Source organism: Campylobacter sp. CFSAN093238, from assembly GCF_012898015.1.
In the GTDB taxonomy this organism is placed as follows: Bacteria; Campylobacterota; Campylobacteria; order Campylobacterales; family Campylobacteraceae; genus Campylobacter_D; species Campylobacter_D jejuni.
Genome location: NZ_CP040611.1, coordinates 115,344 through 171,790, shown reverse-complemented (window position 1 = coordinate 171,790; position 56,447 = coordinate 115,344). Strand labels below are relative to the sequence as shown.

General features: G+C 31.0%; 66 protein-coding genes (2 of these 66 cut by a window edge). 19 read left to right on the top strand and 47 right to left on the bottom strand.

What is annotated here, in order from left to right:
• The 5 genes from thrB to FBF21_RS00910 form a co-directional block, all read right to left on the bottom strand.
• Nucleotides 1-310, bottom strand: partial view of a homoserine kinase gene (thrB, locus tag FBF21_RS00930; protein WP_002851909.1) — the 5' end (the start) only. Its footprint begins 569 nt before the window's first position; 310 of the gene's 879 nt are visible here — the first part of the coding sequence; its start codon is at nt 308-310; the stop codon falls past the left edge of the window.
• An 8-nt stretch (nt 311-318) separates the two neighbouring features.
• The gene (locus FBF21_RS00925) at nt 319-720 is read right to left on the bottom strand and encodes a tRNA (adenosine(37)-N6)-threonylcarbamoyltransferase complex dimerization subunit type 1 TsaB (RefSeq protein WP_002851789.1); all 402 of its coding nucleotides are present in this window, start codon (nt 718-720) and stop codon (nt 319-321) included.
• A 38-nt stretch (nt 721-758) separates the two neighbouring features.
• Entirely contained in the window at nt 759-1,643 is an 885-nt protein-coding gene (gene lpxC, locus FBF21_RS00920; RefSeq protein WP_002869857.1) for a UDP-3-O-acyl-N-acetylglucosamine deacetylase, read from the bottom strand.
• Complete coding sequence (locus FBF21_RS00915) at nt 1,643-3,016, bottom strand: M23 family metallopeptidase (RefSeq protein ID WP_002876253.1); 1,374 nt, start codon at nt 3,014-3,016, stop codon at nt 1,643-1,645. Before FBF21_RS00915 ends, lpxC begins: the two co-directional genes overlap by 1 nt.
• Nucleotides 3,017-3,095: 79 nt before the next feature.
• Nucleotides 3,096-3,923, bottom strand: coding sequence for a prephenate dehydrogenase (locus tag FBF21_RS00910; RefSeq protein WP_002860599.1), 828 nt, complete (start codon nt 3,921-3,923; stop codon nt 3,096-3,098).
• A 76-nt stretch (nt 3,924-3,999) separates the two neighbouring features.
• Between FBF21_RS00910 and bamA the strand changes: the two genes are divergently transcribed.
• The 7 genes from bamA to FBF21_RS00875 are packed head-to-tail and all read left to right on the top strand — an operon-like array spanning nt 4,000 to nt 10,516.
• The gene (gene bamA, locus FBF21_RS00905; RefSeq protein ID WP_002869859.1) at nt 4,000-6,219 is read left to right on the top strand and encodes an outer membrane protein assembly factor BamA; all 2,220 of its coding nucleotides are present in this window, start codon (nt 4,000-4,002) and stop codon (nt 6,217-6,219) included.
• Nucleotides 6,219-6,941 (top strand): inositol monophosphatase family protein, encoded by a 723-nt coding sequence (locus FBF21_RS00900; RefSeq protein ID WP_002851687.1) that lies wholly within the window; start codon nt 6,219-6,221, stop codon nt 6,939-6,941. Before bamA ends, FBF21_RS00900 begins: the two co-directional genes overlap by 1 nt.
• Before the next feature lie 8 nt (nt 6,942-6,949).
• Nucleotides 6,950-7,792: an acetyl-CoA carboxylase, carboxyltransferase subunit beta gene (gene accD / locus FBF21_RS00895; RefSeq protein WP_002851791.1), complete on the top strand. Its 843-nt coding sequence runs from the start codon at nt 6,950-6,952 to the stop codon at nt 7,790-7,792.
• Between the two features lies 1 nt (nt 7,793).
• Nucleotides 7,794-8,243, top strand: a complete 450-nt coding sequence (locus tag FBF21_RS00890) for a 23S rRNA (pseudouridine(1915)-N(3))-methyltransferase RlmH (protein WP_002851666.1) — start codon at nt 7,794-7,796, stop codon at nt 8,241-8,243.
• 11 nt (nt 8,244-8,254) lie between these two features.
• Nucleotides 8,255-8,617 carry a molecular chaperone DnaK suppressor DksA gene (gene dksA, locus FBF21_RS00885; RefSeq protein ID WP_002851949.1) on the top strand — a complete coding sequence of 121 codons (363 nt, stop codon included), beginning with the start codon at nt 8,255-8,257 and terminating at the stop codon, nt 8,615-8,617.
• Nucleotides 8,607-9,593: a hypothetical protein gene (locus FBF21_RS00880; RefSeq protein ID WP_002851806.1), complete on the top strand. Its 987-nt coding sequence runs from the start codon at nt 8,607-8,609 to the stop codon at nt 9,591-9,593. Before dksA ends, FBF21_RS00880 begins: the two co-directional genes overlap by 11 nt.
• The gene (locus FBF21_RS00875) at nt 9,590-10,516 is read left to right on the top strand and encodes a tRNA-dihydrouridine synthase (RefSeq protein ID WP_002823485.1); all 927 of its coding nucleotides are present in this window, start codon (nt 9,590-9,592) and stop codon (nt 10,514-10,516) included. The genes FBF21_RS00880 and FBF21_RS00875 overlap by 4 nt, the downstream gene beginning before the upstream one ends.
• Before the next feature lie 24 nt (nt 10,517-10,540).
• Here FBF21_RS00875 and FBF21_RS00870 read toward each other — a convergent pair whose 3' ends face one another.
• From FBF21_RS00870 to aspA, 36 genes are all read right to left on the bottom strand, one after another.
• The gene (locus tag FBF21_RS00870) at nt 10,541-11,230 is read right to left on the bottom strand and encodes a hypothetical protein (RefSeq protein ID WP_002904351.1); all 690 of its coding nucleotides are present in this window, start codon (nt 11,228-11,230) and stop codon (nt 10,541-10,543) included.
• A 123-nt stretch (nt 11,231-11,353) separates the two neighbouring features.
• The gene (ybeY, locus tag FBF21_RS00865) at nt 11,354-11,761 is read right to left on the bottom strand and encodes an rRNA maturation RNase YbeY (RefSeq protein ID WP_002851664.1); all 408 of its coding nucleotides are present in this window, start codon (nt 11,759-11,761) and stop codon (nt 11,354-11,356) included.
• Complete coding sequence (gene recO, locus FBF21_RS00860; protein WP_002851895.1) at nt 11,758-12,372, bottom strand: recombination protein RecO; 615 nt, start codon at nt 12,370-12,372, stop codon at nt 11,758-11,760. The genes ybeY and recO overlap by 4 nt, the downstream gene beginning before the upstream one ends.
• A complete protein-coding gene (locus FBF21_RS00855) occupies nt 12,372-12,893 on the bottom strand; it encodes a cysteine hydrolase family protein (RefSeq protein ID WP_002785057.1) in 522 nt (173 codons plus the stop codon). The genes recO and FBF21_RS00855 overlap by 1 nt, the downstream gene beginning before the upstream one ends.
• Before the next feature lie 4 nt (nt 12,894-12,897).
• The gene (locus FBF21_RS00850; protein ID WP_002851719.1) at nt 12,898-13,653 is read right to left on the bottom strand and encodes a tRNA 2-thiocytidine(32) synthetase TtcA; all 756 of its coding nucleotides are present in this window, start codon (nt 13,651-13,653) and stop codon (nt 12,898-12,900) included.
• Nucleotides 13,650-14,339, bottom strand: a complete 690-nt coding sequence (gene pfs / locus FBF21_RS00845) for an aminodeoxyfutalosine nucleosidase (protein ID WP_002859787.1) — start codon at nt 14,337-14,339, stop codon at nt 13,650-13,652. Before pfs ends, FBF21_RS00850 begins: the two co-directional genes overlap by 4 nt.
• Nucleotides 14,336-15,208, bottom strand: coding sequence for an ACP S-malonyltransferase (locus FBF21_RS00840; RefSeq protein ID WP_230099935.1), 873 nt, complete (start codon nt 15,206-15,208; stop codon nt 14,336-14,338). Before FBF21_RS00840 ends, pfs begins: the two co-directional genes overlap by 4 nt.
• A 47-nt stretch (nt 15,209-15,255) precedes the next feature.
• On the bottom strand, nt 15,256-15,825 hold the full coding sequence (locus FBF21_RS00835) for a peptidylprolyl isomerase (protein WP_002851661.1): 570 nt from the start codon (nt 15,823-15,825) through the stop codon (nt 15,256-15,258).
• Nucleotides 15,826-15,839: 14 nt separating this feature from the next.
• Entirely contained in the window at nt 15,840-16,787 is a 948-nt protein-coding gene (locus FBF21_RS00830; RefSeq protein WP_002869947.1) for a tetratricopeptide repeat protein, read from the bottom strand.
• A gap of 3 nt (nt 16,788-16,790) precedes the next feature.
• A complete protein-coding gene (gene pal / locus FBF21_RS00825; RefSeq protein ID WP_002851617.1) occupies nt 16,791-17,288 on the bottom strand; it encodes a peptidoglycan-associated lipoprotein Pal in 498 nt (165 codons plus the stop codon).
• 76 nt (nt 17,289-17,364) lie between these two features.
• Complete coding sequence (gene tolB, locus FBF21_RS00820) at nt 17,365-18,573, bottom strand: Tol-Pal system protein TolB (protein WP_002904346.1); 1,209 nt, start codon at nt 18,571-18,573, stop codon at nt 17,365-17,367.
• 9 nt (nt 18,574-18,582) lie between these two features.
• Nucleotides 18,583-19,362: a TonB C-terminal domain-containing protein gene (locus tag FBF21_RS00815; RefSeq protein ID WP_002869949.1), complete on the bottom strand. Its 780-nt coding sequence runs from the start codon at nt 19,360-19,362 to the stop codon at nt 18,583-18,585.
• A gap of 2 nt (nt 19,363-19,364) precedes the next feature.
• Complete coding sequence (locus FBF21_RS00810; protein WP_002858790.1) at nt 19,365-19,754, bottom strand: ExbD/TolR family protein; 390 nt, start codon at nt 19,752-19,754, stop codon at nt 19,365-19,367.
• Nucleotides 19,755-19,762: 8 nt separating this feature from the next.
• The gene (locus tag FBF21_RS00805; protein ID WP_002854361.1) at nt 19,763-20,317 is read right to left on the bottom strand and encodes a MotA/TolQ/ExbB proton channel family protein; all 555 of its coding nucleotides are present in this window, start codon (nt 20,315-20,317) and stop codon (nt 19,763-19,765) included.
• Nucleotides 20,317-20,706: an ATP synthase F1 subunit epsilon gene (gene atpC / locus FBF21_RS00800; protein ID WP_002851752.1), complete on the bottom strand. Its 390-nt coding sequence runs from the start codon at nt 20,704-20,706 to the stop codon at nt 20,317-20,319. Before atpC ends, FBF21_RS00805 begins: the two co-directional genes overlap by 1 nt.
• A gap of 3 nt (nt 20,707-20,709) precedes the next feature.
• Complete coding sequence (gene atpD, locus FBF21_RS00795) at nt 20,710-22,107, bottom strand: F0F1 ATP synthase subunit beta (RefSeq protein WP_002852005.1); 1,398 nt, start codon at nt 22,105-22,107, stop codon at nt 20,710-20,712.
• Nucleotides 22,108-22,132: 25 nt separating this feature from the next.
• A complete protein-coding gene (gene atpG, locus FBF21_RS00790; protein ID WP_002860587.1) occupies nt 22,133-23,017 on the bottom strand; it encodes an ATP synthase F1 subunit gamma in 885 nt (294 codons plus the stop codon).
• An 8-nt stretch (nt 23,018-23,025) separates the two neighbouring features.
• Nucleotides 23,026-24,531 carry a F0F1 ATP synthase subunit alpha gene (gene atpA, locus FBF21_RS00785; protein ID WP_002851836.1) on the bottom strand — a complete coding sequence of 502 codons (1,506 nt, stop codon included), beginning with the start codon at nt 24,529-24,531 and terminating at the stop codon, nt 23,026-23,028.
• A 13-nt stretch (nt 24,532-24,544) separates the two neighbouring features.
• Entirely contained in the window at nt 24,545-25,066 is a 522-nt protein-coding gene (locus tag FBF21_RS00780; RefSeq protein WP_002851861.1) for a F0F1 ATP synthase subunit delta, read from the bottom strand.
• 2 nt (nt 25,067-25,068) lie between these two features.
• Entirely contained in the window at nt 25,069-25,581 is a 513-nt protein-coding gene (locus FBF21_RS00775; protein ID WP_165433011.1) for a F0F1 ATP synthase subunit B, read from the bottom strand.
• Nucleotides 25,582-25,591: 10 nt separating this feature from the next.
• Nucleotides 25,592-26,017, bottom strand: a complete 426-nt coding sequence (locus tag FBF21_RS00770) for a FoF1 ATP synthase subunit B' (protein WP_002859779.1) — start codon at nt 26,015-26,017, stop codon at nt 25,592-25,594.
• 60 nt (nt 26,018-26,077) lie between these two features.
• Nucleotides 26,078-26,914 (bottom strand): ParB/RepB/Spo0J family partition protein, encoded by an 837-nt coding sequence (locus FBF21_RS00765; protein ID WP_002859778.1) that lies wholly within the window; start codon nt 26,912-26,914, stop codon nt 26,078-26,080.
• A 5-nt stretch (nt 26,915-26,919) separates the two neighbouring features.
• On the bottom strand, nt 26,920-27,705 hold the full coding sequence (locus tag FBF21_RS00760; protein ID WP_002851697.1) for an AAA family ATPase: 786 nt from the start codon (nt 27,703-27,705) through the stop codon (nt 26,920-26,922).
• Nucleotides 27,702-28,355, bottom strand: coding sequence for a biotin--[acetyl-CoA-carboxylase] ligase (locus FBF21_RS00755; RefSeq protein ID WP_002859776.1), 654 nt, complete (start codon nt 28,353-28,355; stop codon nt 27,702-27,704). The genes FBF21_RS00760 and FBF21_RS00755 overlap by 4 nt, the downstream gene beginning before the upstream one ends.
• Nucleotides 28,318-29,235, bottom strand: coding sequence for a methionyl-tRNA formyltransferase (gene fmt / locus FBF21_RS00750; RefSeq protein WP_002859775.1), 918 nt, complete (start codon nt 29,233-29,235; stop codon nt 28,318-28,320). The genes FBF21_RS00755 and fmt overlap by 38 nt, the downstream gene beginning before the upstream one ends.
• A gap of 73 nt (nt 29,236-29,308) precedes the next feature.
• Entirely contained in the window at nt 29,309-30,064 is a 756-nt protein-coding gene (proB, locus tag FBF21_RS00745) for a glutamate 5-kinase (RefSeq protein WP_002851769.1), read from the bottom strand.
• A gap of 122 nt (nt 30,065-30,186) precedes the next feature.
• Entirely contained in the window at nt 30,187-31,224 is a 1,038-nt protein-coding gene (gene obgE / locus FBF21_RS00740) for a GTPase ObgE (RefSeq protein WP_002869950.1), read from the bottom strand.
• A gap of 106 nt (nt 31,225-31,330) precedes the next feature.
• The gene (gene rpmA, locus FBF21_RS00735) at nt 31,331-31,585 is read right to left on the bottom strand and encodes a 50S ribosomal protein L27 (RefSeq protein WP_002800974.1); all 255 of its coding nucleotides are present in this window, start codon (nt 31,583-31,585) and stop codon (nt 31,331-31,333) included.
• A 10-nt stretch (nt 31,586-31,595) separates the two neighbouring features.
• Entirely contained in the window at nt 31,596-31,904 is a 309-nt protein-coding gene (gene rplU, locus FBF21_RS00730; protein ID WP_002778820.1) for a 50S ribosomal protein L21, read from the bottom strand.
• A gap of 158 nt (nt 31,905-32,062) precedes the next feature.
• Entirely contained in the window at nt 32,063-33,265 is a 1,203-nt protein-coding gene (locus tag FBF21_RS00725; RefSeq protein WP_002869951.1) for a CsgG/HfaB family protein, read from the bottom strand.
• A 9-nt stretch (nt 33,266-33,274) separates the two neighbouring features.
• A complete protein-coding gene (locus tag FBF21_RS00720; RefSeq protein ID WP_002869952.1) occupies nt 33,275-34,612 on the bottom strand; it encodes a DUF6844 domain-containing protein in 1,338 nt (445 codons plus the stop codon).
• Nucleotides 34,613-34,694: 82 nt separating this feature from the next.
• On the bottom strand, nt 34,695-35,318 hold the full coding sequence (lpoB, locus tag FBF21_RS00715; protein WP_002869953.1) for a penicillin-binding protein activator LpoB: 624 nt from the start codon (nt 35,316-35,318) through the stop codon (nt 34,695-34,697).
• Nucleotides 35,315-35,710: a YcfL family protein gene (locus tag FBF21_RS00710; RefSeq protein WP_002859770.1), complete on the bottom strand. Its 396-nt coding sequence runs from the start codon at nt 35,708-35,710 to the stop codon at nt 35,315-35,317. The genes lpoB and FBF21_RS00710 overlap by 4 nt, the downstream gene beginning before the upstream one ends.
• Nucleotides 35,711-35,719: 9 nt before the next feature.
• Nucleotides 35,720-37,081, bottom strand: a complete 1,362-nt coding sequence (locus tag FBF21_RS00705) for a COG3014 family protein (protein ID WP_002860580.1) — start codon at nt 37,079-37,081, stop codon at nt 35,720-35,722.
• Nucleotides 37,082-37,186: 105 nt separating this feature from the next.
• The gene (locus FBF21_RS00700) at nt 37,187-38,524 is read right to left on the bottom strand and encodes an anaerobic C4-dicarboxylate transporter (protein ID WP_002859768.1); all 1,338 of its coding nucleotides are present in this window, start codon (nt 38,522-38,524) and stop codon (nt 37,187-37,189) included.
• A 16-nt stretch (nt 38,525-38,540) separates the two neighbouring features.
• Complete coding sequence (gene aspA, locus FBF21_RS00695) at nt 38,541-39,947, bottom strand: aspartate ammonia-lyase (protein ID WP_002851742.1); 1,407 nt, start codon at nt 39,945-39,947, stop codon at nt 38,541-38,543.
• A gap of 270 nt (nt 39,948-40,217) precedes the next feature.
• On the opposite strand from aspA, the gene ung reads away from it, so the two are divergent.
• Nucleotides 40,218-40,913 carry a uracil-DNA glycosylase gene (ung, locus tag FBF21_RS00690; RefSeq protein WP_002859767.1) on the top strand — a complete coding sequence of 232 codons (696 nt, stop codon included), beginning with the start codon at nt 40,218-40,220 and terminating at the stop codon, nt 40,911-40,913.
• 115 nt (nt 40,914-41,028) lie between these two features.
• Entirely contained in the window at nt 41,029-41,724 is a 696-nt protein-coding gene (locus tag FBF21_RS00685) for an aspartate/glutamate racemase family protein (RefSeq protein WP_002851706.1), read from the top strand.
• Nucleotides 41,725-41,917: 193 nt separating this feature from the next.
• Here the strand turns inward: FBF21_RS00685 and cydB are convergent, their stop codons facing one another.
• The 3 genes from cydB to FBF21_RS00670 are packed head-to-tail and all read right to left on the bottom strand — an operon-like array spanning nt 41,918 to nt 44,838.
• The gene (gene cydB, locus FBF21_RS00680; protein WP_002869916.1) at nt 41,918-43,042 is read right to left on the bottom strand and encodes a cytochrome d ubiquinol oxidase subunit II; all 1,125 of its coding nucleotides are present in this window, start codon (nt 43,040-43,042) and stop codon (nt 41,918-41,920) included.
• A complete protein-coding gene (locus FBF21_RS00675; protein WP_002859765.1) occupies nt 43,042-44,604 on the bottom strand; it encodes a cytochrome ubiquinol oxidase subunit I in 1,563 nt (520 codons plus the stop codon). The genes cydB and FBF21_RS00675 overlap by 1 nt, the downstream gene beginning before the upstream one ends.
• On the bottom strand, nt 44,605-44,838 hold the full coding sequence (locus FBF21_RS00670; RefSeq protein ID WP_002851632.1) for a DUF4492 domain-containing protein: 234 nt from the start codon (nt 44,836-44,838) through the stop codon (nt 44,605-44,607).
• Nucleotides 44,839-44,950: 112 nt separating this feature from the next.
• On the opposite strand from FBF21_RS00670, the gene cdtA reads away from it, so the two are divergent.
• The 9 genes from cdtA (at nt 44,951) to FBF21_RS09055 (ending at nt 52,729) form a co-directional block, all read left to right on the top strand.
• Complete coding sequence (gene cdtA, locus FBF21_RS00665; RefSeq protein WP_002854626.1) at nt 44,951-45,757, top strand: cytolethal distending toxin subunit Cj-CdtA; 807 nt, start codon at nt 44,951-44,953, stop codon at nt 45,755-45,757.
• Nucleotides 45,754-46,551 carry a cytolethal distending toxin nuclease subunit Cj-CdtB gene (gene cdtB / locus FBF21_RS00660; RefSeq protein ID WP_002851847.1) on the top strand — a complete coding sequence of 266 codons (798 nt, stop codon included), beginning with the start codon at nt 45,754-45,756 and terminating at the stop codon, nt 46,549-46,551. Before cdtA ends, cdtB begins: the two co-directional genes overlap by 4 nt.
• Before the next feature lie 10 nt (nt 46,552-46,561).
• A complete protein-coding gene (gene cdtC / locus FBF21_RS00655; protein ID WP_002851967.1) occupies nt 46,562-47,131 on the top strand; it encodes a cytolethal distending toxin subunit Cj-CdtC in 570 nt (189 codons plus the stop codon).
• 171 nt (nt 47,132-47,302) lie between these two features.
• Nucleotides 47,303-48,985: an L-lactate permease gene (locus FBF21_RS00650; protein ID WP_002869917.1), complete on the top strand. Its 1,683-nt coding sequence runs from the start codon at nt 47,303-47,305 to the stop codon at nt 48,983-48,985.
• Between the two features lie 123 nt (nt 48,986-49,108).
• Nucleotides 49,109-49,849, top strand: coding sequence for a (Fe-S)-binding protein (locus FBF21_RS00645; RefSeq protein WP_079263620.1), 741 nt, complete (start codon nt 49,109-49,111; stop codon nt 49,847-49,849).
• Complete coding sequence (locus FBF21_RS00640) at nt 49,846-51,285, top strand: LutB/LldF family L-lactate oxidation iron-sulfur protein (RefSeq protein WP_002860571.1); 1,440 nt, start codon at nt 49,846-49,848, stop codon at nt 51,283-51,285. Before FBF21_RS00645 ends, FBF21_RS00640 begins: the two co-directional genes overlap by 4 nt.
• Nucleotides 51,278-51,934, top strand: coding sequence for a lactate utilization protein C (locus FBF21_RS00635; protein ID WP_002857772.1), 657 nt, complete (start codon nt 51,278-51,280; stop codon nt 51,932-51,934). The genes FBF21_RS00640 and FBF21_RS00635 overlap by 8 nt, the downstream gene beginning before the upstream one ends.
• Nucleotides 51,935-52,106: 172 nt before the next feature.
• Entirely contained in the window at nt 52,107-52,403 is a 297-nt protein-coding gene (locus FBF21_RS09060) for a hemerythrin domain-containing protein (RefSeq protein WP_002869919.1), read from the top strand.
• A complete protein-coding gene (locus FBF21_RS09055; protein ID WP_002869920.1) occupies nt 52,379-52,729 on the top strand; it encodes a hypothetical protein in 351 nt (116 codons plus the stop codon). The genes FBF21_RS09060 and FBF21_RS09055 overlap by 25 nt, the downstream gene beginning before the upstream one ends.
• A gap of 241 nt (nt 52,730-52,970) precedes the next feature.
• Here the strand turns inward: FBF21_RS09055 and FBF21_RS00625 are convergent, their stop codons facing one another.
• From FBF21_RS00625 to FBF21_RS00615, 3 genes are all read right to left on the bottom strand, one after another.
• Complete coding sequence (locus FBF21_RS00625) at nt 52,971-54,002, bottom strand: Cj0069 family protein (protein WP_002851763.1); 1,032 nt, start codon at nt 54,000-54,002, stop codon at nt 52,971-52,973.
• 78 nt (nt 54,003-54,080) lie between these two features.
• A complete protein-coding gene (gene sppA, locus FBF21_RS00620; RefSeq protein ID WP_002869921.1) occupies nt 54,081-54,977 on the bottom strand; it encodes a signal peptide peptidase SppA in 897 nt (298 codons plus the stop codon).
• Nucleotides 54,965-56,194, bottom strand: coding sequence for a metal-dependent hydrolase (locus tag FBF21_RS00615; RefSeq protein ID WP_002886297.1), 1,230 nt, complete (start codon nt 56,192-56,194; stop codon nt 54,965-54,967). The genes sppA and FBF21_RS00615 overlap by 13 nt, the downstream gene beginning before the upstream one ends.
• Before the next feature lie 90 nt (nt 56,195-56,284).
• Between FBF21_RS00615 and aroQ the strand changes: the two genes are divergently transcribed.
• On the top strand, nt 56,285-56,447 hold the 5' end (the start) of the coding sequence (gene aroQ, locus FBF21_RS00610; protein WP_002852001.1) for a type II 3-dehydroquinate dehydratase. The gene runs 317 nt beyond the window's last position; the window shows 163 of its 480 coding nt (coding positions 1-163); the start codon lies at nt 56,285-56,287; the stop codon falls past the right edge of the window.

Here is a 56,447-nt window from a genome sequence, read left to right as displayed (position 1 = left end):
AAGCACTGGCAATAGCTCCAACAATCACAGCTGAAGAGCTTCCTAATCCTCTTGAAAGAGGAATGTTATTTTGAAAAATAAAACGAAAATTATCTTTTTTTCCGCTTAGTTTTTCATAAATTTCATAAAAAATATTTACAAATATATTGTTTTTTTTAAGAAAAATATTATCACTTCCCTCGCCTCCAATACTAATGCTAAAAACACCTGATTTTTGGATTTGAGTTTCATTAAAAAGCTTTAAACTAAGTCCTAAACAATCAAAACCTGGCCCTAAATTCGCACTCGTAGCTGGAACTAAAATTTTCAAATTTCATCCTAAATTGCATCTAAAAAATAAAAGGGAAGATTATCATTATTTAGTTTAAGCTCTTGTAAATTTTTTGGTAAAAAAAACTCTGCTGGGATATTTTGCTCTAAACAAATTTCACCTTCCTTATATACAAAACAAAAATTTTTATTTGCACTTATGGGTTTATAGCCATTTAATTCAAAAGCACTCACCGCAAATAAAGGAATATTTTTTACTATACTTAAAGTACTCAAACTTACATAAGAAATTTTAATCCCCATATAAGAACCTGGACCATTAGCATAGATTAAACTTGTAAAATCATATTCTTTAAGCAATTCATCTAAAATTTTTGGTAAAAATTCGCTTGCTTTTTCTTCACTTTTATAAGTTTTTATAAGTTTATCATCTTGATAAATTCCGATCATTAAAGGCTTAGATAAAGTATTAAGTAAAAGAGAAGTTTTTATGCAAATACCTTTTCATAAGCTTTTTGGGTTGTTTTTTCAAGGCTTACAATTTCATAAGCATCTTTATCTTTTAAAACTTCTTTAGTAAGTAAATGATTTAAATGATGACTCCCAGCATATGAAGTATAATCTCCAAAAACACGATATCCAAGTAAGGTTAAATCTCCAATTGCATCTAAAATTTTATGTCTTACAAACTCATCTTTGAAACGCAAACCCTCAGGATTTAAAATACGATTTTCATCTACTACTATAGTATTTTCTAAACTTCCACCTAGTGCTAAATTCATACTCCTAAGAGCTTGAACATCTTTTAAAAAACCAAAAGTTCTAGCCCTTGCTATGTTTTCTATATAATTTTTTTTGCTGAATTCAAAATTGTAACTTTGTTCACCTATGACAGCATTGTCAAATTTAATTGTGTAATTAATACGGGGTTCTTTAGTAGGAGTTAAACGCACAAATTTATTACCATCTCTTACTTCTATAGGCTTTTTAATTACCATAATTTTTTTAGGCACATCAAGTTCTTTTACCCCTGCTTCATCAAGCATCATACAAAAACTAATACTTGATCCATCCATAACAGGAGCTTCATTTGCATTTAAAACAATGCGTACATTATCGATTCCATAAGCATTAATCGCACTCATTAAATGCTCTATTGTAGAAATAAACCCTCTTTCATCTCCTAAAACAGTTGCCATTTGAGTATTGATCACATTTTCAGGACTTGCCTTATAGCTTGCATTAAGATCACTTCTAAAAAATACTATACCACTATTTGCTTCTAAAGGCTCTAAAGTAATTTCTATGGGTTCACCCTTATGAAGTCCTATACCTACGCCTTTGACAGTTTTTGCTAAAGTTAATTGTTTCATTAATTTTTTCCTAAAATTATCTTTTTACCATCATTTAAAACATTGTAAATATTATTTTCTATCCATTTTTTATCTTGCCATTGTTCAGGACGCGTTTCAACCCCTTGAACCAAAACTCCAAAATGCAAATGATCGCCTAAGGCTAAACCACTTGTTCCTGTTTTGCCTATAATGCTTTGTTTATTAATCATTTCATCTAAATCAACATTTTTAGAAGAACAGTGCCCATAAAGACTATATACTCCAAAACCATGATAAACAATTAAATTTAAACCATAAATTCCATTTTCAGCAGCAAAAACAACCTTGCCTGCGTTATTACTTATGATAGGAGCTTGTGCTACGCTTGCTAGATCAAGCCCCATATGATAAGAATCACTCACAAATTGCCCATTATAAGAATAATACCTATGATCAGCAAAATCCGCTACTTTCATACCATTTTTAAGAGGTAAAAATAAATTCAAATCAAAATTATCAATTTTTTCCTCAGGTACTTTTGAAGTGATTTCATGGATAAGTTTTTCATTGCTATTTCTTAAAGTTTCATTGACAAACTTAAATTTTTCATAACGATTGAGATTATTATCTTTTGGAGCGTACTGATTTGCTAAATTCTCAATCTTTCCATCTAAAAATTTATCCGTTAGATTGATATTTGAAACACGATATTTACGATTAACAAAATAATACCTTATACGTTCTTTTGAAATATTGCCCGCTTTATCCGTAGCGATAACAAATGCACGAAATTCCTCATCTCTTGCATCCCAAGCAATCAAAGCCGCATAATATCCTTCTTTTACATAAGGTGTGGCTTTAAAGATTTTACCTTTATTTGTTTCTATATACACCTTATCTAAATTAGCATCATCAGCCTTAAAAACAACTGCCCCAGCACCACCTTGCTCGATTTGGTAAGAATTGCTTATGATATTGATTTTTGGAGCCGTATTATCTACTAATACCGCAATTTGTTTTCTTGCTTCATTGCCACTAAAAAAATTCCAAAAACTAGAATCTTTAGCTATCGCCTCCAAAACAAAAGATTTTACATTTTCTTTGTAACCAAATTTTGGCAAAGCAACTTGTAAGGTAATATCTTTTAAATTAGAAATCTTTTCATCTGCTATAACCATTGCACTAGTATTGTCGTCTTTATGCAATATAATTTGTACGTTTTTGATAGAACTTTCATCATCTTTAATATGCACTAAAATAGGTTTTTTAAGATCAGTATATACAACATCTGGCATTAAAATTTGAGGAGGATTTTTTTCAAAAATACTTAATCTTGAAATAAAAAAAATCAAAATTGCTATTAAAACTAAAATTAAAACAGATAAATAAGTTTTGCCTTTTCTTTTTGCCATAACCTTCCTTAAAAATTTTCAATGTTTTTGTTGCTTTTAATATAAATTCTATTATATTTTCAGTAAATATCTAGCAAATTTATAAAATTTCTCTTAGGGTATTAGCCTGTTTCATCCATTCTCTTAATTCATCGTTTTTGTCTAATTGTATCATTTGTTTACATCTCTCTAATTCTTGTTGAAAAAAATCAATAGAACTTAATAAGTTATCTTTATTTTGTAAAAAAATACTTTCCCACATTTGTGGCGATGATTTGGCAATTCTGCTCATACCTTTAAAAGATCCTCCGGCTAAATGAACTATATTTCTTTTATCTTCTTCCTTCATTACAAAATTTGCCAAAGAAAAACTTATAACATGAGGCAAATGAGAAATAATAGCAGCATGATGATCATGGGCTTTACTATCCATAAAAACAATTTTCATCCCTAAATGAGAAAAAATTTCTACCGCTCTTTTTTGATGTAAATCATCAGCTATTTCACTATCACAAAGAACACAAACTGCATCTTTATAAAGCTCTTTAAAAGCTGCTTTTGGACCTGAATTTTCAGTTCCTGTCATAGGATGAGCAAAAAGAGTTTGTTTGATTAAATTCTTAGGCAAACTTTCTATAATTTTTCTTTTTGTACTTCCAAGCTCTATAATTGTTACATTAGAAGGCAAATCAACTAACTTTTGCAAAATTGCTATAATAGCATCAACAGGAGTTGCGACAAAAATCATATCACATAAAGCTAAATCTTTAAATTCTATAAGCTCATGAATAAGACCTAATTGCAGGGCATCTTTTTCATTTTCTTTGCTTAAATCCATACCATAAACACAAGAAATAAGCTTATTTTCTTTCAAACAAAGCCCTAAAGATCCACCCATAAGCCCAAGCCCTATAATTGCTATTTTCATACTTTCTACCTTAGTTTTTTTGTTAAATTTTTTTTGCTATTATACAGCTTTTAATAAAGCTTTAGGTAAAAAATCAATGAAAAAACATCTTATTAGTATTTGTGCTTTAGTTGCTATGGCCAATGCAGCAACCATTAAAGATATTAAATTTATCGGATTAAATCATTTATCGAACACAAGCGCTATAAATATCGCGGGGCTTAAAATAGGCGAGGAAATAAATCCTGCAAAAATCAACACTGCTATTCTTAATCTTTATAAACAAAATTATTTCGAAAATATTGCAGTAGAAAACAACAATGGAATTTTGGAAATTATAGTTACTGAAAAACCAACTATAGCAAAGGTTAGTATAACAGGTATAGCTTCCAATGATAGAAAACAAGTTGAAAGTATTTTAGGGATTAAAAGAGGTACACTACTTGATGAAGGAAGTATAAAAGAAGCTATTGAACGCATTAAAGCTTATTATGAAGCAAAAAGTTATTTTGATACTATTGTAGAATACAAAAAAAAGACTTTAGAAAATACTGATGGACTAGAGCTTGAATTTATAGTAAATCGTGGTGAAAATATCATTATTGATAATGTTCATTTAAGTGGAGCAAAGAAATTTTCATATTCTGATATAGAACCTGCTGTTGTTAACAAAGAAAAAGAATTTATGGGATGGATGTGGGGACGCAATGATGGAAAATTAAAAGTTTTTGAACTTAGTAACGATAGTTCAAGAATTGCTGATGAATATATGAAAAAAGGATATTTAGATGTTCAAGTATCCTCCCCTTATCTTAAAACCTACACAGATACTTATCAAGCAAATTTGACTTATTTTATCAAAGAAGGAAAGCCTTATAAAATTAAAAGTATAAGCATAGAAAATCCTTTATTTGATGATAAGCAAAATGCACAAACCGTAAAAGATTTAAGATCAAGCGCTGGCAAAACTATCAATATCGAAGACATTAGAAAAGATGTTAAAACCATAGAAACACAAAGTGCTGATTTGGGTTATGCGTTTGTAGAAGTCTATCCTGATATTCAAAAAAATGATCAAACTCAAGAAGCCACCGTTGTATTTAAAGTAATCCCTCACGATAAAGTTTATATAAGAAATGTTATTATTTCAGGAAATTCACGCACCGTAGATCGCGTCATACGCCGAGAATTATATATAACAGAAGGTAATTTATACAATAGAACAGACTTAAGCGAGTCAAAAAATGCTTTAAAAAGAACTTCTTATTTTGACGATGTAAATATCAAAGAAGAAAAAGTTGATAATACACATATTGATTTGATTGTTGATGTTAAAGAAGCTTCTACAGGAGCTATTTCTGGAGGCATTGGCTATGGATCAAGCGATGGTATTTTGCTTAACGCTTCTTTATCGGATACAAATATCTTTGGTTCAGGAATAAAAAGCTCTGTAAGCGTAGATAAAAGCGATGATACTTTATCGGGAAGGATTAGTCTCGTAAATCCACGCGTTCTTGATAGTCAATATAGTCTGGGTGGAACACTTTATTCAAATGACTATGAATGGGATAATTATTCAGAAAAAAATTACGGCTTTGATATAACAGTTGGACGCCAATTTGCAAGATACTATAATGTAAGCTTAACTTATAATCTTGAACAAAGCGATATATATCACTTAAGTCCAACTCTTTTAAGAACAGGATATGAACTTGGCAAAAGTATTAAAAGCTCTATAACTCCAGCAATCACCTTTAACAATACAGATGATTATTATCTGCCACGATCAGGTATTATTGCTTCAACTAGTTTAGAATACGCTGGACTTGGCGGAGATCAAGAATTTATTTCATCAAGCTCTAAATTTAACTTTTATCAAGGTTTGCAAGACTATATAGGATATGATCTTATTTATCGCTATAAAGCGAGTTTTTATAAAGTATGGGATGAAGGTTATTTACCAATTAACCAAAGAATTTATTTAGGTGGTATTAGATCGATACGCGGTTTTGAAAGCAGAACAGTAAGTCCTAAAAATCAATGGGGAGATGAAGTAGGTGGAACTATAGCTTTTGCCAATTCCGTAGAACTTAGTTTTCCTTTGATTGATAGAATCAAACTTCGTGGTAGCGTGTTTTTTGATTATGGTATGATAGGGCGTAAAAATTTAGATGAAATAAAAAGAATGAGTACAGGTATAGGCATTGAATGGATTACACCTATTGGACCTTTACAACTTGTATTTGCCAAACCTCTTAATGATAAAAAAGGTGATGATACTAATAGTTTTGAATTTAATCTTGGAACACGCTTTTAATGAAAGAATTTTTAGATGCTTGCTTGAATGCAAATTTGCAAATACGCAAGTATCTAAACAATATCCCACAAAATGATCTTAAACTTTGCTCTAAATTAGGCTATGATAAAAATCAAGGCTATGAGCTTGACTTAAAATGTGAACAAATTTTCATAAAATATCTTAGTTGTTTTGGACAAATTTTTTCTGAAGAAAGCGGATTGATCGGAAAAGCTAGCCCAAAACAAATGATTCTTGATCCTTTGGATGGAAGTTCAAATTTTGTTTCTAAAATACCATTTTATGGAACTTCTATAGCTCTTATGGAAAAAGATCAGGCAAAAAGCGCTTTTGTTTGCAATCTTGTCAGTCAAGAAATTTTTGCTTTTAATAACAAACAAGCTTTTAAATCCAATCTTTCCGATCCAAAATACTCACCCTTAACACCTAATCTATTTTCTAAAATAGGTATAGTTGAAAAAATTTCACTTTATCCAGAACTTCTCGATTTTTTAACAAAAAATCAATTAAAATTTCGCTCTTTGGGTGCAACAGCCTTAAGTCTTGCTTATGCTTCGTATTTTAGTTTTGTATTAATTCTTGGAAAAACACGAATTTTTGATACAGCAGCTGCTTTAGCAATTCATCAAAATTTATATATAGAAAAAAATGAAAATTTCCTTCTCCTAAGCCAAGACAAAAAAATTTTTGATATAATCTTAGAATTTTTAAAAAATAATTAGGTGAATATATGAATTTTGCAGATATTTTTTCAAAAATAAGAAGACAACAACCTAGCGTTAAAGAAGCGCCAAATCACTGGGTAAAGTGCCAAAGTTGTCATGCTTTGATGTATTATAAAGAAATAGAATCTTGTTTTAATGTTTGTCCTAAATGCAATTATCACATGAGAATTTCAGCTGATGAACGTATTAAACTTTTAAGCGATGAAGGCAGTTTTATTGAGTATGATGCAAATTTAGAAGCTATAGATCCTTTAAAATTTGTTGATAGCAAATCCTATAAAAAACGCCTTAGCGAAGGTGAAAGTAAAACAGGTAGAAAAAGTTCTGTCATCAGTGGAGAATGTGAAATCAATGGTTTAAAAACCCAACTTGTTGTATTTGATTTTTCTTTTATGGGCGGATCTTTAGGTTCTGTTGAAGGAGAAAAAATTGTTAGAGCTATACAAAGAGCTATCACAAGCAAAACTTCTCTTGTCATCGTAAGTGCAAGCGGTGGAGCTAGAATGCAAGAAAGTACTTATTCTTTGATGCAAATGAGCAAAACTAGTGCTGCACTTAAACTTCTTAGCAAAGAAAAACTTCCTTATATTAGCATTTTAACCGATCCTACTATGGGTGGAGTAAGTGCTTCTTTTGCTTGGCTTGGAGATTTAATCATCGCTGAACCTGAAGCTTTAGTAGGTTTTGCTGGTGCAAGAGTTATTAAACAAACTATAGGAGCAGATTTACCTGAAGGTTTTCAAAAAGCAGAGTTCTTGTTAGAACATGGACTTATAGATGCCATAGTTGAAAGAGGAGAACAAAAACAATATCTTAGCGATGTACTAAAATTTTTTAGTGGAAAATAATTTGCAAGTTAATATCTTTTGTATTCAAAAAAGTGATGAATTTAAAACTTGTAGTGAGAAATACTCTAAACTCATCTCCAAATACGCCACTTTAAAAGAAATAAATGTTTTTAATAAAAAAATAGCCTTAGCTCAAAATTTAAATGCCATAGAAGCAAAAAAAAGCTATGAAGAAGCTTTTATGCCTTATAAAAAAGGCTATTGTATCGCTCTTGATGAAAAAGGGAAAGATCTTACAAGTATAGAATTTGCAAAACTCATCCAAGATAAAAATGAATTAAGTTTTTTTATAGGAGGTGCTTATGGTTTAAGAGAAGAATTTAATCAAAGTTTGGATTTTAGACTATCATTAAGCAAACTTACTTTAGCACATCAATTTGTTAAAACCTTACTTTTAGAACAAATTTATCGTGCATTTTGCATCAACAACAATCACCCTTATCACAAATAGAAAGTTTTAAAATGAAAAAAAATGAAATACAAAATTTCAAAAATATTTTAGAAGAAAGAAAAAAAGCCATCTTAGAAAATTTGCAAAGCAATTCAAATGAAATCGAAGCTCTTCACAATAGCGTCCCAAGCGATAGTGTGGATTTTTCTGTCATAGAAACAGGATCTCAAATTGACTTTGCTATCAGCACCAATCTCAAAGAAGAACTTATAGAAATCGAAGATTCTTTAGATAAAATCAAAAACGGCACTTATGGAATTTGCGAATCTTGCGATGATGAAATCGACTCTCAAAGACTAAAAGTCAAACCTCACGCAAGATATTGTATCACTTGCCGTCAAATTGCAGAACAAGGAAAAAAACATGAAAATTAAACTCTTCTTACTTGCAAGTTTTATTTATATAGCACTTATTTTTGCCTTTGCTTGGCATCTAGAACTAGGAAGCTATACTCTAAATATCAGCACTTATACCTTTGAACTACCTATTATGATATGGCTTGTTATTCCTTTATTTATTTATATGATTTTAGCCGTTTTACACATAGCATTTTATGGATTTTTGCGTTATTTAAAATTTAAGCATTTTTTTAAAGATGCAGCTAAATTTGAAGCTTATACTCAAGATTTACTCCTTGAAAAAGATCTTAAAACCACTTTTCAAACAAAAGAATTTAGATCTGTAGCACAACTTTTTAAAACCATAAAAACACATGAAAAAATTCCACACTCAAATAAAATCAATGAAATTTTAGATCTTATTGATGGTTTAAATAAAAACGAATTTTTTAACCTTAGCAAATTTAAACTCGAAAATAACAATGTTTTATATTTGCAAAATGAAAAAAATCATCTCAAAAATGATGCAAATTATGCCTATAACAAACTTAAAAACCTTAATGAAATCAAAGATGAATTTGAAGAAATTGCTTTTAACACTCTTATAGAAAAAGCTAGTTATGAGCAAATTAAAAATGTAAAAATCCCTAAAAAGCCTTCTGAAGTTCTCACACTTATCAAGCGTTTTAAAGAAGGAAATTTAGAACTTAGTGTAGCAGAATATGAAGTTTTACTTTCACACAACATATTAAGCGAAAAAGACTATCTTAATGCAGCAAAACTAAGTACTAAACTTTTAAATCCTGATGCTATTTTAGGAATTTTTAACAAAATTAAAAATGAAAAAAGCGAAGCTTTAAGAGCATATTTATATCTTTTGGCTGAATTTGGACTTTTAGATGAGTTAAGAGAACAAATTCACAATGATGATAAAAAATTTAATGATTTTAAAGCCTTTTTAGCCTTGCGTGAAAAAAATATCAAAATCGATCTAAATCAACTCATACAATGATAGATTTTAGCAAAAAACCCCTGTTTTTAGCCCCTATGGCAGGTTTTTCAGATCTGCCTTTTCGTAATGTAGTAAAAAAATTTGGTGCTGATATTACCATAAGTGAAATGATAAGTTCTAATGCCTTAGTTTATGAAAGTTCTAAAACTTTACATATGCTAGAAAGAGCTGAATTAGAAAATCCCTATATAGTCCAAATTGCAGGTGGAGATAAAGAAGTGCTAAAAAAAGCAGTGCAAATGCTAAATGAAATGGATTTTGTAGATGGGATCGATTTTAATTGCGGTTGCCCTGTAAATAAAGTTGTTAAACAATGTGCTGGCAGTGCTTTGCTAGAAAATTTAGAGCTTTTTAAAAATCTTGTAGGAGTGATTAAAGAAAACAATAAAAAAAGCCTTACAAGTGTGAAATTTCGACTAGGATTTAATGAAAAATATCCTGAAAAAATGGCTAAAATTTGCGAAAGCTTGGGGGTGGATTTTATAAGTATCCACGGACGCACAAGAAAACAGCTTTATAGCGGAAAAGCCGATTATGGATCCATTGCTAGTGCTAAAGCGAGTGTGAAAATTCCTGTGATTGCAAATGGCGATATTAACGCACAAAACGCTAAAGAAGTTTATAAAATCACAAAATGTGATGGACTCATGATAGGGCGTGCAAGCGTAGGAAATCCTTGGATATTTTATGAAATCAAAAGCGGTAAAAGTGTAGATGAAAAACTCAAAAAAGAAATCATACTCACTCATTTTGATGAAATGATAAAACACTACAAAGATCAAGGCGTAAGTATATTTCGCAAGCATTTACACGAGTATTCTAAAGGGCATAAAGACGCTTCAGCCTTTAGAGATACCGTTAATCGTATCGACAATGTCGAAGAAATGCGAAAAAAAATAGAAGAATTTTTTAGTTTAACTTGATTGATTTTTATAATTTAAAAAATCTTAAGCCTTAATATCTATAATTTTTGCTGAAGTGTTTTGAGAAAGAATTTTATTAAATTCCCCTGCATTATCATTGCTAAAATTCATACCAAAAAGAATTTCTAGCTCATCGCTTGTGCCAAATTTAGTTTCTAGTAGTTTTCTTAAAAGCTCATTCATTTTATTATCATCTTTGTAGGTTTCGCTTTTACTTTCTACTTGTATAGGTTTGAAAGCTTTTTTGTCTTCTTCTGAAGTTTCTTGCAGTTTTTTCTGCGATGAATCAATATTGTTAAAATCAACAAAATATTTTTTTTGAAGCTCAAGATATTTTTCTTTAAATTCATCTATACTTTTGCTTGTGTGAAAAATTTTAACATAAGCTTCATCATAACTCACGCCATCAATATGCATCCAACGAGGGTGTTTAGCATTTTCATCCATCCATTGAAATAAATTTTTAACTTCTGATTCTAGTAATTCATTGTTTCTAAGCTTATCTTCTATTGAACCCTCGACTAATTCTATTTTATCGCTGAATTTTTTAGAAATCTTATACAAATCTATCAAATCATTACCTAATTCTTCTCTTTGTTTTTTTGTAAGCTCGGGATTTCCATTTTCAATACTTTCATCTCTTATTTTGGTAAGTGTTTGCAAAGGATTGTTTCCAAAATATCTATTAAAAGAGCTTAGAGGAAATACTATCATCTTTATCACCTTGGAATAAATTTTATTCTAAAGTAAATCGGCAAAAATGATTTTTTTTAATATTTTTACTCATATATTTAAAATATAAAGCGCAAGTCTTCTAGCCCTTGAAAAAAATCTTACTTAATCTTCCAAAGTCCTTACAATCAAACTTTTAGGTAAATTAAAATGCTCTATAAGTTCTTTCTCTTTTTCTCTCATTTCTCCATTATCATTTTCATGATCAAAACCTAACAAATGAAGCATAGCGTGGATAAAAAGCAAGCTTATTTCTTCTTCATAGCTATGCCCTAACTCTTTAGCCTTTTCTTTTGCCAAATCCACATTGATCACAACAGAACCCAAAGGCAAACTCTCATCGATATTTTCAAGTGGAAAAGAAAGTACATCAGTGGTTTTATCTTGTTTTCTTTGCTCTAAGTTAATTTCTTGCATTTCTTTACTATCCACAAAGACAAGCTCCACATCTTTAGGACTTAAAAAACTTGCTATAGATTCTAAAAAATCACATTTTTCATCACTTAATATCATAAACCTTCCTTAATCAAATGATATAAATTTTCTATTTCTTCATCATCAAAAATCGCACAATTTTTACTACTATAAAATTGTTTTAGTTTTTTCTCTTCAAACTCAAATCCTAAAGCACATTGAGAATGCGAAGGTAAAAAAGCCCTTAGCAATGTAATGGAATTTTGAATTTTCTCATCACAGGCAAAACAAAAAAAATCTTTATGCAATCTTCCTTCAAATTCCAAAATTTTTAAATAAGCATCAACAATAACACGCTTTGGATTTTGTTTTTCAAACCTTTTCACACACTCATCAAGTAAATCAAAATAAAAACTATCAAGCTCTTCTACATCTTTTAAGTGCCTATATAAAAGACGGATAAATTCTTGCCAAATAAGCATTTTATCCCTTTGCATAATCCATAAAAATCCCAAATGCAATACATCTTTAAGTCTTGGTAAAAAACTAGGATTTTCTTCTAAAGCAAAGTCGATTTTATAGCCGCTTAAAATACTAGAATGTCTAAGTCCATAAAAACGATAAGCCTTAATAAGCATTTTAGGACTTAAAATATAAACAATCAAATCCTCATCTTTAACTTTTTGAGTATGAAGTATAAAGCCTTGCATTAAACAATTTCAATACCATAAGCCCTAAGTATATCAAAAGCGGATTTTTCTAAATTTTCATCAAAACTTGCACTTAAATTTTGGTGTAAAATTATCCTTGCATTAGGCTTAGCACCAAAAGCTAAAATAATATTACAAAACACACAAATATGAGAAACAAGCCCTGCAAAATGAAGTTCTTCATAATCACTTTTTTGTATGAAATTAGCTAATTCTAAGCTACCAAAAGTATTTTTATAAAAAATTTTATGAGCTTTTTGTAAAAAAGGTTCAAATTCCTTTGGCATTTGCCAACCCAAACTCTCTTTAATGCAATGTTTTACAGGCAAATTTAAACCTTCTTTACTTTGTAGATAATGCTCATCATGCGTATCATAGGTTAAAAGCAAATGCGTGTTATTAAAATCGATTTGATTTAAGGCTTTAAGAATATTTTCTTTGATTTTTAAAGCCTTATCAAAACCTAAACTTCCATCAATAAAATCATTTTGATAATCCACTAAAACAAAAGCTTTTTTCATGCTTTTATGCCTTTTGAAGCCAAAAACTCTCCGTGTGTAAATTGGCAAAAGCGGTTTTTAAACTTGTAAAAAGCTTAGGATGATCTTTTTCTAAATTTGCTAAAAGCTGTTTAGCTTCTTCTCTAGCGTGTGGAAATTTTACATTTTTTTCACTGAGTTTCATACCAGGACAAAATTCATTTCCTATCACGCTAAGTTCATTTTGCGTAGCATTATCCCTAAGCTGTCTTTCTCGCACAAAAATCAAAGGGCGTATCACAGTTATACCGCGTTTGCTTTGATAAATAGGCGCTAAGGTTCTTAAAGCTCCATTATGAATAAAATTCATAAAAAAGCTTTCTGCTGCATCATCTAAATGATGGGCTATAGCAAGCTTGTTAAAACCTTTTTCAAGAGCGTAAGTATATAAAGCTCCACGACGCATTCTCGAAAAATAACTACAAAAACTTGAATTTTCTCTTATGGTATCGCCTGAAACTTCATAAATATTTGAATCAAGCACGCTATGTTTAATGCCGTGTTCTTCACAATGTGCATGAAGATGAGAATAATCCTCGCCCATGCCATAACTCAAAGTTACCGCTTCAAGTTCAAATTTAAAAGGAGCATGAGCTTGCATACGATTTAAAAGATGGGCTAAAGCCAAAGAATCTTTCCCGCCACTAAGCCCTAAAAGAACCCTATCTCCATCTTTAATAAGTCCAAATTTAGCATTAGCTTGTGCAACTTGGCGTATAAGTTTTTTGCTAAGATTTATCATAATTTCTCGCACATTTTAAGCACAAAATTGGCTGAAATTTTAGCTGAATTGATCACAAATTCATCAAAATCAAATTCAGCCTTTTCCCCTGCTTTATCACTCATAGCTCTTAAGATAAAACAAGGCACCTTTAAGGCATCACAAACCAAAGCCACACTTGCGCCTTCCATTTCACAAGCATCAGCATTGAAAATTTCTCTGATTTTTGCTTTTTTTGCTTCATCGCAAATAAACTCATCACCCGTTGCAATAATGCCTGCACGCAGTTTGATATTTAATTCCTTAGCAACTTCTAAAGCAAGATTGTTTAATTTCTCATCGGTTTTGATAAAAATTTCATTACCTGGAACAAAACCCAAAGGATGCCCAAAAGCGGTAATATCAAGATCGTATTGAGCTAATTTTGTTGCATAAAGCAAATCACCAATTTCAAGTTCAGGATTAAAAGCACCTGCAACTCCTGTAAAAAGCAAAGCTTGTGCGCCAAATTTTTCTATCATCACACTAGCACTAAGAGTAGAATTTACCTTGCCAATTTTAGAATACGCTAAAACAAGTTCATGGTTTTTATACTTTGCAAAATAATAAGTATTGTTAGCGTGTTCTATTTTCGTATAATCTTTAAGTGTTTCAAGTAAAGGAGTGATTTCTTCACTCATGGCTCCTAAAATTGCTATTTTCATCATACAACCTTTAAAAATTCATCAATATCATTCATATTTGTTAAAGCATAAGTTTCTTTTGAAGTGATTTTTTTATTCAAACCCTTAAGCACACTTGCGCCAAATTCTATGAAATAATCTACTTCATTTTCACATGCCTTAATGCTTTGTTTATAAAGCACAGGAGAGATAAGTTGTGCTTTTAAAAGCTCAAGGGCTTCTTCTTTGCTTGTATAAATTTTGGCATTTGCATTAGAAATTACGGCTTTAAAATTTGGTTTTAATACCTTTTCAAGCTCCACACAAAGCTTAGCTGAAGCATTTTCCAAAAGAGGACAATGACTTGCCACGCTCATATTTAAAAGCATAGCTCTTTTAGCTCCTGCTTCTTTAAATACACTTTCATAACTTGCTAAATCAGGTTTTAAACCTGCTACAACGATTTGTCCATCGCAGTTATAATTTGCAGCGAAAATTTGCTTGTTTTCTTTTTGTGCTTTTTGACAAAGCTCTTCAACCTTTTCATCATCAAGCCCCAAAACCACCATCATACCTGCTTCAACTTTTGCACAATCTTCTTGCATAAAAAGTCCTCTTTTATTGACCAAAGAAAGAGCCTCTAAAAAATCAAAAGCACTATTAACAGCTAAGGCTGAAAATTCTCCCAAAGAATGCCCTAAAGCAAATTTCGAACTTAGATCAGGTTTTTTTTCAAGTAAAACACTATAAGCCATTAAGGAATTTAAAACGATGGCGGGTTGAGTAAATTCACTTTGATTGAGTTTTTCGTTTTCTTCAAAAAGCAAATGTTTAAAATCAATCTTACAAAAATCACTTGCGTTTTGAAGGAGTTCTTTGGCTTTTATAGAGTTTTCATAAAAATCTTTTCCCATGCCAAGACTTTGTGAGCCTTGACCTGGAAATATAAACGCAGTCTTCATTAATGACAACCGCAACCACCGCCACCACAGCAACCGCCGCCACCATGTCCGTGTCCGTGATGATGATCGTGCCCATGTCCGCTTCCACAACCACAACTATGACTTCCTGCGATAATACCTGTAAGAATTTCATCTTCACTTGCAGCTCTAGCATCTACGATATTTAAAGAAAAAAGCAAATCACGACCTGCATAAGGGTGATTATAATCAATTGTCACATCATTTTCACCAATTTCTTTTACAGTTACACGAACGGTTTCGCCATTTTCACCTTCGCCAAAAAGTTCCATACCTACTTTTAAATCAATACCTGCAAATTGCTCTTTTGGTAAAGTTTGAACCGCATTTTCATCGTATTCGCCTAAACCTTTTTCTTTTTTAATTACCACATCAGCATTGCTAGGGCAATCAAGCTTCATCACTTCTTCTTCTAAGCTTTCTAAAATCTGACCTTTGCCTAAAATAAAAGAAATAGGTTGAGAATATAAATTTGATTCTAAAACTTCATTTGTATTTGCATCTTTTAACTCATAAAACATTGAAACTACACTATTTTTTTCTATAGCCATTTTATCTCCTTAATTTATTTTCTATTAGGTGAAGCTTTTGCTTCGGGTGAATTTGGATAATTAGTTTTTAAAGCTTTATAAAAACCATTTGCTGTTTTTGTATCACCTGTTTTATCCAATGAAATGGCAGTATGATATAAAAGTTTTGGGAAATAATCTCCTTTTGTACTCAAAGAAGAACTTTTTTTATAATAAACAATAGCATTGTTATAATTTTTTTGTTTATACTCGATCTCCCCTAACCAAAAATTTGCTCTTGCAGGTTTATACTGCTTTGTTATGAGAAAATTTAATTTTGCTTTGGAATCTTCAAAAGCATTTTTATCAACATCTTTTATCGCTAATTCTAAAATTTCATTATTTTTTTTCTTTTTCCAAGATTCATCAATTTGTTTTGCTTTATCATCTTGGGTATTTTGAGTATTATTGTTTTCAATGGTACTATTTGAATCTGTAGTTGAAACAACAACACTAGGTGTAATAGTTTTAACGCTTAAATTTGCATCATTTAATTCGTTTTTAGAAACATAATTTGCATTAATAGCATCTACTAAAAAACTAAGTTCGGCTAAAACTTTTTTTACTTGCTTATTATTAGCTTCTTGAATTTTTCTACTTTCTTCAACATAAGCCTTTAATTTTTGAATTTCACTAGTAAAATTATTTTCAATATTTTGATTATTCTCTTCAACTTGACTTAATCTAGAATTTGATTTGGCATATTGAGAATTTATACCTTCTAAAGTGCTTTGTAAACCCTCGATTCTTTCGTTAATTTCATTAATTCTAGCATTTGTTTGTATATTTTCATTATTTAAATTATCTAACTTTTCTTTAAATAATTTTTCATTTGAAGTTAAACCATAAGAAGAATTGCTTGTTATATCTCCTGCACCAAAAGCTGAGCTTTCTGCATAAAGTAAAGTAGCTCCAAGAAGAGCTACTGTGAATATTTTTTTCATTAATTATCTTGATAATTTAAATTCAGCACGTCTGTTTTGCGCATCGCAAGCTTTAGTTTTTTCAGTACACACAGGATTTGTTTCTCCATAGCTTTTAACAGCAATTCTATCAGCATTTACACCTTTAGCGATTAAAGCTTCTTTTACAGCTTTTGCTCTTTTTAAACCTAGAGCTTGGTTATATTCATCGGTTCCCCACTCATCGCAGTTTCCTTCAACAGTAATACTTACACCGCTTACTTCAGTGTTAAAAATATTAGCATTTGTGCTTACAACATTTTGCATATCAGGACGAATGTTGAATTTATCAAAATCAAAATATACTTTATTTAAAGTATCATTAAGTTGAGAAATTTTTGAATCAATATCCCAACCATCACTTCCACCTGAACCACGATTTGAATCAACACTACTATCACCGCTTACGCTAGTGCTTTTTGTGCTACAACCACTAATAACAACTGCAAGAGCTGCGATTGAAGTAAAAAGAATTTTTTTCATTTATGACCTTTCAAAGTTAATAAATTCTTATTATTATATCTAATTTTTAATTAATTTTGACCTAAAATTGAAATTTTTACCAATCAATTGATTGAATTTTTCCAACCCTAAGAGGAAAATAAAAAGTCTTATTTGCATTTACACGAATAACACCCAAAGCACTTTGCGCACCTAAATATTTGATAAATACTATACTTCCACCATCACTAGAAAATCTTGGAAATAAATTTTTTCCATTTACTGTAAGTTGACGAATATAATCACTATTAATTGACATCAAATAAATATTAAAAACACCTGCTTGATTTGGTTCACGACTTGAATAAACCAAAAAATCTTTATAAGTCGAAACAGCCGAATTGTTTCTACCATGAAAAACAACTTGTTCAGCACTATTGCTATTTAAATCTTGCATAAAAATATTAGGATATCCTAAACGATCGCTTACAAATACCACTTTACTATCATCTGAGCCAATAAAATTTCCATTAACATCAATACCAGAATAATTAGTTAATTGTGTTAGATTTTTGGTATTTAAGTCATATAAATAAACATCAGGCTGATCTTTTGGAGCCATGGTAACAAGTAGTTTACTTCCATCTACACTCACATCACTTGCTACAACCATACCGCCACTTGATAAAATTTTACTAGCTTTATTGGTATTTAAATCATAACGGTATAAAGTTGGCTTATCATGATCATAAGCTGTATAATAAAATAGAGTTTGTTCTTTATTTCCCCATTTTGGAAATAAATTAAGCCCACCATCAACAATAACTTTTTGATAAGTTAAAGTATAATCAGCCATAATAATTTGACTTTTTTTAGAGCTAGAATTTCTCGCGATCAAAATTTTATGATCCATCCAATCAACAGGTGCAAGTCCTAACGCATTTACAGAAGCTTTGACGCTTTTATGTGCCAAAAATGGATATTGCTCTAAACCATTTAAAGTATAAGTTTGCTCTGACTTATCAGAACCGCCAGCTTTTATTTTTACATTTAAACTCAAAGTGTTACCATTTTTATTTAAAGTGTATTCAAAAGTATAATTACTTGTCTCAGTTGCATTAGCAACAACTTCAAAGTTTGAACTTACTTTCAAATCGTTCACAATGATATTATAAAAGCTTTTCTTTAAATTCTCATCACTTAAATTTGAATTGTCTTTAACAATAATCTTTGGTAAAACTACACCAGAATTAACAACATCAATCACTGGATCTTCTGCCCAAAGACTTCCTAAAAAGACTAAAAAAATTGCTACAATTTTTTTCATTTTTTTCTCCTAATCATTTTTAACTTTTACTTCATCTCTTAAATTCATGGTAATGCTTATATTTTTATTTTGCGGAGGATAAGTAATAAATTTACCTTTTTGACTTTCTAAAAATTCAGCCACTTTAGCATCATATAAAGGATTCCCACTTTTTTCAACTGAAGTATAGCCAAATTTTCCATTTTCATCAATAAAAATTTTTACCTTAACAGAAATTTTTTCACTATTTGGATAATACTGAGTCCATCTTTGAGTGATAATACGCACAACTTTCCCTAAAAATTCATCATAAATTCCAATCTTTTGCGCCTTTGTGCTTTCGCCTTGCGTTGAACTTTCTTCTTGAAGTAAACTATCATTAAGTTGTTTTACAAGTTCAGAAGCTTGAGGTTTTGCGGCACTAGAAGCTCCTGATTTAGCACTTGATTGAATTTTTGTAGTCTTTTCTTCTTGTATTTCTTTAATATTTCCAAAAAGCTCATTAAAATTACTTGCCTTTTGGTCAATATCTTCAGTTTTAACTGTTTTATTTGTAGTCTGAGCAAAAAGCTTTTCTATATCAATTTGCTCTGTTGGTTTTTGTATTTCTTTAGGAGTGTTGCTTTGAGTAATAACTTGTTTTGATGGTTCAGCAAGTTCAATATCTACAAAACTATCTTTTATATCAGTATATTGTATAGCAGGTTCAACCTCGCTTACAAGTCTAAAAAAAACAAGAATTACTATACTAATATATATTGCTAAAGCAAGTAAAAACGAATTTAAATTACTCAAACTATAATTTTTCATGATTATTCAGTCTGTAAAGCAACTTTATTAAATCCTAAATTTTTTACACTTCTTAAGACTGAAATAACATCGTCATATTTTAAGCTTTTATCAGCGCGTATAAAAACCGGATCTTCGGTATTAAATTGTGCTTTTCTTTGAGCAAGATTGTCAGCAAAACTTATAAAATCGTATTTTTCTTGATTTAAAAAAATTTCTTTTTTTGCATTAATACTAATAATTAAACTCTTAACAGTTGGAGTGCTGGTATTTTTTTGACTACCTTGTGGAAGATTAATTTTTTCTTCATAAGTAATGCTTGGAGCTGTTACCATTAAAATCGCAAGCAATACAAGCATAATATCTACTAAAGGTGTGATATTAAGTTCAGGTTTTTCATCATCAAATGGCATTTTTAACCTTATTTACTCGAACTTATAACTTTAATCTCGCTATCAATAATGCTTAAAAGTTCAAAAGCTTTTCTTTTAATGATGAGATGAAATGTATAAGCAGGAATTGCTACTAAAATACCACAACCTGTAGCAACTAAAGCCTCGCTGATTTTAGGAGCTATGATACTTAAAGAATTTTGAGTTCCAAGCCCACCAAAAGTTTCAAGTATAGAAATAACTGTCCCAAAAAGACCTATAAAAGGTGAAGTTGAAGCAATAATACTAAGCCAAGTAAGTCCAGCAGAAGCGCGGCGACTTGCTAAATTTTTATAGATTTCTAAATGATTTGAAGTTGTATCATTGCACTTTCTTAAAATCGAATCAGTACGACTTAAATCCTTCTCACCCAAGAGCAAAGTTTCTAAACTTTCTTTTTCCTTATTTCTCCATGTAGCCAAATAAGTCAATCTAGCAAACAAAATACTAAATGCTAAAATAAAATATAAAGAAAGCCATAATAAAACTATATAAGTAATAATACTTGAACTATTGAAAAAATGAAATATAGCTTCAAAATTCATTAATGCATCCTTGCATTATCAAGTTTTGAAAAAGTTGCTGCTAAAGCTGCATTATCAGAACTCATAGATTTAATCAAATCTTTTGCTTGAGCAAGATTTTTTTCAATCTCACTTTCATCACTTCCACAAACCCAAACCGCACCCTTTGCTAACACGCAAATCTTATCTTCATCTACCTTTGCATGTCCAGCATCAATAGCAATTAATTCATGGTTTAAATCAGCTTTTTCAATATCAATTACTCCAGATTTTAAAGAAGAAACCAAAGCAGCATGTCCTTTAAGCACGCCAAATTCTCCTTCACTACCCGGTAAAGTAACAGATTTTACTTCTCCTTGATAGATTACACCCAAAGGCGTAACTATCTCGAAATTAATCAAATCGTTCATAAATTAACCTTTTAATTTATCCGCTTTTGCAATAGCTTCATCTATATTTCCAACCATATAGAAAGCATTTTCTGGTAAATGATCATATTTACCTTCTAAAATTCCCTTAAATCCTGCTATTGTATCTTCAAGGCTTATATATTTTCCTGGGCTACCTGTGAAAACTTCTGCAACGAAAAATGGTTGTGATAAGAATTTTTCAATCTTTCTTGCTCTTTCAACTACAAGTTTATCCTCTTCGCTAAGCTCATCCATACCTAAAATGGCGATGATATCTTGTAAATCTTTGTATTTTTGAAGCACTGATTGAACACCACGAGCAACTTTATAATGTTCTTCTCCAATGATATTTGGGTCAAGCATTCTTGAAGTTGAGTCAAGTGGGTCAACTGCAGGATAAATACCCTTTTCAGCAATAGCTCTATTTAAAACCGTTGTAGCATCTAAGTGAGCAAAAACAGTTGCTGGAGCTGGGTCTGTTAAGTCATCAGCTGGAACGTAAACAGCTTGAACTGAAGTGATTGAGCCTTTTTTAGTTGAAGTAATTCTTTCTTGGAATTTACCCATTTCACTTGCTAAGGTTGGTTGATAACCCACAGCTGATGGAATTCTTCCTAAAAGTGCTGACATTTCAGAACCTGATTGTGAAAATCTAAAGATATTATCAATAAACATAAGCACATCAAGACCCATTTCATCTCTAAAATACTCAGCCATTGTTAAACCTGTTAAAGCAATACGATTTCTTGCCCCTGGTGGTTCATTCATTTGTCCATAACATAGAGCAACTTTGTCTAAAACATTACTTTCTTTCATTTCATTATAAAGGTCATTTCCTTCACGAGTTCTCTCACCCACACCTGCAAATACAGAATAGCCGCTATGCTTAAATGCAACATTGTGAATAAGCTCCATAATAATAACAGTTTTACCAACACCTGCACCACCAAAAAGACCTACTTTACCACCTTTTGCATAAGGAGCAAGTAAATCTACAACTTTAATCCCTGTTTCAAAAATCTCACTTTTTGTGCTTTGATCTTCAAAAGCTGGTGGATCTCTATGAATTGCCCATTTTTTATCAAAAGAAATTTCTTCACCTTCATCGATCAAATCTCCAGTAACATTGAAAATTCTTCCTAAAACTTTCTCACCAACAGGAACACTAATAGGAGCACCTAAAGCCTCAGCTTTTAAGCCCCTTACCAAACCATCTGTCATATCCATAGCAATAGTTCTAACTCTATTATCTCCTAAATGAGCTGCTACTTCTAAAACAAGTTTATGTTTTTTTCCTTCGCTTTCAAAATTTACAACAATTGCTTCATTAATTTGAGGTAAATAGTCGTTAAAATCTACATCAACAACCGGACCTAATACCTGTGAAATAAATCCTTGCATTATTTATCTTCTCCTTAAAATTTTACTATTTCATTGATTCAACACCACTGATAATCTCTATAAGCTCAGTAGTAATGGATTCTTGTCTTGCTTTGTTATAAGCTAAATTTAGTTGTTTCACTCTTGCCTTTGCGTTATTAGTTGCATTATCCATAGCTTGCATTCTTGCGCTATGCTCTGCCGCCAAAGAATCGATTAACGCATAATACATATTATACTCAAAATACGTTTTCATTAAATCTTCTAAAAGCTCAGTTCCTTCCGGTTCAAGCTCTAAAAGAGAATTATGAGTCTGTTCAATACTCTTTGGCTCAACTGGAATAAGATGATTAATTTTAAGTTCTTGGGTAATCATATTTTTATAACCATTATGAACTAAAATCACTTCATCTGTATTTCCATTTAAAAAATCATCTACAGCAGCATGAATTACTTCACATGCTTTCTCATAATCAGGACTAGAACTAAGATGGAAATATTTCTCTAACAATTCTATTTTTTGAAAATTAAAATATTCAATCCCAGTTTTACCTATAGCTCTAAGACGAATATTAATATTTTTTGCTTCATATTCTTTTAGCATTTCACTTACTGTTTTTAAAGTCTTAATATTAAAACCACCGCATAAGCCTTTATCTGCAGTGATAAATATTAAATCTACGGTTTTAATTTGTTCTTTTTTATGAAACAAAGATAAACGCACATCATCTTCATTGTGAACAATTTTATTGATCTGAAATGAAATTTCACTCAAAATTTCATCGATTTTTTGTGCATAAATTTTTGATCTTTTAGCTGCTTCTTCTGCTTTTTTTAACTTAGCAGTAGAAACTAGCTTCATAGCATTTGTAGTCTTTTGAGTGTTATGAACACTTTTAATTTTTCTTTTAATTTCTTTTAAATTAGACATAAAAGACCTTATAAATGATTTGCTTTAAACTCATTAATGGCTTTAGCTAGTTTTTCTTCCAAATCAGAATCTAAAGCTTTTTTAGAGCGAATTTGCTCAAAAATATCTGGATGTTTTGCCTCAATAAAAGGATAAATTCCATCTTCAAATTCCTTAATTCTAGAAACAGCAATATCATCTAAGAAACCTTTGGTTCCTGCAAAAATTAAAACTACTTGTTTTTCAACGCTAAGCGGAGAATAAGGTGGTTGTTTTAAGAGTTCAACCATTCTTTGTCCACGTTCAAGTTGTTTTCTACTTGCCTCATCTAAATCACTAGCAAATTGTGCAAAAGCTTGAAGCTCTCTATATTGAGCAAGGTCAAGTCTTAATGTGCCTGAAACTTGTTTTGTAGCTTTAATTTGAGCAGCCCCACCTACACGAGATACTGATAAACCAACATTAATTGCAGGACGAATTCCTGAGTTAAATAAATCAGTTTCTAAGAAAATTTGTCCATCTGTAATTGAAATAACATTAGTTGGAATATAAGCAGAAACATCTCCTGCTTGTGTTTCAATTATCGGCAATGCCGTCAAAGAACCAGCACCTAATTCATCATTTAGCTTGCTTGCTCTTTCAAGCAATCTTGAATGAAGGTAAAAAACATCGCCTGGATAAGCTTCACGACCTGGAGGACGACGTAAAATCAAAGACATTTCGCGATAAGCTACAGCATGCTTGCTCAAATCATCATAAACAATTAAAGCATGTTTTGCGTTGTCTCTAAAAAATTCACCCATGGTTACACCAGTATATGGAGCTAAGTACTGTAAAGCCGCAGGATCTGAAGCACCGGCATTTACAACAATAGTATATTCCATAGCACCATGTTCTTCTAGTCTTTTAACCACTTGTGCCACTGTACTTTGCTTTTGACCAATTGCAACATATATACAGATAACTCCTTGACCTCTTTGAGATATAATGGTATCAACAGCAACAGTAGTTTTACCTGTTTGTCTATCACCTATGATAAGCTCTCTTTGACCACGACCAATTGGCACAAGCGCATCAATAGCTTTAATTCCTGTATGTAAAGGCTCATGAACACTTTTTCTCGCCATAATACCTTTTGCTTTTTCTTCAACAAAACGATATTCATTAGCATTGATCACACCTTTAGCATCAATTGGCTCACCTAAAGCATTTACAACACGGCCAATCAAAGCCTCACCTACTGGAACTTTAAGTAATTTCTTAAGTCTTTTTACAGAAGCACCTTCTTTTAAACCTTCTCCTTTTCCAAGTATAACAATACCTACACTCGACTCTTCAAGGTTTAAGGCCATTCCTTTATCACCATTTTCAAATTCTACCATTTCTCCAGCCATAATATTCTTAAGTCCATATACCTTAGCAACACCATCAGCTACAGAAATAATCTTTCCTGTTTCTTCAATTTCAAGATTTAAATCAAAATTTTCAATTCTTTCTTTGATTATTGAACTGATCTCATCAGCTTTAAATTTCATTTACTTTTTCTCCTTAGATAATTTTCAATATATATTCGTTTAGCTTATTTTGAAGAGCTTTCATAGAAAAAGAAAGTTCATAACCTAATTCTTCTAATTCTATTTTAACACTATCATCTTGACTGATTTTATTATTTAGTTTAATATTTGCATCAAATTTTTTGTTAAGTTTGACTTCAAGATCTTTAAGATTTTCTTGACTTAATTTTTCTTTAGAATATACAATACCAACAAAAATATTTTCTTTAAAAGCTTTTTGTCTTTCAAGTTCTTTAACTATTTGAGGAATGCATTCTAATCTTGAATTTTCAATCAAAAGTCTTAAAAAATTTTGAAAACTAGAATTTTTAATATCAAAAAAAGAATCAAGAAATTCCATTTTTCTTTCTTTTTTAATCTCATTAGATTCTATAATATTTTTAAATTTTGGCAAAACAAAAGCAGAATTTAAAATACACAAATTCTGATAAAAATCATTTATATCAGCTCTTGAAGCTATCGCTTTTGCATATCTTCTTGCAATTATATTTTCCATATTTAAGATACCTTCTTCATCATAAGTTCTATTATTTCACTCTGTTTTAATGTCATATTTGGATCAGAAAAAATTTCATTTAAAGTATTTGATACTAATTCTTTTTCCATTTTTCTAAATTCATAATCTTTTTGTTCCTCAAAATGTTTTTGAAGTAAATCTAACTCATCTTGAGTCTCTTTCTTAGTATTTTGAACTAAAATTTCAGCTTCTTTTTTTGCTGTAATTAAAGCGGCAGCAGCACTTGCCTTAGCTTCTTCAAGTTTTTTCATCGTATCTAATTTCTTAGCTTTACTTTCTAAAAGTTTTTTTTGAATTTCATCAAGTTTAGAAGAAATTTTTACAATACGGTTTTTGTAAAAATTTTTAAATGGAGTTGCAACAAAATAATACAATATACCCACAAAAATTAGAAAATTAATAGTCCTTGGAATAATATCATATTCTCCACTACCGTTTGATGCACCAAAAGCATACAAAGGTAGCAAAAATATAATAAATAATAACTTACTCATTTCTCTCCTCTTAAATTTTCTTTATGTTATTTTGCAAAGCTTGCTTAAGCTCAGGTAAATGTATGTTTAAATGTTCTTGTAACTCTTTTTTTTGAATAGCTAAATCTGCATAAAAGCTGGCCATTTTTCTTTCTAATTCTTCTTTCTTGCTTCTAAGAATTTGCTCTGCCTCTTCTTTAGCAGCAGCTATAGCACTTTGTTTGATTTTTTGAATTTCTTCTCTAGTGTTAATATGAATAACTTCTAATTCATCATTCACACATAAAACTTCTTGAGAATTTTCTTTTACTTTATTCTCATCATTTTTTATAGAATCATTTCTTTCATCCATAAATTTTAAAAGCGGCTTATACAGCATACTATTTAAAATAACTATCATAGCCAAAAAAATAGCTATAGTAGCAAGCATTATGGAAGGATGCATATCTTCAAACATAATTCTCCTTGGTTAGAATTTTTGAAGGACTATTTTACCATAAAAAAGCTAAGATTTTGGTTAAAACTTTTCAAGCATTTTGATTAATTTTTTAATTTTATCAATATTTTCTAAATGAATTACAAAATCATTATTTTTATTTTTGCAGTCAAATCCAAAGCGATTTAGTATTTGTTTTAATTTTTTTATTTCATCTTCAAATTCTTGATTAGGTAAGCTTTCATTATTTTTTATTTTTTTAACTATTTTTTCAGTATCTCTAACATTAAGTTTTTGACCTATTATGCTATCAACCAACATTTTTTCATCTTTTTGATCTAAACCAACCAAAACTTTAGCATGACCCTGAGAAATTTTTCCAGAAGCAATCAACTCTTGAGTTCTAATATCTAAATTCAGAAGTCTTAAAGTATTTGTTATTTGAGTACGAGACTTATGAATAAGTTCTGCTAAATTCTCTTGAGTAATCTTATGAACTTGCATCAAATCCTTATAAGAATTAGCAAGTTCAATAGGGTTTAAATTCTCTCTTTGTATATTTTCAATAAGAGCCAATTCTCTAAGTTTATTCTCATCAATATCAGCAATAAAAGCTAGAATTTCTTTTTTTCCTAATGCTTTCACTGCTCTTAAGCGACGTTCCCCAGCAATTAAAATAAATTTATTATTTTTTTTAAATACAATAATAGGCTGAATAAGTCCAAATTCTTTGATAGAATTAGCAAGCTCATCTAAAGCTTCTTGATCAAAATTCTTTCTTGGCTGAAATGGATTGGGTGAAATTTGATCAATTTCTATCATAGTGCTTTGATTTTTATCAAAACCCAATTCTTTGCTATAAACAGTATCCATATCACTGATTAAACTACTTAAACCCCTATCTTTATTTAACCCCATTATAATTATCCTAATATAGAATACGCCAAATTTTGATAAGCAACAGAACCTGGCGATTTAATATCATAAAGAATTATAGGCTTTCCAAAACTTGGACTTTCTGCAAGTTTTACATTGCGAGGGATCACAATAAAGTCATCTTCGTTTCCATTAATAGTAAAAAGTTGTTTTTTAAAATTTTGTTTCAAATCATCTACAACATCTTTAGAAAGATTATTTTGAGAGCTATACATTGTCGGTAAAAATCCACGAACCCTGAGTTTAGAATTAATAGTTTTTTTGATAATTTTAATTGTATTTAAAACCATAGCTACACCCTCAAGCGCATAAAATTCACACTGTATAGGGATAATTACGCTATCACTTGCTGCAAAAGCATTTATAGTAATACTTCCAAGAGCAGGTGGAGAATCAATAATAATAAAATCATACTCATCAATTACTTCTTGAATTTGATTTTTAAGTAACATTTTTTTCTCATTATTTTCACCTTTAGCAAGCTCTTGTTCTATACCTACAAGACCTATATTTGAAGGAGCTAAATGAAGTTGTGGCAATTCTGTTTTTAAAATAATATCTGAAAGCTTTTTTCTTCCTATAAAAACATGGTAAATATTATACTCATAATTATTACGATTAAAACCAAGCCCTGTAGTCGCATTAGCTTGTGGATCAACATCAATCAAAAGTACTTTTTTTTCAGCCACAGCCAAAGAAGCGGCTAAATTTACTGCTGTTGTAGTCTTTCCTACTCCACCTTTTTGATTTGCTATTGTAATAATTTCGCTCATCTTAAACTATACACCCTTTTATCGCCTAGTAAAATTGAACCATCTTCGTACAAAAAAGAATTTTCAAGTGAAAAAACTTTACCTTCATGATGGACGCTAAATTTTCTTGATTTTTCAAATTCTAACATATACTTGCTAAAAATATTCTTCCATAAAATTTTTTTTTCTACTTTTTGCAAAAACTCACTCACTAAATCTTTAAGCGAAATTTCTATATCGCATAAAGCTGTATTTTGGGGTGCAAATTTAAGATTTAAACCCATACCGCCTATGATAAAATTTGAAATTTTAGCACTTATAACTCCTCCAGCTTTTTTATCATCTAAATATAGATCGTTAGGCCATTTAAGCCAAATTTTAGAACCTTTTTCTTGTAAAACTTCTTTAAGTAAATAAGCAAAATAAATACTCACAGAAGCTAAAGGTAAATCTTTTGGTAAATCTTCTTCTTTAATACAAAAAGAAAGATGTAAATTTCCTTTAGAGCTTTGCCAAGAATTTTCCCTACTTCCAACTCCATTTGTTTGTTCTAAAGCATAAATAGCAAAATTTTCATCAATCTTTCCATTGCGTATTTGCTCGCATAAAAAAAGATGAGTTGAGTCTATACTTTCAACACAAACTATCTTCACTTTTAAGCCTTTTTCCATTTAAATAAGTCCTGCCATCAAGAGCTTTTTTTCCACTTTCTTGAAGTTTTTTAATACGCAAAACTCCTTGTTTGCAAGCAAGCAAAAAACTTTCTTTTTCTAATTCTAAAATTTCACCCATCTTAGCATTTTGTTTTAATTCATCCACAAGTTCAAGTTCTAAGAATTTAAGTCCATTTTCCAAGAAAACTCCAGGCCAAGGGGTGAAAGCTAGATATTTTTGATAAAGTTCTCTTGCATTTTGCAAATTTATAAGCCCATCTTCTTTTTTGATTTTTCTACAAAGTGTTGCTAGACTTTCCTCTTGTTTTTTAGGGGTGATTTTATCGAAATTTAAAAGAGTAGAGAGGATGAGCTTAGCGGCCAAATTTGCTAAAAGTTCAAAAACTTCACTTGAATTTTTATCTTTTATATCACATTCTAAGCTTTCAAGTATAGCACCTGTGTCAAGCCCTTCTTCCATGAGCATGGTGCAAACTCCACTTTTTTCATCTTTGTTTAAAATCGCACTTTGGATCGGACTGGCACCACGGTATTTTGGAAGTAAAGAAGCATGCAAATTCACACAAGGCGCTAAATCCAAAATGGCTTTAGGTAAAATTTTTCCATAGGCAGCAACAACGATAAAATCAGGATTTAAATCCTTAATCTCTCTTATAATATTTTTATCTTTTAAAGAACTTGGAGTAAAAATAGGAATACTAGGATAATTTTGACTTAAAAAAGCCTTAGTATCACTTGGAGTTAAAATTTGCTTTCTACCTACGGCTTTATCAGGCTGAGTAAAAAGTGCTACGAGTTTAAAATTTTCATTTTCTACTAGTGCTTTTAAAATACAAGTTGCGTAAGATGGAGTGCCCATAAAAATAATTTTTTTCATTTTTTCGCTTTGTGTGAAATTAAAAGTTTTAATTATAGCTTATTTGATTTTAAAAGAGAATTTAATAAATTAATCACTCAAACAAAGTTCCACCTATTTGTTTATCTTCTAATAAAAATGTCTTTGCCACACTTAAATCAAAGCCACTTGCTAAAAACATTTTTTTATTGTGTTCAAGTAAAAATTTAGCTGCCTTAAGTTTGGTTACTATACCACCTGTTCCGTGCTCACTACCTGTTTTTATGGTTGCTTGTAGCCATTCTTCTTTAATATGAGTGATTTTTTCTAAACGCTTTGCATCACTAAATTCACTAGGATTTTTATCGTAAAATCCATCAATATCGCTTAAAATCACAAGCAAATCCGCATCAAAAAAATGCGTAGCATAAGCACTTAAACTATCATTATCACCAAAGACAATTTCTTCTATAGCTGTAGCGTCATTTTCATTGATAATAGGCAAAATTCCTAAATTTATCATCATATCGATAGCATTTTTTGCGTGTTTGGTAGCTTTTCTAGAGTCAAAATCCTTGCCTGTAAGTAAAATTTGTCCGCCTAGTTTGTTAAATTTGGCTAAAAGCTCGTTATAAACACTGATTAAAAAAGGTTGTCCAATAGCAGCTAAAACTTGTTTATTAATAAGGTTTTTTCTATCGATATCTAGTTTGGTGTGTCCTGCCGAAATAGCCGCCGAGGTTACTAAAATTACTTCATATTTTTCCATGAGTTTAGCTAAAAATGCGACTAAATTTTTAAGACGCTCAAAACTTAAAGTGTTTTCTTCGCTAATCACATGAGAACCCACTTTAACAACTATTCTTTTCATGCTTATTCCTTGAAAAATTTTTATAATTTTAGCCAAAATTTCATATAAACTAGTTATTTTTTGAAAAAATAGGGAGTGTTTGAAATTTTTAATATAAAACACTTCCTAGATTGTTAAAATTTTTATTTGTTATTTCTTAAAGTTTTAATTTCTTCTAAAAGCATGAATTTAAGTTCTTTAAGTCCTGTTTTTTCAAGGCTTGAGACTTTGATTAAAAAGCTTTGTGGATTATTTATTTCTTTGAGATAATTGTCTAACTCATTAATGTTTAAAGCAATTTGCTCAGCAAATTCCTCTCCTAAACGAACACTATCACTTTTTGAAATCATGATGCCAAATTTACGCCCAAAAAGTTCATTGGAAAATTTTTCAAGTTCTTTTCTTAGTACTATAAATTGTTCTTTTAAAGGCATTTGCCTCATAGGATCTAGCACGAAAAGTAAAAAGCTCGTTCTTTCTATGTGCTTTAAAAAGGCAAGTCCTAAGCCTTTACCCACACTTGCTCCTTCGATAATCCCTGGAATATCAGCCATAACAAAGGAATTATACTCATCTACATCTACGAGTCCAAGTTTTGGAGTAAGGGTGGTAAATTCATAATTTGCAATTTCAGGTTTTGCATTTGAAACAACGCTTATAAGAGTAGATTTTCCCACATTTGGAAAGCCCACAAGCCCTACATCGGCAATAAGTTTAAGTTCAAGTCTGACTAAGCGACTTTCTCCTTTTATACCAGGTTGTGCGTAATCGGGGCGTTGATTGGTGGCGTGTTTAAAATGGGTGTTGCCAAGTCCACCTTTTCCACCTTTTAAAAAAAGCTCTCTTTGTCCTTCTTTGGTAAGATCAAGTAAAATTTCATTGGTTTGTACATCGATAACTTGCGTTCCTTCGGGCACTATAAGTTCTAAATTTTCACCCTTTTTGCCATTTTTATTGCGTCCCATTCCACCAGCACCATTTTGCGCGCGTAATTCTCTTTTGCCTTTGAAATTTACAAGAGTGTGGGTATTATTATCACATACGAAAATAATATCACCACCATTTCCACCATCTCCTCCATCAGGGCCACCAAGTGGAACATGTTTTTCACGGCGAAAACTTACAGCACCTTTGCCACCATCGCCTGAAGCTAAAGTAATTTTAACACTATCAATAAACATTTAAATTGCCTTTGACTTTAAATTTATAAAGCTAAATTTGAGTAAATAAAAGAAGTTAAATTTATAAATTTAAAGTTTTCAAGACGCTAAAAAGCGTCCTAAAAACTTATGCAGGATATACAGAAACTTTTTTTCTATCTTTGTCTTTTCTTTCGAATTTTACAAAACCATCAATTAGAGCAAAGATAGTATGATCTTTTCCCATGCCTACATTGTTACCTGCATGAGTTGCAGTTCCTCTTTGGCGGATGATAATATTTCCAGCTCTAACAAACTCGCCACCAAATTTTTTAACACCTAAACGACGACCTATGGAATCGCGGTTATTTTGAGTTGAACCTTGACCTTTCTTGTGTGCCATTCTTTACTCCTTAAGCTTTAATATCTTTTACTACAACGCGAGTAAATTGTCTTCTAAAACCGCGTTTGAGTTTAGAATCTTTTCTGCGTCTTTTTTTGTAAATCACAACTTTTTTATCTTTTCCGTGATTGATCACTTCCAAAACAACTTTTGCACCTGCTACGAAAGGCGCACCTACCTTTAATTCTTTATCATTGATAGCAAGAACTTCGCTTACTTCAATACTTGCTTTGCTTTCAGCTTCAAAGTGATCTAGTTTTAGCTCATCGCCAACACTTACTTTGTATTGCTTTCCGCTGTGTTTGATAATAGCATACATTGCTTTTCCTTATAAATTGGTAGTACCATAAAGCACCGTAATAACGGATTTAAAAGCTTTAGTGGTTTAATAAAATTTCGATTTTACAAAATTTTTCTTTAATTTTTGATGAATTTAAGAAAGAGTTTAGAGTTTGAGAAAAATCAAACTCTAAAAATTTAAAAGCCTAGATTTACTCCGCCGCCTTCTTGGGTTTGATAATTTGCATCACGACCTATAGTGTAGCCATTTCCACTACCAGTATTACTTAAAGGTCTGCAAATATCGCCCACTTTTACACTACCTTCTGTGATTTTTGCATAAGAAAATTTAGGGCTTGTGCGAGTGATTTCAATACTTCCTGTTTTGCTTTCTACTCTTCCTGTATTTTCTTTTGTATAAGTATCTTTTATAACCTTCCCAAGAGCAAAACATTCATAAACATCACCTTGATTTAAGCTTTGAGAAAATATTACTTCATTGTTTTCAACAGCTGCAACCTTTAAAGGATAAATTGCATTTAAAATATCTCCTGAAATGCGGTTTGCAATTTGTTTGAGTGTAGCTTCATTGGCACTAAGACTATTGTCTTTAAGATTGACTTTCATGCTTAAAGTATTAGAAAATTTAATTTGTCTTGTAGCAAATAAAAGCACACGATAATCTACGATAACTTCAATTTCAGTTTTGCTTTTTCCTGTTAAATTGCTTGTTTTTTGTTTACCTTCAAGTCCTGAAATAGAAAACAATAAAATATAATCTGTTGCTAACACATTTTTAAGTTTATAAACTTCATCGCTAGCTGCGTCGCCACTTTTGATTAAAGCTTTTTCCATTTCATAATAGCCACTAGAATCACGGTCTAAAACATTAAATTTACGACTTTGCAATAAATCAGAAATGATTTTTTGTTGCAAAGCTGAGCCTATACCTCTTTTTGCAGCATCTGGAGTAGAATCAAAAACAGTAATACTTCTTCTATTATCTGCACTTAAACCTGGAGCTTGATACTTTTTTGTTGTTGTGGTTTTAAAAATCGTTACATTGGCTGTATATTTACCATTTGCATCTTGTTCAACACTATTGATTTCATAAGTATCAGCTCTACCTTTGGTGGCTTTTGAAATTTGCTCGCTGTAATTATCTTGTATATTTGAACCTGAATTATCAGTTGAAACGCTAGTGTTAGATTTCTTAAGAGAATTGATGCTTACTCCACTCATTTTTCCTATAGCTTCTATAATGGCATTGTTTATCGCATCTTCCCTAGTCAAGCCTGTGCCTTCACCTGTGCTTGATTTTGTTGAAGTTGTGGTTATAACTTTAGCATTAAGACTTAGGCTTAAAAATAAGCCTAAAAAAAGAATTTTAATTATTTTCATCTTTTACCTTTAAAAATCATCCATGCTATTTACAACATTAGAACTTCTTTGTATGCTAGAAGATTTTTTAGCTTCATTTTTTGTTGCATTTGACTTTGAATTTAAAGCCTCATTTGTGTTAGCTAAATTTTCATAAGAATAAAATCTCACAGCTCCTACATGTTCAATACCATTTTCACTTGTATAGCTCCATTTTTTAAGAGTACGAATACCACGAATTTTACCGCTTGCGCTTGCTTTTATTTTACTATTTACTTTGTCAATAATATTTGTTATGTTTTGAGTTTGTTCTTGAGTGGAACTATCATTAACATTAATACTTTGTTTGATGATTTCCTCGTAAGTATCACCAGTTGTTCTTTCATCTTTAAGACTTAAATTTGTATTAATAAACTCTATAATAGCAGCATCAGCCATAGTAAGTGCTGTTTCTTTGGCTCTATCTTCTAAAATATTTGTTTTTTTAGCATTGCTAGGATCTGCTACATAACCCCAGTTTCCATAACTTAAAATAATAGGTGCACCATTTTCATCATAAACTAAGCGAATTCCATATTCATTTAAAAAGCCTTTTGTATCTTTTGGCAGATACTCACTTATTGCCTTGCCTTTACCCTTAATAGCACTCTGTCTTGCTAGTGCCATATCTTTTGCTAATTGGCGAGTTTTATTGGAAATAATAGCAATAACACCTACATCATACTCACCTCTTCTTTGTGTAACTATAGTTTGCACAGGAACAAGTCCACTCATAGAACCTATGGCATTTGTCATAGTTTTATTAAGAAATTCTTGCTTTAATAAAGTCTTTTTTCTGTCTTCGCTTAAAGAATTTGTATCTATACCTAAATCTTTTAATGCCTTATCAAGCTGAGCACCAGCTAATTGTGTAAGTTTATTTAAAATTTGATCAACCTTATCACCTTTTGGCAATTCATCAAATTCCTTAGCATTAGTAGAATTGTCTGCTTCATAATTTTGAATCTTGCTTGTAGCAATTCTTCCAAAAGCATCTCTTATAAATTCGCTTTGTAAATTTAACATTGCTTTTTGATAAGCATTTTGTAAAGCTTGTGCAAATTGTGGATCAGTATCATTTACAGCAACAGTACTTTTTCCTGTATAAAAAGTTTTTCCATCTTTGGTTATACCATATTCTATACCGAAATTATCGGCAAATTCTTCAAAAAAATCTTCAATTGATTTTGGGGTAATATCCTTAGTACTTGCGTCAGACATTTCATTTTGAATATTTATATCTTGTTGTGTAATTTCTACAGGCTGGGAACCTTGTGCATAAAGTAAACTTGCCATAACTAAAGAGCCGATAAATAATATTTTTTTCATTTCGTATCCTTTTAAAAATCATAAAAAAAGCCCAAGCTAAACACTTGAGCTAAAAAAATTTATTCATAAATTAATTTTTATTTTACCAAGTAACTGATTTACTAGAACCGGTTTTATCAATAGTTTGCTCATCTTCCCAATAAACTAAACCTGATGTTAGATCAGTAAGTCTTAGCAAGAAAAAGTATTCTACTTGAGTTTTACCATTGCTAAGTTTTACATTATCTTGTCTAATTTTACCCGCAAGAGAAAAATCAGGCGATACCAATGTCCCTTTTTTTGTTATGGTTTTTTGATTAAACTCATCATTATCTCTTAATTCTCTTACATCTTCACTCATGCTATCAAGTGCTCCGCCTGCAGCAACTGCTGAAGTTAGAACAAATTTACCTGATTTTCTTAATGCAGAAGTGATTTTTGCGGTGAGTTTTTCAGTATCGATTCTTTGCGGGGTATCATTCACAACCCTACCAATAGCAATAACCTTTCTTGTACCTGGTTTAATATTTGCAAAAGCAGGATCGCTTAACATACTATTTATCATAGTTTCAGCTGCACTTTCAAAATCTTGTCTATCAAGACCCAAGGTTAAAGCATCGCCTTTTTTTACCTGACTTGCCTTTCCATCTGTATAAGCTGTTTGCGCACAACCACTAAAAAGCAAAGCTCCAATAAGAGCTGTTCCTAAAATTTTTGTTTTTTTCATGATTTATCCTTCCTACAAATGAGATTAATTTTTGCTTTAATTTCTAATCTAAAATCCTTCGCTCTTGTATCAGATGCAAGTTTACGAAGAATTACCTCTTGTCCTGCTGGAATTCTAAGGGCTTGATAGTCCTCATTTAAAACATCTCTTAGCACAAAACCATCTTTATCTAACCAATCCACTTTATAAATTACATCTTTAGCAAAAGTACTGCGTAAAATCACTTCAAATTCTAAATAACCATTGCTATTTATACGCTTTTGAAATTGTTTTACTAAACTTTTTGGTAAATTTGAACCTAAAATTACAGTATTTTGATTTGAATTTATTTGATAACTTGGTGCACAAGCACTAAGTAAAAACATTAAAATAAATAAAATATTTTTTTTCATCTTTTAGCCTTATTTTTCCATGATAGCAACACTTGCGGGTAAATACGGAGCAAAAGAACGCACTATCACAAGAGCATTTTTATTTTTATCCAATGATTTTTGAAACAAAATATTGCCTTGTGGATCTTTGATTTCTAAATTTCCGTCGTTTTCTATTGTTGCTATGGCAATACTTTTTGGTAAACCTCTCCAAGAACGCACATCAGCTTTATTGGTTGCAGCAGTTGCTACTGCTGTTGCAAGACTTAGCCATCCACCTGTAGAGTCATTATTTGCAACAGCTACATTTAAAGTGGTTTTAATTATAGTTTGAGCTAAGGCTTTAGCAATCATTGCAGGCATATTTATTTTAAATTCAGTAGCGACAATATTGTCTAAATCTACAAAATCATTTGTATTTTGACCATTTATATTTAAATTTGCAAAAGAAGCTTCCCTTTTTTTTAAGGTTTGTAAAGCAATATTTGTGCTAATAATTTTTTTATCCACTATAAAAGGTAAGGTTAAAGCAAATTCATCCTTAACTACACCAAATCCATTTTCATAAACTACAAAAACATATTTTTTAGCTTTTTTGACTTTTATTTTTGTGGCATATTCTTTAAAAATTTTAGCCTCTTTTTTGATAGTTTTGTTTTTTGGATAAATAATAGCTACTTCTCTAAATAAATCTGCAGCTTTTCTATAATCTTTATCCATAAAGAAAAATATTGAAGCAAGATAAGTCGCATAAGGATTTATGAAATTTTTTGTTGTATCAAATTCTTTAAATAAGTTGTCATATTGCTCTTCTATAACTTTTGAATTTTCATTCATATTTTTATCATAATTTTTATCTTCTTTTGCCTTATCTAAATCAGCACGATTTTTTTCAATTTCTTTAGCAAAATATTCTTTTGCCTTATCTTGACGCATTAAAGCACGATTAAACTCAACTCTTGCATTTTCATAATCATCTTCTTCCATATAGTTTAGAGCTTTATATATATTAACCATAATTCTTTCATATAAAGAACCATCATAATCTACTATAGTATCATTAAGCAAGGTTGTACCAACAAATTTAGTTGCTTTAGGGCTTACATTTTCTAAATCCACATCATATTTATAAGATTCTTCTACAGCATCAAAAAATACATTACTTTTATTAAAATCACCACAATTTCTAGCAATCAAACCTGCATTTAATCCTGTATAAATGACATCATCATTTTTTTTAATTTTTTCTAAATTTTGATTGAAAAAATCATCACCACAATATTTTTGTGTTAAAGTATTTTCAAATGTTGTATTTTGTTTAACCTGATTAACACAAGCTGTTAAAAAAAGGCAAACAATACCTGAAAAAATCAACCCAACTTTTATCTTCATTAAATTCCTTTCTTAAAGAAAATTGAAAATGAATATTATAACGTAGTATATACTTAAAAACTAATGAAAAAAATTTAACCCTAGGAGAAAAACCTAGGGTTTGATTTAAATAAGCATAGGAGCTAATACAAAGCCTAATACTACAGCAATTGCAATAGCTAAAACCCCTGGTATAAAGAATGAGTGATTAAATATAAATTTACCAATTCTAGTCGTTCCTGTATCATCCATTTGCACTGCACCAAGCAAGGTTGGATAAGTTGGAAGCACAAAAAGTGCCGAAACTGCTGCAAAACAAGCTACAAGCATATAAGAATCATGCGGATTTGCTGCTGAAATTCCTAAAGCAGTGATAATTACAGGTACAATGGCCTTTGCGGTTGCTGCTTGGGAATATAAAAGCATACTTGCAAAGAAAAATGCAACTGCTAACATAGCAGGGGTTTGTTTAACCCAGTCGCCTGCTACTTCTTTGATAGAAGCTTCGTGTCCTGCAACAAAAGTATTTCCAAGCCATGCTACACCAAAAACACAAACACAAGCAGTCATACCGCTTTTAAATACACTAGTGTCAAGAATTTTACCTGGTTCAACTTTACAAAGCCAAGTGATCAAAGTTGCTGCAGTAAGCAAAAAGCTCATAATAGCTGCATCTCTTGGAACCACAACAGGATCAATCCATTTAATATTACTTGAAATTGCGGTTGCATAAAGTACAACTGCCAAAACAGTGATCAAGAAAATTACCACTGAAAGTTTAGCACCTGGTTTATCTTCGCCATGCAAAACAGCTCCTGCATCCTTTACAAGTCCTGCTTTTAATCGTTCTTGATAAACACTATCCTTGCTCAAATCCATAGGAGTGATTAAACTCACTATAAAAGCTGCAAGCATACAAGCTACAAAAGTTGTGCTAATCCAAATTCCAATTAAAGTTGGATAATTCCATCCAAGTGGCTCTAAAACGCCGCTCATATAAACCACAGCTGCACTTACAGGAGAAGCAGTGATTCCAATTTGCGAAGAAACAACCATTAATGAAAGTGGAACACTAGGTTTTATGTTTTGAGATTTTGCAACATCAACTACAACAGGCATTAAAGAAAATACTGCATTTCCTGTTCCTGCTAAAATTGTAAGCAACCACCCACAAGCTGGAGCTAAATAATTTATAAATTTAGGACTTGATCTTAAAATTTTTTCTGTCACCCTTACCATGTAATCAAGTCCACCTGCTTGTTGCATAGCAGAAATTGCTGCAATAGCTGCGGCAATAATTAAAATAACATCCCAAGGAATATTACCAGGTTTCATACCTAAAACAAGCCCTAATATAACTACACCTAATCCTCCAGCATAACCTATAGCAATACCGCCTAGGCGAATACCGATAAAAATCGCCCCAAGAAGGACGATTACTTGCAAAATTATCATTATATCCATATTAAATCCTAAAATGCTATTTTTTAGCTTCCATGTGAGGGTTTAGCATATTTGATGGAGTTAAAATTTCATCAATTTGTTCTTTACTTAAAAGCCCTCTTTCAAGCGCAATATCAGCCACTCTTTTTCCAGTGTTCATTGCCTCTTTAGCTATAGAAGCTGAATTTTCATAACCAATATAAGGATTTAAAGCTGTTACTATACCTACTGAATTATAGACAAAGTCTGAACAAATTTTTTCATTTGCGGTAATACCATCTATACATTTATCAGCTAAAGTATACATTGCTTTTTCTAGCATTACAACAGAATTAAATAAGCTATATGCTACAACTGGTTCAAAAACATTAAGTTGTAATTGTCCACCCTCACAAGCAAAAGTTACAGTTACATCTGCTCCAATAACAAAATAACAAACTTGATTAACTACTTCAGGAATAACAGGATTTACCTTACCTGGCATGATAGAACTACCTGGTTGCATTTTTGGAAGATTAATCTCATTAAGACCACATTTTGGACCACTACTTAAAAGTCTTAAGTCATTACATACTTTAGAAAGTTTTGTTGCAACACGTTTTAAAACACCTGAAATTTGTACATAAGCTCCCGTATCTTGAGTCGCCTCGATTAAATCCTCAGCCACAGTATATTCAAAACCTGTCACTTCTCTTATTTTTCTTTCTACAACCTTCGGATAATCAGGATGAGAATTAATTCCTGTTCCAATAGCAGTTCCACCCAAATTGATCTCTAAAATCAATTTTCTAGCTTCTAATACTCTTTGTATATCTTCACCTATCATTACGGCAAAAGTTTTAAATTCACGACCTAAAGTCATAGGTACAGCATCTTGCAGTTGGGTTCTACCCATTTTAAGAACATCTTTAAATTCTTCAGCTTTTCTCTCATAAGCTTTTTTTAGATGTTCCATAGCTTTTGCCAAATCACTTAAATAATCATGTAAGGCAAGGTGTAAAGCCGTAGGATAAGCATCATTAGTACTTTGGCTTAAATTAACATGATCATTTGGATGAAGATATTGGTATTCACCTTTTTTATGACCCATAAGTTCAAGTCCTATGTTCGCTATAACTTCATTAGCATTCATATTTGTACTTGTTCCAGCACCTCCTTGGATCATATCTACTACAAATTGATCATAATACCCACCTTCTAAAATTTTATCGCACGCTTTAATAATCGCATCTTGGATATTTTTATCCAAAAGACCTAATTCATGATTTGCCATAGCTGCAGCTTTTTTTACTCTAGCCAAAGCTCTAACAAAGCGAGGAAAATCTTTTAATCTATCATGAGAAATATCAAAATTTTCAACAGCTCTAAAAGTTTGCACTCCATAATAAACCTCATCAGAGATTTCTAATTCCCCAATAAAATCATGTTCTTTTCTTGTTCCCATTTTGAACCTTTCATAAAAGTATTTTAATTTAAAATCAAAAATTTTTGATTTAAATCATAAAATAATGATATTGCATTTTTAGTTAATAATTGGTTAATAAGAAAACTACTTTCAAATACAATAAATTAAGTATTTTTATATCCTATTATGTCTTTATATTTAATTTTTATTAATATAAAAAATTTTATTTACTTCAAAAAAAATTAATATATTTTTGCAAGCTTTTTTGTTAGAATAAAATTTTTAATAATTTAAATAATTAGGGATAATATGGAAGAAATTACAATAAACATAGATAAGATTAAAATAAATGATGACTGGAAAGAATTTTTAAGAGACGAATTTCAAAAAAAATATTTTCTAGAAATCAAAAAACAATACCTAAATGCGATTAATCAAAATATAGTTATTTATCCGCCTGCAAATTTAATCTTTAATGCTTTTAATTTATGTCCTTTAAAAGAAATTAAAATTATTATCCTAGGACAAGATCCTTATCATCAACCAAATCAAGCAATGGGGCTTAGTTTTTCGGTTCCAAAAAATGTAAAAATCCCACCAAGTCTTAATAATATTTTTAAAGAATTGCAAAATGATTTAAACATCACTCCAGCAAAAAGCGGAGATTTAAGCTCTTGGGCAAAACAAGGAGTTTTGCTCTTAAATTCTATTCTTAGCGTTGAAGCAAATAAAGCAGCTAGCCATAGTTCGTGGGGTTGGCAAGAATTTAGTGATGCTATAATACATAAATTAAGTAATGAAAAATCAGGGCTTGTTTTTATGCTTTGGGGAAATTACGCAAAAAACAAGGAGATTTTGATTGATAATACTAAGCATTTGATTTTAAAAGCAGCTCACCCAAGCCCTTTAGCTAGAACAGGATTTTTAGGTTGTAAGCATTTTTCAAAGGCTAATGAATTTTTAAAAAAAGTTGGTAAAATTCCTATAGATTGGAAAATAGTTTAAAAAATTATTTTAAACTTTAATAAAAATATTAAAATATATTTATTTAAAAATAAATCATATTTCTATGAAATATATTGTAATAAAACGACTCAAAAATTAATTCTTAAGGAGAAAAATGAAAACCATTGGTATTATAGGCGGAATGAGTTTTGAAAGCACTATTACTTATTATAAAACAATAAATCAAGCTATAAATGATAAATTAAAATCTTTAAATTCTGCAAAAATTTTACTTTACAGTGTTAATTTTGAAGAAATAGAAAATTTACAAAGCCAAGATAAATGGCAAGAAGCTGCACAAATTTTGACTCAATGTGCTAAAAAATTAGAACTTGCAGGGGCTAATTTTATAATAATTGCAACTAATACTATGCATAAGGTTTTTGATGAAATTCAACAAAATATAAATATCCCTATTTTACATATTGCAAAAAGTTCTGCTAAGGCTTTAAAACAAGAAAACATACAAAAAATTGGTTTATTGGGTACTAAATACACAATGACGCAGGATTTTTATAAAAAAATGCTGATTGAAGAAAATATTAGCGTTATTACTCCTAGTGATGAAGATATAAAAATCGTTAATGATATCATTTTTAATGAGCTTTGCAAAGGTGAAATCAAGCAAGATTCTAAAGAAAAATATTTAAATATTATAAAAAAACTACAAGAAAAAGGGGCAAAAGGAGTGCTTTTAGCTTGCACTGAAATTGGTTTATTAATATCTAAAAATGATACAAATATCAAAATTTTTGACACAAGCCTTATTCACGCCCTTGATGCTGCTAATGAAGCTTTAAAAGATTTATGATTAAAAGATGCCCAAAAATGGGCAAATCGCAATATTTTGAAAAGATTTATACTTATATCGGTTTAAATCTTATCTTGCTTTATAGTTTGCTATCTTTTTCTAATTGATTGATATTTAGCATTATAAATTTATAGCTCAGATAAATTACCAAAGGCCAAGCCAATAAAAACAAAGCATGTAACATTTTTTCTCCTTAATATGCGTGATCATCGTTTGCGATTTCTTCGCGTGTGATTTTTACTTTATCCATTGCATTCCAAACATAGATAATATAAGCTAAAACAAAAGGTACAAGTAAAGACACATAAGCCATGACGCTTAGAGTATAATAGCTTGAACTTGCATTTTTTAAAGTTAAAGAACTTTGCAAATCACTTAAAGATGGGTAAAAAGCACTTTGACCTAAACCAATGCTTGATAATAAAGCAAAAACTGTTAAAACCGTTCCAAGTCCTAGGGTAAAAATAGCTTTAGAGCAACCTTTTGCTCCTTGAAACATACCTAAAAGCACTAAAATCACACCGATAGCAAGCAAAACAGCAAAAATCATTTGATTTAAGAAATTATATAAATATAAATTCGCACTCATGCTTACAACTCCATTTGCATCTACACTAAAACCATCTTTTAAGAAAATCCACACTAAAAAACCTAAGAAAAAAGGTAAAAATAAAATACTATTGATCATAAGTTTTTTCATAGCTCTTATTTTGATATTCTCATCATTGATATTGTTTATAAAATACGCTGCGCCTAAAAGCCTTGCTAAAAATACTAAAGCTAAGCCTAAGAGATAATTAAAAGGATTAAGTAAAAGTTCTAAGCCGTGCAAAGGATTTTGCCAAGAAACAAAATTATGCTCATTTAAGATAAATTCAGAACCGCTAAAAAAGCTACTTACTGCAACTCCGATTAAAAATACACCTAAATAACCATTGATTTTAAGAAAAATTTCATAGGTTTTAGAGCCATAAACATTATTTTCTTTTTTACGATACTCATAAGCCACAGCTTGTAAAATAAAACAAAATAAAATACAAAGCCAAGCCCAATAAGCTCCGCCAAAACTTGTACTATAAAAAAGTGGAAAAGCTGCAAAAGCTGCTCCGCCAAAAAGTACGAGAGTTGTAAAACCAAGCTCCCATTTACGCCCTAAAGAATTGACTAGCATGGTTTTTTCAAGCTCATCCTTGCTAAGCTCATCGATTAAAGTCTGTCCACCTTGGACAAAAAACATAAAAACCAAAAGTCCGCCGAGTAAACTTAAAATCAACCACCAATAAATTTGCAAACCTTCAAGTTCTAAACCAAAAAACATTATTTTTCTCCTTTGCCCATAAGTGGAGTATGTCCTGCATGTGCGTCAAAACCTTTTTTAATCTGAGTAAGCATGATTTTAACTTCTGCAATCAATAAGGCTGTAAAAAGTACTGCAAAAATCCAAAATGAAATTTGAACATTGACTTTTCCAAGTTGTGTTGCTGCGATATGTACAGGAAGCAAGTCTTGAATTGCCCAAGGTTGTCTGCCTACTTCAGCAACAATCCAACCTGCTTCAGCGGCAATATAACCCAATGGAATGGATAACAAACACACCCAAAGTACTTTTCTAAATTTCTCAATATCATTTGCCATGGTAAGATAAAGCGTAACGATGAAAAGTAAAAAGAAAAAACTTCCTAAAGCAACCATGATATGAAAGCTATAAAAAGTTAAAGCCACAGGTGGAATAGTATCGCTTGGTTTTTCTAAATATCCGTAACCAAAATCTTTAAAATGAGTTTCTAAAATGGATTTGTGATTTGCCATAGCTATTGTATCATTGTTTTCTTTAGCAAGTTTATAGTCTTTTAGAGCTTGTATAGCGATTTTTCCTCTATCGATACGATTTTGCATAGGTTCTATACCTTTGCTTTCATTTCCATAGATCAAATCTTCAATTCCTGGAACAAAAGAATTTGGATCACGGTTTCCTAATATAGAAAGAGCGTAAGGTATAGTAATGTCAAATAAAAACACACTTTCGTTATTATCTATGGTTTTTTTAGGATTTAAAATTCCAAAAGGTACAAGTCCTGCACGATGTTCACCTTGATAAACCCCTTCCATAGCTGCAAGTTTCATAGGTTGAGTTTGAGTTACACGGTAAGCGCTTTCATCTCCGCTGAAAAACAAAAAGATTGAACAAACCAAACCAAAACTAGCTCCTACAACTAAGCTTTTTTTAGCCTCGATAATATGGCGTCCTTTTAACATAAACCAAGCTGAAATTCCCATTACAAATAAAGCTGAAATCACATAACCACTGCCTATGGTATGTAAAAATTTTGAAATAGCTACAGGAGAAAGTGCTACTTCAAAAAAGCTTTGCATTTCATTTCTTGCTGTGTCAGGGTTAAAGCTCATTCCTACAGGATATTGCATCCAACCATTTGCCACTAAAATCCAAAAAGCAGAAAGATTACTTCCTATAGCCACACACCAAGTTGAAAGTAAGTGAAAACCCTTGCTTACTTTATCCCAGCCAAAAAACATAACTGCAAAAAAAGTAGCCTCTAAAAAAAATGCCATAATACCTTCAACCGCCAAAGGTGCACCAAAAATATCACCCACAAACCAGCTATAATTTGCCCAGTTTGTTCCAAATTCAAATTCCATTATAATGCCTGTAGCTACACCGATAGCAAAATTTATAGCAAATAATGAAAGCCAAAATTTGGTGATTTTTTTCCATCTTTCATTTTTAGTTTTTACATAGATGGTTTCCATGATAGCGATCATAAAAGACAAGCCTAAGGTTAAAGGCACAAACAAAAAATGATAAAGTGCAGTTAAAGCAAACTGCGCTCTTGACCAATCAACGCTACTAAGTTCGTTCATTTATTTTCCTTCGAGTGTAAGATTTTTGAGTACAAAAGTGCTTTTTTCTTTGTCGCTTTTAAAAATAGAATTAAAATTTACATCAAAAACAAAAAGTTTTAAAATCACAAACATAACAAAAAGTTTGATAAAAATAATTTTCCAAAGGGTCTTTCCAAGAGTTAAATTTTTAAAACCTTCTTTGTAAAAATTAAAAATTTGAGAGATGCTAAAATATAAGTGTTTAAGATACATGTAAATTCTACCTTTAAAAACAACAAAATAAAACATTTTTAAAAAGCGGAAAATTATAATGAAATTTATGTTATTATTTTCTTAAAAATTTAAATACATATCAAGGTTTTTAATGCAAAAAATTATAGTTTTTATTTTATGTTGTTTTATGACTTTTTTTCTTTATGCATGTTCTTCTAAATTTGAAAATGTAAATCCTTTGGGGCGTTCATTTGGCGAATTTGAAGATACTGATCCTTTAAAACTAGGACTTGAACCTACTTTTCCTACCAATCAAGAAATTCCAAGTTTAATTAGCGGTGCTGATTTAGTACCTATTACTCCTATTACCCCACCTTTAACTAGAACAAGCAATAGTGCCAACAATAATGCAGTAAATGGGATCAATCCTCGCTTTAAAGACGAAGCTTTTAATGATGTTTTAATTTTTGAAAATCGCCCTGCGGTTTCTGATTTTTTAACCATTTTAGGCCCTAGCGGAGCAGCTTTAACGGTTTGGGCTTTAGCACAAGGAAATTGGATTTGGGGCTATACTTTAATCGATAGTAAAGGATTTGGCGATGCTAGAGTTTGGCAACTTTTGCTTTATCCTAATGATTTTGCAATGATTAAAAATGCCAAAACCAATACTTGTCTTAATGCTTATGGTAATGGAATTGTCCATTATCCTTGCGATGCAAGCAATCACGCACAAATGTGGAAACTTATCCCTATGAGCAATACAGCGGTTCAAATTAAAAATTTAGGAAATGGAAAATGCATACAAGCACCTATTACAAATCTTTATGGTGATTTTCACAAGGTTTTTAAAATTTTTACCGTAGAGTGTGCAAAAAAAGATAATTTTGATCAACAATGGTTTTTAACTACTCCGCCTTTTACTGCAAAACCTTTATATCGCCAAGGAGAGGTACGATGAAAAAAATTATATGTTTATTTTTATCTTTTAACCTTGCTTTTGCAAATTTAGAAAATTTTAATGTTGGCACTTGGAATTTGCAAGGCTCATCCGCAGCCACAGAAAGCAAATGGAGTGTTAGCGTAAGACAACTTGTAAGTGGAGCAAACCCCTTAGATATCTTAATGATACAAGAAGCAGGAACTTTACCAAGAACAGCCACTCCAACAGGACGCCATGTGCAACAAGGTGGAACACCTATTGATGAATATGAGTGGAATTTAGGAACTCTTTCAAGGCCTGATAGGGTTTTTATTTATTATTCTCGCGTTGATGTAGGAGCTAATCGTGTAAATTTAGCTATAGTTTCAAGAATGCAAGCTGAAGAAGTGATTGTTTTACCTCCACCTACTACAGTTTCAAGACCCATTATAGGAATTCGCAATGGAAATGATGCTTTTTTCAATATCCATGCTTTAGCTAATGGAGGAACAGATGTAGGAGCAATTATCACAGCTGTAGATGCACATTTTGCAAATATGCCTCAAGTTAACTGGATGATAGCAGGGGATTTTAACCGTGATCCTTCTACTATAACAAGTACAGTGGATAGAGAATTAGCAAATAGAATTAGAGTGGTTTTTCCAACTAGCGCAACTCAAGCAAGCGGAGGGACTCTTGATTATGCAATTACAGGAAATTCAAATAGACAACAAACCTATACTCCACCGCTTTTAGCTGCAATTTTAATGCTTGCAAGTTTAAGATCTCATATAGTTTCAGATCATTTTCCAGTAAATTTTAGAAAATTTTAGGACATTTAATATGAAAAAAATTATTACTTTGTTTTTTATGTTTATAACTTTAGCCTTTGCAACTCCTACTGGAGATTTGAAAGATTTTACCGAAATGGTTTCTATAAGAAGCTTAGAAACGGGAATTTTTTTAAGCGCCTTTAGGGATACCTCAAAAGATCCTATTGATCAAAATTGGAATATTAAAGAAATTGTTTTAAGCGATGAGTTAAAACAAAAAGATAAATTAGCTGATGAACTTCCTTTTGGTTATGTGCAATTTACAAATCCAAAAGAAAGCGATCTTTGTTTAGCCATCTTAGAAGATGGAACCTTTGGAGCAAAATCTTGTCAAGATGATCTAAAAGATGGTAAATTAGAAACTGTATTTTCTATAATGCCAACAACAACTTCAGCTGTGCAAATTCGTTCTTTAGTTTTGGAATCTGATGAATGTATAGTAACTTTTTTTAATCCAAATATTCCTATACAAAAACGCTTTGGAATAGCCCCTTGCACCCTAGATCCTATTTTTTTTGCTGAAGTAAATGAACTAATGATTATAACCCCACCTTTAACAGCTGCTACCCCTTTAGAATAAGATTTTTATCTTGTTCTATTTTTATATTTATTTAATATTTATGATATTACTAAAATACACAAAATAATTAATAATAATACAATGTAATTTACCTTACTCTATAATTCTTTTATTTTAATTTAATTTTTTGTTACAATAAATTTATACATAATAATTATCAAGGAGGAAAAATTGGAACAAATTTTAACATGGCAACAAATTTATGACCCTTTTTCAAACATTTGGCTAAGTGCTTTAGTGGCATTTTTACCTATACTATGTTTTTTAGTTTGTTTGGTTGTTTTAAAACTTAAAGGCTATCAAGCAGGTTTTTTAACTGTTATACTTGCTACTTTAGTAGCTTTATTTGCCTATAAAATGCCTTGGAATTTAGTGGGTGCAAGTTTTATTCAAGGCTTTACAAATGGTATGTGGCCTATAGCTTGGATTATCATCGCGGCAATCTTTCTTTACAAACTTTCTATCAAGTCAGGTTCTTTTGAAATCATTAAAAAAAGCGTGATGAGCATTACTCCAGATCATAGAATTCAAGTGATTTTAATAGGTTTTTGTTTTGGTTCATTTTTAGAGGGTGCTATAGGTTTTGGTGGCCCTGTGGCTATAACCGCTGCACTTTTAGTAGGACTTGGCTTGCGTCCTTTACAAGCTGCAGGGCTTTGTCTTATCGCAAATACCGCTCCTGTTGCTTTTGGTGCGGTGGGAATTCCTATTATTGCTATGGCAAATCTTGTCGGCATAGAACAGCATTCAGTTTCTGCCATGGTAGGTAGAATGCTAGTTCCTTTAAGCCTTACTATACCTTTTTTCATAGTTTTTTTAATGGATGGATTTAAAGGTATTAAAGAAACTTTTCCAGCTATTTTAGTTGCGGCGCTAAGTTTTACAACTACTCAATTTTTAAGCTCAAATCACCTAGGAGCGGAATTACCTGATATTATTTCAGCTGTGGTTTCTTTAGCAGTTACGACTGTATTTTTGAAATTTTGGAAACCAAAAAATATTTTTAGATTTGACAATGAAAGCAATTTCACTCAAGATAACACCTTAAGTTTTAATCAAATTTTAAAAGCTTGGTCACCTTTTATTTTACTCATTGTTTGTATTATCATTTGGACACAACCTTGGTTTAAAGCTCTCTTTGATAAGGACGGAATTTTAAGCTATACAAGTATTACTTTACAATTTAGCAATATCACAGCTGGAATTTTAAGCCCTTCTATCACAGGCATAGGAGAAGCTAAGCCTTTATCTTTGGCCTTGAGCGTAGATTTAATCAATGGAAAAACCGTAGCTCAAGCAGGAACAGCGATTTTACTTGCCGCTTTTCTAACTATAGCTATTTTAAAAATCAAAGCCGAAGATGCTGCAGAATGCTTTTGGGTTACCTTAAAAGAAATGGCTATACCTTGTATCACCATAGGTTTGGTTGTGGCCTTTGCTTTTATCTCTAAAAATAGTGGTATGAGCACTACTTTAGGACTTGCTTTTGCACACACAGGTGATGCTTTTTCTTTCTTTTCACCAATCATTGGCTGGATAGGGGTATTTTTAACAGGCTCTGATACAAGTGCTAATTTACTTTTTGGAACCTTGCAACAAGTAAGCGCTCAAAAACTAGGTATTAGCGAAGCTTTATTTTTAGCAGCTAATTCAGTAGGTGGGGTTGTTGGAAAGATGATCAGTCCACAAAGCATTGCTATAGCTTGTGCAGCGGTTGGACTTGTGGGAAAAGAATCTGATCTTTTCAAATTCACATTAAAATATTCTGTAGCTTTTATTATTTTAATAGGAATTTGGACTTGCATTATAGCTTTTTTCTTACAAGGAATCATCCCTGAAGTTATAGTGAAATAATTAAAAAAATTTAAGTTTTATTTCAACAAATATTCGTTTTTAGAATATTTGTTAGAAATTTTACTTTGCTTTTATTTTTACAGGATTAGAATATTTATCCTAAATTATCCTAAAAGGAGAAAAATGATGAAAAAAGTGTATTTTTACGCCACATGCTTAGGAAGTGCCGCTATGCAACAAAGCGTTTTAAATGCGATAAAACTTTTAAGGCGTGAGGGTATTGAAGTGATTTTCAAAAAAAATCAAACCTGTTGCGCCCAACCTTCTTTTAACTCAGGTTATTTCGATGAAAGTCGTGAGATCGCTTTATATAATGTAGATTTATTTGATAAAGATTATCCCATCGTTGTACCCAGTGGTTCTTGTGCGGGTATGATGAGTCATGACTATAAAGAGCTTTTTAAAAACAGACCTGAATTTTCCAAAATAAAAACTTTTAGCTCTAGAGTGATAGAACTTTCACAATACCTTGATGAAGTTTTAAAAGTAGATTATGAAGATAAAGGTGCACCTATAAAAGTAACTTGGCATTCTAATTGCCATGCTTTAAGAGTGCAAAAAAGCATACAAGCGAGTAAAAATCTTATCAAAAAACTAAAAAACGTAGAATTAGCAGAACTTCAATACGAAGAAGAATGCTGTGGTTTTGGAGGAACCTTTTCAGTAAAAGAGCCTGAAATTTCAAATGCTATGGTAAGAAGCAAAATCAAAGATATACAAAATAGCGGTGCAAAATATCTCATCAGTGGTGATGGAGGTTGTCTTTTAAATATAGATGGCACAATGAAAAGAATGGGTTTGGATATAAAAGGCATACATTTATATGACTTTTTACTTAAACGCTTAGAAGGAGAGAGACTATGAGTCAAAAAATTCCTCACGAACAAATCGTTCAAATTAAACTCAATGACAAACAAATGCAAGAAAATTTAATGACTGCCATGCATACTTTGCAAAAAAATAGACTCAATGTTATTGATGCTAGATTTAAAGACTGGCAGGGTTTAAGAGCTAAAGCTAAGCAAGCTAAAAATAATGCCTTAATGAGCTTAGAAGAAAGACTTTTAGAATTTGAAAAAAATGCTACAAAAAATGGCATTAAGGTGCATTGGGCAAGTAGTGATGAAGATGCCTGTGAAATCGTCTATGAAATCATGAAAGAAAAAAATATCACCAAGCTTTTAAAAGGCAAGTCTATGGCAAGTGAAGAAATAGGCCTAAATCACTACCTAGAAAAAAAAGGTTTAAAAGCTATAGAAACCGATCTTGGAGAGCTTATTTTACAGCTTAATGAAGAACCCCCTTTACACATAGTTGTACCTGCCATACATAGAAACCGCCATGAAATCGGAGAAATTTTCAAAGAAAAATTAGGAGCAAATTTAGAAAACGATGAACCCGAAAGTTTAAATGCGGTGGCTAGAGAACATTTAAGAAAAGATTTTGAAGGCTTAAAACTTGGACTTAGTGGGGTCAATTTTGCCATGTCAAGAGAAGGAGCTTTTTGGCTTATAGAAAATGAAGGAAATGGTAGAATGTGCACTACAGCACCTGATATTCATATCGCACTTTGTGGTATAGAAAAAGTCATGGAAAGCTTTGAAGATGCGGCTACTATGGTTTCTTTACTTACTCCTTCAGCCACAGGACAATTTATACCAACTTATAACAATATCATTACAGGCCCTAGAAAAAATGGAGATTTAGATGGTCCTAAAGAAGTACATGTGATTTTATTTGATCACAATCGCTCTAAAATGTTAGCTCATGAGGATTATTATGAGGCTTTGCGTTGTATTCGATGCGGGGCTTGTATGAATTTTTGCCCTGTTTATGATCAAATCGGCGGACATGCTTATCAAACCACTTATCCAGGACCTATAGGAGAAGTAATCAGTCCTAATATTTTTGGTATAGATCATACAGGAGATATTTTGAATTTCTGTTCACTTTGTGGGCGTTGTTCTGAAGTTTGTCCAGTCCAAATTCCTTTGGCTGATCTTATTCGCAAATTAAGATGTGATAAAATAGGACAAGGTAAAAATCCACCTTTAGGAGCAAATAATGTTCATCACAATGCCCTAGAAGCCTTTGCTTTTAAACAATTTAAAAATATCGCAACCAATGGCGATAAATGGCGTTTTTCACTTTCAAAAGCACATTATTTCAACTGGACGGTACAAAATTTCGCAAGCATTTTGCCTGTGATTAAAAAATGGTACGCTTTTAAAGAATTACCTCAAATTAAAATGGATCTTTATAAAGAAGTGCAAAAACTAGAAGGAGTAAGCTATGAGTAAAATCGATGAAATTTCAAGCAAAAGCAAAGCAAATATTTTAGAACATCTTAAAAAAGCTTACAAAGAAACAACTTTCACACGCATTGAAAGTATAGATCCTGTAGAACATATCCAGACAACCCAAGATATGCTTACAGAAATGAAGCAAAAAATGAGCGATAACAAATACATCGTTGAAAATGCTACAAAAGATACCTTAGAAGAAAAAATCAATGAAATTGTCGCAAAATATGGCTTTAAAAGTATGATTTATGGAGCGGATTTAAATTTAAATTTAGAACAAATCAAAGCAGAAAAAAAGATTTGCTTTGATAAAGAAATCGAAAATTTAAGATCTGAAGTTTTTCATAGTGATTTTTCCATCATTCACGCAAGAGCAGGGGTAAGCTCTCACGGAGTTGCACTTATACCTTCAAGTAAAACCCAACCTAGAATGCTAAGCCTTGCACCTAAACTTTGCATAGTATTGCTTAAAAAAGAAAATGTTGTTAAAAGTCTTAGCGAAGCTTTAAATTTAGTAAAAAAAGAAAATGAAATTTTACCTACTAATATCTTATTTATAGCAGGGCCTTCAAGAACAGCAGATATAGAACTTATCACTGTTTTTGGTGTTCATGGGCCACAAATTGCACATATTATTATTTACTGATTCTATACTAGAATCAGTAAGTCTTAATTTTTAATATTAATTATATATATTTTTTATATTATACAAATATAAATAAAATAAATAATTTCTAATTAATAATATTTTAATAAAATATTATGTAATATTTCACTCAAATATATTAAATTAATTTTAAATACAAAAATTAAAGAAGGTGCTTTTAGATAAACTAATTCCAACTTGGAATGAAAAATACAGTATTCATGACACAATGATTGACATTCAACACCAAAAACTTTGTGAACTTGCAAGCAAGGTTGAAAGTGCTGTTTATAAATTTGTAAAACGAGAAGAACTCAAAGAAATTTTAACAGAACTTTTTAACTATATGAAAGAACATTTTAGTAATGAAGAAGATTATATGCAAGAAATTCATTATCCTTATTTAAATAAACACAAAATCATGCATAAAATATCATTCGTGATATGTCTTATCTTATACAAAACATAAAAACCACTAATGATTTAAAAGAGAAGCTTTACACAGTTTCTAAAAAATGGCTTTTAGAACATATACTCTATAAAGATGTGAAAGTTGAACAATACAGAAGATCTTCTTTAACTTCTGAAGATGATGGGGAAGTAAGCTTTGAAGAAGTCAAAGAAGAAAAAGATGATGAAAATACAGTTTATCTTTATACATGCGAATGCGTAGAACAAATGCATGATGTATCATTTGGAATTCATCAAAAAATTCAACTTAAGGGCGTAAAATTTAAATGTAAAAAATGCAAAGAAGCCATACAGTTTTATAAAAAATATTCAGAAAATTTCTAATTAACTATTTATGCGTTAAAATAATAAATAAAGTATAAGTTAGACAAAGAAGGAAATTTAAGGATAAAAAAATAAAATATTTTATTTTGGATAAATTTGACTATTCCTATCCTATACTAACCAAAGATACAAAATGCTCATTTTGTGAAAATTTTTTCTCGATAGAATATAGCTCAAACTTAAAAACAATAGAAAAAGAATGTCCATTTTACAATAATAAAATGGACATTAAGCTTAAAGACTAAGCCTTAGTTTTACTTACAATATTAATAATATTTGAAGCTACTTCATCAGCAAGTTCTAAATGAGAAGTAAAACCTACACAAGAACAATTAATCTCGCCTAAAACATATTTATCATTGCCCTTTTCATCAGTATCTAAAATAAAATCAGCCGTCCAAATCAATGGTAAGTCGTAATTGCCTAATTTTTCCCTTACCTTAGGAAGCTCGCCTAAAAACATATCCACCAAAGTTTTCCAATCTTCTGGCTTATCATAGCGATATTTTGCCCCACTAAAAAGCGTAGCAGAAAAAGCATCAGCATCTTCGGCTGGTTTTTTATGCACTACATTTACAGGGGTGTTATAAAGCATTAAAAGTCTGATTTCACCTTCTTTAATGCGCGGTAAAAAAGTCATATCCACAAGCATACCATTATCACCTATGATATATTGCTCGCAAAAATCCATAAATTCCCCAAGCTCTCTATGTTCTACATGATTATCCTTAGCTTCTGTACATTTGATTTTTGTGTTTAAAGGCAAACTATCTCCACTAACATTACCCTCTACACTCACACGCCAAATTCCCTCTCCTGTAGAGCCACGATTTTGTTTTAAAACCCTTTCACCTTTAGCCAAACTTTTTGGAAAATTTTCTTTAAAAGTCTTAATATCATAGTAAGCATAAGTATCGCTTGGAACAAGATCAGTATCTGCTAATTTTGTAAGTGCATCTTTAGCACCATAACCTATCATAGCATCAGGATGAGGCATACCTACAAGCTTATCGGCACAAAGTTTTCTTAACATATCAAAATACTCATTTTCTTCTTTAAGATTGCCAGGATTGATGCGAGAAACATAACCATCAAAATTTTCTTTTACATATTTGTAAATTTCATCTTTTTTACCCACTTCAAAAAAAATCACCTCAGCATTCCAACCCTTAGCTTTTAAGGCATTTACCATAGGCATAGTATCTTTTCTATAACCATCTTCACCTTTATCACTCCCACCTTTAACTTCGAAAAAAACAATATTTTTTTTCATTATTTTACTCCTTATCTAAGATATAAATAATTATTGCATAAAAATATTACAAAAATTAAATAAAAATATTTATATATTTTATCTAGCGTTTATAAAACTGCTATTAGTCTTATAAGCGATTTCGATTAAGCTTTTACTTATCAAGCTTGATGCTTGTCCTTCTAGGCGGTTAAGAAATTTATCAATCTTATCTTCTTCTTTCCAAACAGGATTTGAAACATTAGCAAGTTTTTCAAGCTCCTTTTTAGCATTTTCATAATTACTAAGCCCATCTATAAGACCAAGCTCCTTAGCCTTGGCAGCTAAAAACACTCTTGCATTTGCCCATTGATCTTTTTTGTTAAGATCTAATGCTCTTTCCTTGGCAACAAAACCTGTAAAAAGATCATAACTTTGATCAATTAAACCCTGTAAAAAATTTCTTTCATTCTCATTCCAAGCTCTTGCAAAAGTTCCAGCACTTTTAAATTCACCCGCTTGAATAGTTTGTTCTTTAATACCGAGTTTATTAGCCAATCCACTTAAATCAGCTCCTTGCATAATCACACCGATAGAGCCTATAAAACTTGCCGGATTGGCTAAAATTTTATTTGCTCCAACTCCTGCTAAATAACTTCCACTTGCCATAGTTCCGCTTGCATAAACAAGCACAGGCTTTTTAATTTTTAAATCCTTTATAGCTAGAGCTAGTTCCATACTAGGAGCAAAAGCTCCACCAGGAGAGTCTATAACAAAAAGCACTCCTTTGATATTGCTATCATTTTTAGCATTGATAATTTTTTCCAAAACCGCAGAGCTGTCAAAAATTTCACCCTTTAAATCAATGCGTTCTAAATTTGCAAGATTAGAGCTTGAATTTGCACTAGGTATTAAAATCCATATAATAATCAACAATAAAACAAAGGTTTTAAAATAAGTATTGATAAATTTTATACCGCATCCTAAAGCCTTAAAAAATGATTTTAAAATTTGCATTCTTTTCCTTTTATAAATAATTTATCTACTTCCTTAGCATTTAAAATAAACTGCAAAGGAGCTTGCTTTTTATCACATTCTCCTAGCTCAAATACGCTAAAATCAGCAATTTTACCTTTTTTAAGCTCTCCTAAATTTAAATTTAAAGCCCTTGCAGGATAAAGTGTTACCATTTGCAAAAGCTTAGAGGCTAACTCCAATAAATCAAAATTCTTATGTATAAGCAAATTCGCGCGCATTTCATCAAGTAAGGACAATGAAATATTTGAGCTAAGTCCATCGGTTCCTAAATGGATATTTAATCCACTTTTTAAAGCCGTTTTTAAATCTAAGCTTTTTTGACTTAAAAGGCGATTTGAAAATGCACAATGTGTAATAGAATGTAAATTTTTATCTAACCATTCATATTCTTTTAGATAAACACAATGCGTAAAAAGAGTCCTTACTCCTTTAAAGAGTTTAGCAAAATCCTTTGGTGTATAAAGAGGCTTAGGATGAAGTGTGAAATTTTCAAGCCATTTTTTAAAACCCCCTTTAGACTCTCTAAGCCAGATATTTTCAGCCTTACTTTCTAAAAAATGCGTACTAACTAGTAAATTTTGCTTTTTAGCTAAATCAAGAGCAAAATGAGCCAAACTAAGATGAGTTGAATAAGGAGAATGAATCGAAATTGCTGGGATAAAAAAATCATTTTTAAATTTCAAAGAATTTTCAAATCTTTTTAAAAATTCTTGTTTTTTATCTTCAACTTGATTTTCATTTGTACCCAAAATTTCATTAAAAAATACTATACGCATACCCTTTTGACTAGCCTTTAAACAAGGATCTAAATCACTCCCAAAACTTGAAATTTCACCTATAGTGCCTATACCGCTTTTTTGCATTTTTTTAATGCTTTGAAGTATTAATTCTTCTTTGGCCTGTGCATTTAACATGGAACGAGAATTTATAACACTTTTAAGCCAAATTAAAAATTCTCCAAAATGTAAAGTTGTTGAATTTGCACTAAATTCTAAGTGTGTGTGAGGATTTATAAAAGCAGGTAAAATAACCGAATTTTTAGGTGTTTTGATGATTTTAGCCTTGGGATATTTTTTTCTTAAATTATCCAATTCACCCAATTCTAAAATTTTATCTTCAAAAACAAAGGCTTGATTTTCTAGTATCGTAAAATCTTCATCGCATAAAAAAAGATATCTTGCAGTAACTATAAACACGATTTTCCTTTCAAAAATTACATTGTAGCAAAAATTTATTTTTAAAATGTTATAATAAAAGGTTAAAAATAAATTTTTAAGGTTAAATCCATGAAAATAATGATTATCCAAGGCCCAAATGTTAATATGCTTGGCGTAAGAGAAGTGGGAATTTATGGTGCTATGAAAATGGAAGAAATTCATGAGCAAATGAAACTTGCAGCATCGCAAAACAATGTAGAACTTGACTTTTTCCAAAGTAATTTTGAAGGTG

What these genes read in the sequence shown, in the direction of transcription:
- FBF21_RS00870 (WP_002904351.1), bottom strand. Translation starts at nt 11,230, where the DNA reads ATGATAGTATTTCCTCTAAGCTCTTTTAATAGATATTTTGGAAACAAT.
- ybeY (WP_002851664.1), bottom strand. Translation starts at nt 11,761, where the DNA reads ATGATATTAAGTGATGAAAAATGTGATTTTTTAGAATCTATAGCAAGT.
- atpG (WP_002860587.1), bottom strand. Translation starts at nt 23,017, where the DNA reads ATGTCTAATTTAAAAGAAATTAAAAGAAAAATTAAAAGTGTTCATAAC.
- FBF21_RS00840 (WP_230099935.1), bottom strand. Translation starts at nt 15,208, where the DNA reads ATGGGAAAAGATTTTTATGAAAACTCTATAAAAGCCAAAGAACTCCTT.
- FBF21_RS00675 (WP_002859765.1), bottom strand. Translation starts at nt 44,604, where the DNA reads ATGAACGAACTTAGTAGCGTTGATTGGTCAAGAGCGCAGTTTGCTTTA.
- recO (WP_002851895.1), bottom strand. Translation starts at nt 12,372, where the DNA reads ATGCAAGGCTTTATACTTCATACTCAAAAAGTTAAAGATGAGGATTTG.
- cdtC (WP_002851967.1), top strand. Translation starts at nt 46,562, where the DNA reads ATGAAAAAAATTATTACTTTGTTTTTTATGTTTATAACTTTAGCCTTT.
- accD (WP_002851791.1), top strand. Translation starts at nt 6,950, where the DNA reads ATGAATTTTGCAGATATTTTTTCAAAAATAAGAAGACAACAACCTAGC.
- cdtA (WP_002854626.1), top strand. Translation starts at nt 44,951, where the DNA reads ATGCAAAAAATTATAGTTTTTATTTTATGTTGTTTTATGACTTTTTTT.
- FBF21_RS00810 (WP_002858790.1), bottom strand. Translation starts at nt 19,754, where the DNA reads ATGCCATTTGATGATGAAAAACCTGAACTTAATATCACACCTTTAGTA.
- atpC (WP_002851752.1), bottom strand. Translation starts at nt 20,706, where the DNA reads ATGAACGATTTGATTAATTTCGAGATAGTTACGCCTTTGGGTGTAATC.
- FBF21_RS00830 (WP_002869947.1), bottom strand. Translation starts at nt 16,787, where the DNA reads ATGAAAAAAATATTCACAGTAGCTCTTCTTGGAGCTACTTTACTTTAT.
- FBF21_RS00900 (WP_002851687.1), top strand. Translation starts at nt 6,219, where the DNA reads ATGAAAGAATTTTTAGATGCTTGCTTGAATGCAAATTTGCAAATACGC.
- obgE (WP_002869950.1), bottom strand. Translation starts at nt 31,224, where the DNA reads ATGTTTATTGATAGTGTTAAAATTACTTTAGCTTCAGGCGATGGTGGC.
- FBF21_RS00910 (WP_002860599.1), bottom strand. Translation starts at nt 3,923, where the DNA reads ATGAAAATAGCAATTATAGGGCTTGGGCTTATGGGTGGATCTTTAGGG.
- dksA (WP_002851949.1), top strand. Translation starts at nt 8,255, where the DNA reads ATGAAAAAAAATGAAATACAAAATTTCAAAAATATTTTAGAAGAAAGA.
- FBF21_RS00720 (WP_002869952.1), bottom strand. Translation starts at nt 34,612, where the DNA reads ATGAAAAAAATATTATTTATCGGCTCTTTAGTTATGGCAAGTTTACTT.
- FBF21_RS00625 (WP_002851763.1), bottom strand. Translation starts at nt 54,002, where the DNA reads ATGAAAAAAAATATTGTTTTTTTCGAAGTTAAAGGTGGGAGTGATAAA.
- FBF21_RS00705 (WP_002860580.1), bottom strand. Translation starts at nt 37,081, where the DNA reads ATGAAGATAAAAGTTGGGTTGATTTTTTCAGGTATTGTTTGCCTTTTT.
- pfs (WP_002859787.1), bottom strand. Translation starts at nt 14,339, where the DNA reads ATGATGAAAATAGCAATTTTAGGAGCCATGAGTGAAGAAATCACTCCT.
- FBF21_RS00760 (WP_002851697.1), bottom strand. Translation starts at nt 27,705, where the DNA reads ATGAGCGAAATTATTACAATAGCAAATCAAAAAGGTGGAGTAGGAAAG.
- FBF21_RS00850 (WP_002851719.1), bottom strand. Translation starts at nt 13,653, where the DNA reads ATGATAAATCTTAGCAAAAAACTTATACGCCAAGTTGCACAAGCTAAT.
- FBF21_RS00875 (WP_002823485.1), top strand. Translation starts at nt 9,590, where the DNA reads ATGATAGATTTTAGCAAAAAACCCCTGTTTTTAGCCCCTATGGCAGGT.
- FBF21_RS00835 (WP_002851661.1), bottom strand. Translation starts at nt 15,825, where the DNA reads ATGGCTATAGAAAAAAATAGTGTAGTTTCAATGTTTTATGAGTTAAAA.
- FBF21_RS00815 (WP_002869949.1), bottom strand. Translation starts at nt 19,362, where the DNA reads ATGAAAAATTATAGTTTGAGTAATTTAAATTCGTTTTTACTTGCTTTA.
- cydB (WP_002869916.1), bottom strand. Translation starts at nt 43,042, where the DNA reads ATGTTTTTTGGTTTAGAACTTGAAGGTTTGCAAATTTATTGGTGGTTG.
- tolB (WP_002904346.1), bottom strand. Translation starts at nt 18,573, where the DNA reads ATGAAAAAAATTGTAGCAATTTTTTTAGTCTTTTTAGGAAGTCTTTGG.
- FBF21_RS00770 (WP_002859779.1), bottom strand. Translation starts at nt 26,017, where the DNA reads ATGTTTGAAGATATGCATCCTTCCATAATGCTTGCTACTATAGCTATT.
- FBF21_RS00635 (WP_002857772.1), top strand. Translation starts at nt 51,278, where the DNA reads ATGAGTAAAATCGATGAAATTTCAAGCAAAAGCAAAGCAAATATTTTA.
- proB (WP_002851769.1), bottom strand. Translation starts at nt 30,064, where the DNA reads ATGAAAAGAATAGTTGTTAAAGTGGGTTCTCATGTGATTAGCGAAGAA.
- FBF21_RS00780 (WP_002851861.1), bottom strand. Translation starts at nt 25,066, where the DNA reads ATGGAAAATATAATTGCAAGAAGATATGCAAAAGCGATAGCTTCAAGA.
- sppA (WP_002869921.1), bottom strand. Translation starts at nt 54,977, where the DNA reads ATGCAAATTTTAAAATCATTTTTTAAGGCTTTAGGATGCGGTATAAAA.
- rpmA (WP_002800974.1), bottom strand. Translation starts at nt 31,585, where the DNA reads ATGGCACACAAGAAAGGTCAAGGTTCAACTCAAAATAACCGCGATTCC.
- FBF21_RS00670 (WP_002851632.1), bottom strand. Translation starts at nt 44,838, where the DNA reads ATGTATCTTAAACACTTATATTTTAGCATCTCTCAAATTTTTAATTTT.
- FBF21_RS00880 (WP_002851806.1), top strand. Translation starts at nt 8,607, where the DNA reads ATGAAAATTAAACTCTTCTTACTTGCAAGTTTTATTTATATAGCACTT.
- FBF21_RS00685 (WP_002851706.1), top strand. Translation starts at nt 41,029, where the DNA reads ATGAAAACCATTGGTATTATAGGCGGAATGAGTTTTGAAAGCACTATT.
- FBF21_RS00640 (WP_002860571.1), top strand. Translation starts at nt 49,846, where the DNA reads ATGAGTCAAAAAATTCCTCACGAACAAATCGTTCAAATTAAACTCAAT.
- FBF21_RS00645 (WP_079263620.1), top strand. Translation starts at nt 49,109, where the DNA reads ATGATGAAAAAAGTGTATTTTTACGCCACATGCTTAGGAAGTGCCGCT.
- rplU (WP_002778820.1), bottom strand. Translation starts at nt 31,904, where the DNA reads ATGTATGCTATTATCAAACACAGCGGAAAGCAATACAAAGTAAGTGTT.
- fmt (WP_002859775.1), bottom strand. Translation starts at nt 29,235, where the DNA reads ATGAAAAAAATTATTTTTATGGGCACTCCATCTTACGCAACTTGTATT.
- FBF21_RS00915 (WP_002876253.1), bottom strand. Translation starts at nt 3,016, where the DNA reads ATGGCAAAAAGAAAAGGCAAAACTTATTTATCTGTTTTAATTTTAGTT.
- pal (WP_002851617.1), bottom strand. Translation starts at nt 17,288, where the DNA reads ATGAAAAAAATTCTTTTTACTTCAATCGCAGCTCTTGCAGTTGTTATT.
- bamA (WP_002869859.1), top strand. Translation starts at nt 4,000, where the DNA reads ATGAAAAAACATCTTATTAGTATTTGTGCTTTAGTTGCTATGGCCAAT.
- FBF21_RS00725 (WP_002869951.1), bottom strand. Translation starts at nt 33,265, where the DNA reads ATGAAAATAATTAAAATTCTTTTTTTAGGCTTATTTTTAAGCCTAAGT.
- FBF21_RS00925 (WP_002851789.1), bottom strand. Translation starts at nt 720, where the DNA reads ATGATCGGAATTTATCAAGATGATAAACTTATAAAAACTTATAAAAGT.
- FBF21_RS00855 (WP_002785057.1), bottom strand. Translation starts at nt 12,893, where the DNA reads ATGAAAAAAGCTTTTGTTTTAGTGGATTATCAAAATGATTTTATTGAT.
- FBF21_RS00765 (WP_002859778.1), bottom strand. Translation starts at nt 26,914, where the DNA reads ATGGGGTTAAATAAAGATAGGGGTTTAAGTAGTTTAATCAGTGATATG.
- FBF21_RS00755 (WP_002859776.1), bottom strand. Translation starts at nt 28,355, where the DNA reads ATGGAAAAAGGCTTAAAAGTGAAGATAGTTTGTGTTGAAAGTATAGAC.
- lpoB (WP_002869953.1), bottom strand. Translation starts at nt 35,318, where the DNA reads ATGAAAAAAACAAAAATTTTAGGAACAGCTCTTATTGGAGCTTTGCTT.
- cdtB (WP_002851847.1), top strand. Translation starts at nt 45,754, where the DNA reads ATGAAAAAAATTATATGTTTATTTTTATCTTTTAACCTTGCTTTTGCA.
- FBF21_RS00805 (WP_002854361.1), bottom strand. Translation starts at nt 20,317, where the DNA reads ATGAATTTTGAAGCTATATTTCATTTTTTCAATAGTTCAAGTATTATT.
- FBF21_RS00710 (WP_002859770.1), bottom strand. Translation starts at nt 35,710, where the DNA reads ATGAAAAAAAATATTTTATTTATTTTAATGTTTTTACTTAGTGCTTGT.
- atpD (WP_002852005.1), bottom strand. Translation starts at nt 22,107, where the DNA reads ATGCAAGGATTTATTTCACAGGTATTAGGTCCGGTTGTTGATGTAGAT.
- aspA (WP_002851742.1), bottom strand. Translation starts at nt 39,947, where the DNA reads ATGGGAACAAGAAAAGAACATGATTTTATTGGGGAATTAGAAATCTCT.
- FBF21_RS09055 (WP_002869920.1), top strand. Translation starts at nt 52,379, where the DNA reads ATGTCTTATCTTATACAAAACATAAAAACCACTAATGATTTAAAAGAG.
- atpA (WP_002851836.1), bottom strand. Translation starts at nt 24,531, where the DNA reads ATGAAATTTAAAGCTGATGAGATCAGTTCAATAATCAAAGAAAGAATT.
- ung (WP_002859767.1), top strand. Translation starts at nt 40,218, where the DNA reads ATGGAAGAAATTACAATAAACATAGATAAGATTAAAATAAATGATGAC.
- FBF21_RS00775 (WP_165433011.1), bottom strand. Translation starts at nt 25,581, where the DNA reads ATGAGTAAGTTATTATTTATTATATTTTTGCTACCTTTGTATGCTTTT.
- FBF21_RS00700 (WP_002859768.1), bottom strand. Translation starts at nt 38,524, where the DNA reads ATGGATATAATGATAATTTTGCAAGTAATCGTCCTTCTTGGGGCGATT.
- lpxC (WP_002869857.1), bottom strand. Translation starts at nt 1,643, where the DNA reads ATGAAACAATTAACTTTAGCAAAAACTGTCAAAGGCGTAGGTATAGGA.